At 39.3% G+C, this 57671-nt stretch carries 45 protein-coding genes, 3 pseudogenes and 1 other annotated feature (2 of these 49 cut by a window edge); of the genes and pseudogenes, 12 read left to right on the top strand and 36 right to left on the bottom strand.

Annotated features, from left to right (window positions below):
• The 13 genes and pseudogenes from QM928_RS02980 to QM928_RS02920 form a co-directional block, all read right to left on the bottom strand.
• A pseudogene (locus QM928_RS02980) lies at positions 1–111 on the bottom strand (B3/4 domain-containing protein); it reaches 525 nt to the left of the window's first position.
• 109 nt (positions 112–220) lie between these two features.
• Positions 221–607, bottom strand: coding sequence for a VOC family protein (locus tag QM928_RS02975; RefSeq protein ID WP_315639356.1), 387 nt, complete (start codon positions 605–607; stop codon positions 221–223).
• A 56-nt stretch (positions 608–663) separates the two neighbouring features.
• Entirely contained in the window at positions 664–1023 is a 360-nt protein-coding gene (gene rplT, locus QM928_RS02970) for a 50S ribosomal protein L20 (RefSeq protein WP_000124830.1), read from the bottom strand.
• A 51-nt stretch (positions 1024–1074) separates the two neighbouring features.
• Positions 1075–1275: a 50S ribosomal protein L35 gene (gene rpmI / locus QM928_RS02965; RefSeq protein ID WP_001125942.1), complete on the bottom strand. Its 201-nt coding sequence runs from the start codon at positions 1273–1275 to the stop codon at positions 1075–1077.
• A 32-nt stretch (positions 1276–1307) separates the two neighbouring features.
• The gene (gene infC, locus QM928_RS02960) at positions 1308–1838 is read right to left on the bottom strand and encodes a translation initiation factor IF-3 (RefSeq protein WP_000848177.1); all 531 of its coding nucleotides are present in this window, start codon (positions 1836–1838) and stop codon (positions 1308–1310) included.
• Between the two features lie 15 nt (positions 1839–1853).
• Positions 1854–1984, bottom strand: a sequence feature (ribosomal protein L20 leader region).
• A gap of 85 nt (positions 1985–2069) precedes the next feature.
• Positions 2070–3461 (bottom strand): peptidoglycan-N-acetylglucosamine deacetylase PgdA, encoded by a 1392-nt coding sequence (gene pgdA, locus QM928_RS02955; protein ID WP_414294369.1) that lies wholly within the window; start codon positions 3459–3461, stop codon positions 2070–2072.
• A gap of 146 nt (positions 3462–3607) precedes the next feature.
• Complete coding sequence (locus QM928_RS02950) at positions 3608–4177, bottom strand: hypothetical protein (protein WP_414294370.1); 570 nt, start codon at positions 4175–4177, stop codon at positions 3608–3610.
• 311 nt (positions 4178–4488) lie between these two features.
• Positions 4489–6216 carry a septation ring formation regulator EzrA gene (ezrA, locus tag QM928_RS02945; protein WP_414294371.1) on the bottom strand — a complete coding sequence of 576 codons (1728 nt, stop codon included), beginning with the start codon at positions 6214–6216 and terminating at the stop codon, positions 4489–4491.
• An 81-nt stretch (positions 6217–6297) separates the two neighbouring features.
• The gene (gyrB, locus tag QM928_RS02940) at positions 6298–8244 is read right to left on the bottom strand and encodes a DNA topoisomerase (ATP-hydrolyzing) subunit B (RefSeq protein WP_414294372.1); all 1947 of its coding nucleotides are present in this window, start codon (positions 8242–8244) and stop codon (positions 6298–6300) included.
• A 21-nt stretch (positions 8245–8265) separates the two neighbouring features.
• Positions 8266–8829 (bottom strand): HAD family hydrolase, encoded by a 564-nt coding sequence (locus tag QM928_RS02935; RefSeq protein ID WP_414294373.1) that lies wholly within the window; start codon positions 8827–8829, stop codon positions 8266–8268.
• Positions 8830–8934: 105 nt separating this feature from the next.
• Positions 8935–9486 carry a DJ-1 family glyoxalase III gene (locus QM928_RS02930; RefSeq protein ID WP_414294374.1) on the bottom strand — a complete coding sequence of 184 codons (552 nt, stop codon included), beginning with the start codon at positions 9484–9486 and terminating at the stop codon, positions 8935–8937.
• Positions 9487–9496: 10 nt separating this feature from the next.
• Entirely contained in the window at positions 9497–10720 is a 1224-nt protein-coding gene (locus QM928_RS02925) for an FtsW/RodA/SpoVE family cell cycle protein (protein WP_414294375.1), read from the bottom strand.
• Between the two features lie 32 nt (positions 10721–10752).
• Positions 10753–13206, bottom strand: coding sequence for a bifunctional DnaQ family exonuclease/ATP-dependent helicase (locus QM928_RS02920; RefSeq protein ID WP_414294376.1), 2454 nt, complete (start codon positions 13204–13206; stop codon positions 10753–10755).
• Positions 13207–13323: 117 nt separating this feature from the next.
• Between QM928_RS02920 and QM928_RS02915 the strand changes: the two genes are divergently transcribed.
• Positions 13324–13509: a hypothetical protein gene (locus QM928_RS02915; RefSeq protein ID WP_075230421.1), complete on the top strand. Its 186-nt coding sequence runs from the start codon at positions 13324–13326 to the stop codon at positions 13507–13509.
• A 107-nt stretch (positions 13510–13616) separates the two neighbouring features.
• Here the strand turns inward: QM928_RS02915 and QM928_RS02910 are convergent.
• The 9 genes and pseudogenes from QM928_RS02910 to QM928_RS02870 form a co-directional block, all read right to left on the bottom strand.
• Positions 13617–15058: pseudogene (locus QM928_RS02910) on the bottom strand (IS1182 family transposase).
• A 69-nt stretch (positions 15059–15127) separates the two neighbouring features.
• The gene (locus QM928_RS02905) at positions 15128–15976 is read right to left on the bottom strand and encodes an NAD(P)H-hydrate dehydratase (RefSeq protein ID WP_153225410.1); all 849 of its coding nucleotides are present in this window, start codon (positions 15974–15976) and stop codon (positions 15128–15130) included.
• Between the two features lie 3 nt (positions 15977–15979).
• Positions 15980–16804: a phosphate ABC transporter ATPase gene (locus tag QM928_RS02900; RefSeq protein ID WP_414294377.1), complete on the bottom strand. Its 825-nt coding sequence runs from the start codon at positions 16802–16804 to the stop codon at positions 15980–15982.
• A 278-nt stretch (positions 16805–17082) separates the two neighbouring features.
• Positions 17083–25146: an SIALI-17 repeat-containing surface protein gene (locus tag QM928_RS02895; RefSeq protein ID WP_414294378.1), complete on the bottom strand. Its 8064-nt coding sequence runs from the start codon at positions 25144–25146 to the stop codon at positions 17083–17085.
• A gap of 264 nt (positions 25147–25410) precedes the next feature.
• Entirely contained in the window at positions 25411–26574 is a 1164-nt protein-coding gene (locus QM928_RS02890; RefSeq protein WP_261676275.1) for an HNH endonuclease signature motif containing protein, read from the bottom strand.
• A 38-nt stretch (positions 26575–26612) separates the two neighbouring features.
• A complete protein-coding gene (locus QM928_RS02885) occupies positions 26613–28736 on the bottom strand; it encodes an AAA family ATPase (RefSeq protein ID WP_075231572.1) in 2124 nt (707 codons plus the stop codon).
• Positions 28737–29093: 357 nt separating this feature from the next.
• On the bottom strand, positions 29094–29951 hold the full coding sequence (locus QM928_RS02880; RefSeq protein ID WP_414294379.1) for a bifunctional methylenetetrahydrofolate dehydrogenase/methenyltetrahydrofolate cyclohydrolase: 858 nt from the start codon (positions 29949–29951) through the stop codon (positions 29094–29096).
• A 132-nt stretch (positions 29952–30083) separates the two neighbouring features.
• Positions 30084–30818 (bottom strand): amino acid ABC transporter ATP-binding protein, encoded by a 735-nt coding sequence (locus QM928_RS02875; RefSeq protein ID WP_414294380.1) that lies wholly within the window; start codon positions 30816–30818, stop codon positions 30084–30086.
• Positions 30818–31501: an amino acid ABC transporter permease gene (locus QM928_RS02870; RefSeq protein ID WP_414294381.1), complete on the bottom strand. Its 684-nt coding sequence runs from the start codon at positions 31499–31501 to the stop codon at positions 30818–30820. Before QM928_RS02870 ends, QM928_RS02875 begins: the two co-directional genes overlap by 1 nt.
• A 196-nt stretch (positions 31502–31697) precedes the next feature.
• On the opposite strand from QM928_RS02870, the gene QM928_RS02865 reads away from it, so the two are divergent.
• The 5 genes from QM928_RS02865 to QM928_RS02845 all read left to right on the top strand — a co-directional run bounded on the left by QM928_RS02865 (position 31698) and on the right by QM928_RS02845 (position 36336).
• On the top strand, positions 31698–31928 hold the full coding sequence (locus tag QM928_RS02865) for a DUF1797 family protein (protein WP_000443576.1): 231 nt from the start codon (positions 31698–31700) through the stop codon (positions 31926–31928).
• A gap of 396 nt (positions 31929–32324) precedes the next feature.
• Positions 32325–34577: an AAA family ATPase gene (locus QM928_RS02860; RefSeq protein ID WP_414294382.1), complete on the top strand. Its 2253-nt coding sequence runs from the start codon at positions 32325–32327 to the stop codon at positions 34575–34577.
• 88 nt (positions 34578–34665) lie between these two features.
• The gene (locus tag QM928_RS02855; RefSeq protein WP_414294383.1) at positions 34666–35115 is read left to right on the top strand and encodes an NUDIX hydrolase; all 450 of its coding nucleotides are present in this window, start codon (positions 34666–34668) and stop codon (positions 35113–35115) included.
• Between the two features lie 63 nt (positions 35116–35178).
• Complete coding sequence (locus QM928_RS02850; RefSeq protein ID WP_414294384.1) at positions 35179–35478, top strand: DUF1827 family protein; 300 nt, start codon at positions 35179–35181, stop codon at positions 35476–35478.
• Between the two features lie 225 nt (positions 35479–35703).
• Positions 35704–36336: a GNAT family N-acetyltransferase gene (locus QM928_RS02845; RefSeq protein WP_414294385.1), complete on the top strand. Its 633-nt coding sequence runs from the start codon at positions 35704–35706 to the stop codon at positions 36334–36336.
• A gap of 35 nt (positions 36337–36371) precedes the next feature.
• On the opposite strand, the gene metK is transcribed toward QM928_RS02845, so the two are convergent.
• Positions 36372–37562 carry a methionine adenosyltransferase gene (gene metK / locus QM928_RS02840; protein ID WP_414294386.1) on the bottom strand — a complete coding sequence of 397 codons (1191 nt, stop codon included), beginning with the start codon at positions 37560–37562 and terminating at the stop codon, positions 36372–36374.
• A gap of 238 nt (positions 37563–37800) precedes the next feature.
• Positions 37801–38499: a GntR family transcriptional regulator gene (locus QM928_RS02835; RefSeq protein ID WP_045762883.1), complete on the bottom strand. Its 699-nt coding sequence runs from the start codon at positions 38497–38499 to the stop codon at positions 37801–37803.
• 140 nt (positions 38500–38639) lie between these two features.
• On the opposite strand from QM928_RS02835, the gene guaA reads away from it, so the two are divergent.
• Positions 38640–40202, top strand: coding sequence for a glutamine-hydrolyzing GMP synthase (guaA, locus tag QM928_RS02830; protein ID WP_075231226.1), 1563 nt, complete (start codon positions 38640–38642; stop codon positions 40200–40202).
• A gap of 283 nt (positions 40203–40485) precedes the next feature.
• Here guaA and QM928_RS02825 read toward each other — a convergent pair whose 3' ends face one another.
• The 6 genes from QM928_RS02825 to rpsO form a co-directional block, all read right to left on the bottom strand.
• Entirely contained in the window at positions 40486–41829 is a 1344-nt protein-coding gene (locus tag QM928_RS02825) for a DEAD/DEAH box helicase (RefSeq protein WP_414294387.1), read from the bottom strand.
• Positions 41830–41985: 156 nt separating this feature from the next.
• A complete protein-coding gene (locus QM928_RS02820; RefSeq protein WP_414294388.1) occupies positions 41986–42681 on the bottom strand; it encodes an alpha/beta hydrolase-fold protein in 696 nt (231 codons plus the stop codon).
• The gene (locus QM928_RS02815; RefSeq protein ID WP_414294389.1) at positions 42662–43672 is read right to left on the bottom strand and encodes an ABC transporter substrate-binding protein; all 1011 of its coding nucleotides are present in this window, start codon (positions 43670–43672) and stop codon (positions 42662–42664) included. Before QM928_RS02815 ends, QM928_RS02820 begins: the two co-directional genes overlap by 20 nt.
• A gap of 23 nt (positions 43673–43695) precedes the next feature.
• Positions 43696–44451: an ABC transporter ATP-binding protein gene (locus tag QM928_RS02810; RefSeq protein ID WP_414294390.1), complete on the bottom strand. Its 756-nt coding sequence runs from the start codon at positions 44449–44451 to the stop codon at positions 43696–43698.
• Between the two features lies 1 nt (position 44452).
• Positions 44453–45499 carry a FecCD family ABC transporter permease gene (locus QM928_RS02805; protein WP_414294391.1) on the bottom strand — a complete coding sequence of 349 codons (1047 nt, stop codon included), beginning with the start codon at positions 45497–45499 and terminating at the stop codon, positions 44453–44455.
• Between the two features lie 540 nt (positions 45500–46039).
• Positions 46040–46309: a 30S ribosomal protein S15 gene (rpsO, locus tag QM928_RS02800; protein ID WP_001018251.1), complete on the bottom strand. Its 270-nt coding sequence runs from the start codon at positions 46307–46309 to the stop codon at positions 46040–46042.
• A gap of 205 nt (positions 46310–46514) precedes the next feature.
• Here rpsO and QM928_RS02795 point away from each other — a divergent pair, with 205 nt between their 5' ends.
• The 3 genes and pseudogenes from QM928_RS02795 (at position 46515) to thrS (ending at position 49155) form a co-directional block, all read left to right on the top strand.
• The gene (locus QM928_RS02795) at positions 46515–46889 is read left to right on the top strand and encodes a hypothetical protein (protein WP_414294392.1); all 375 of its coding nucleotides are present in this window, start codon (positions 46515–46517) and stop codon (positions 46887–46889) included.
• Positions 46890–47010: 121 nt separating this feature from the next.
• Positions 47011–47138, top strand: a pseudogene (locus QM928_RS02790) (AAA family ATPase); the annotation flags it as partial.
• A gap of 73 nt (positions 47139–47211) precedes the next feature.
• The gene (thrS, locus tag QM928_RS02785) at positions 47212–49155 is read left to right on the top strand and encodes a threonine--tRNA ligase (RefSeq protein ID WP_414294393.1); all 1944 of its coding nucleotides are present in this window, start codon (positions 47212–47214) and stop codon (positions 49153–49155) included.
• Positions 49156–49360: 205 nt separating this feature from the next.
• Here thrS and QM928_RS02780 read toward each other — a convergent pair whose 3' ends face one another.
• From QM928_RS02780 to QM928_RS02755, 6 genes are all read right to left on the bottom strand, one after another.
• A complete protein-coding gene (locus QM928_RS02780; RefSeq protein ID WP_414294394.1) occupies positions 49361–50410 on the bottom strand; it encodes a DUF389 domain-containing protein in 1050 nt (349 codons plus the stop codon).
• A complete protein-coding gene (locus QM928_RS02775) occupies positions 50407–50730 on the bottom strand; it encodes a potassium channel family protein (RefSeq protein WP_000825751.1) in 324 nt (107 codons plus the stop codon). Before QM928_RS02775 ends, QM928_RS02780 begins: the two co-directional genes overlap by 4 nt.
• A gap of 631 nt (positions 50731–51361) precedes the next feature.
• On the bottom strand, positions 51362–53353 hold the full coding sequence (locus QM928_RS02770; RefSeq protein ID WP_414294395.1) for an ABC transporter permease: 1992 nt from the start codon (positions 53351–53353) through the stop codon (positions 51362–51364).
• 1 nt (position 53354) lies between these two features.
• Positions 53355–54113, bottom strand: a complete 759-nt coding sequence (locus QM928_RS02765; RefSeq protein WP_006152604.1) for an ABC transporter ATP-binding protein — start codon at positions 54111–54113, stop codon at positions 53355–53357.
• A 328-nt stretch (positions 54114–54441) separates the two neighbouring features.
• Positions 54442–55416 carry a sensor histidine kinase gene (locus QM928_RS02760; protein ID WP_414294396.1) on the bottom strand — a complete coding sequence of 325 codons (975 nt, stop codon included), beginning with the start codon at positions 55414–55416 and terminating at the stop codon, positions 54442–54444.
• Entirely contained in the window at positions 55409–56086 is a 678-nt protein-coding gene (locus QM928_RS02755; RefSeq protein ID WP_414294397.1) for a response regulator transcription factor, read from the bottom strand. Before QM928_RS02755 ends, QM928_RS02760 begins: the two co-directional genes overlap by 8 nt.
• A gap of 95 nt (positions 56087–56181) precedes the next feature.
• On the opposite strand from QM928_RS02755, the gene QM928_RS02750 reads away from it, so the two are divergent.
• Entirely contained in the window at positions 56182–57258 is a 1077-nt protein-coding gene (locus tag QM928_RS02750; protein ID WP_414294398.1) for a DUF2974 domain-containing protein, read from the top strand.
• Between the two features lie 105 nt (positions 57259–57363).
• Positions 57364–57671 carry the beginning of an MBL fold metallo-hydrolase gene (locus QM928_RS02745; protein WP_060955487.1) on the top strand. The gene runs 322 nt beyond the window's last position, so 308 of the gene's 630 nt are visible here — the first part of the coding sequence; its start codon is at positions 57364–57366; its stop codon lies off the right edge, out of view.

Below are 57671 nucleotides of genomic sequence, written 5' to 3'. Positions count from 1 at the left end.
TTTTTTTGTTCCTTCATCTAATAAAGCTTTAAAATATGGATCTTCACTCTCATCAATAGTATTGTTGAGAACTTTTTCCACCAATACACTGATTTGAGCATCTGGAAACAGGTGCCAAAAATCATCTTTTACATAAACTTCCCTGACCTTGCTCTATTCTTTTTCTTTGATTCTACTACAAATAAAAAAAACGAGTAGCATACAAGCTACTCGATAGGAACTATAATGAATTTTCACGAATCACTTCTACCTTGTATCCATCTGGATCTTTGATAAAGTAATAGTTTGGTTGAGTCCCTGGAAGTCCATTAGGTGCTGTCACTTCATAGCCTTTGTCGCTATGTTCTTTGTGAAGAGCCTCAAGATCAGGTGTGCTTAGGGCGATGTGAGCAAAACCGTCACCGACAACATAAGGTCCGTGATCATAGTTGTAGGTCAACTCCAATTCATAATCATCACCGTCAAGACCTAGATAAACAATCGTAAAAGCATAGTCTGGAAAATCCTTGCGACGCAATTCCTTAAATCCAAAAGCATCTTGATAAAAAGCAATTGATTTTTCAAGATTTTCTACTCGCAAGCATGTGTGTAGCATTTTTGAAGCCATTTTTTCTCCTTTGTTTAAAAAAGACTGGGACAAACTTGCACCAGTCTTATGAATAATTATTTACCAAGTTTTGCTTTAGCTGCATCTGCAAGAGCTGTGAAAGCTGCTGCATCGTTAACAGCCAAGTCAGCAAGCATTTTACGGTTAACTTCGATCTCAGCCAATTTCAAACCATGCATCAATTGTGAGTATGAAAGTCCGTTCAAACGAGCTGCCGCATTGATACGTGTGATCCACAATTTACGGAAGTCACGTTTCTTTTGACGACGGTCACGGTATGCATAGTAGTAAGAGTTCATTACTTGTTCTTTTGCAGTACGGAACAAGATGTGTTTAGCTCCATAGTAACCTTTTGCTAATTTAAGAATACGTTTACGACGTTTGCGTGATACAACGCCACCTTTAACACGTGCCATGTTTTATTTCCTCCAAATATTTCCTAGAATTGTTTACTTACAAATACGCGATTATTTCAAGCGAGTAAGCATTGCTTTGATACGTTTGAAATCTCCTGAATGCACCATAGATGCTTTACGAAGATGACGACGTTGTTTTTTAGTTTTTCCGTGGAAACGGTGAGATGTGTAAGCACGGAAACGTTTAAGTCCACCAGAACCTGTACGTTTGAAACGTTTAGCTGATGCGCGGTGTGTTTTTTGTTTTGGCATGATTTTTTCTCCTTTATTTAACTTTCTGACAATTATTTTTTGTCAGTTGCTGGCGCCAATTGCATGAACATTTGGCGTCCATCCATTTTAGCACGTTGTTCAATGATAGCAATATCTTGAGTTGCTTCAGCGAACTCGGCTAAAACTTTTGCACCAATCTCTTTATGGGTGATCATACGCCCCTTAAAGCGAATGGATACCTTCACTTTGTTTCCTTTTTCAAGGAACTTGCGAGCATTGCGAAGTTTAGTTTCGAAATCACCCTTGTCGATAACTGGGCTCAAACGAACTTCTTTCACGGTCACAACGCTTTGTTTTTTGCGTTGCTCTTTTTGTTTCTTCTGGTACTCAAATTTGAACTTACCGTAGTCCATAATTTTCGCAACAGGAGGTTTAGCTTGAGGTTGAATGAGAACCAAGTCCACATTAGCTTCGTCCGCAAGTGCCTGCGCTTCGCTTAGTGGTTTGATACCCAATTGCTCACCTTCAAGACCGATTAAGCGAACTTCGCGTACACGAATTTCATCATTGATGAATAAGTCTTGCTTTGCTATGGTTTTCACCTCTTTTTTTAATTTAGAGAAAAACAAGAGCGGACTTGCTAACGCAAACCCGCACTACATGATTGTATTTCATTTCTGAAATTTGATCCGTAGGGGCCAGACAACGTTAGTCGCAAGGCGAGAAGTTCTCACTTCTGCTTTTCTCAACTTTTATATGATATCAAGTTTTCCCCTACTTGTCAAGATTAAAACTATCTTTTTTTAATTTTTTCTATTTTTCCGACTTGCAATCTATTGATTACGAGAATAGTAAATCTCATGTGGCTTCAAACGAGTGTTGAGTAGATCTGATACAGTCACAAAACTATATCCTTGTTCCTGTAGATACTCAATTACTTTTGGTAATGAATTAACAGATGTTTGATGGATATCATGCATCAAAATGATAGATCCATTGCTTGCCTGACGCTGAATTTCTGTCAAAATCGCTGCTTCATTTTTACTCTTCCAATCAAAACTATCCACATCCCACATGATAAAGCTTAAATCAAGGCTATTGCGAATATCATCTGAGATTGCTCCGTATGGTGGACGCATCAATTTAGAGCTTTTGCCAAGAACTTTTGTAATAGCGTCTTCTGTATCTGTAAGCTGTTTCTTAGCGTCTTCCAATGACAGTTTTGTTAAAATTGGATGATTCCAGCTATGGTTTCCAACTTCATGACCTTCAGACTGCATACGTTTAAGGATCGACTCATTGCCTGCAATATTCTTTCCTTGTACAAAGAAGGTTGCTTTGATCTTATACTTGGCTAGAATATCTAAAGCTTGTGGAGTTGTATTTCCATCTGGTCCATCATCAAAGGTAAGAGCTACTACTTTTTTATTTTTCTCAGCCTGAGCCTTCTTATAAAGTTCTGCATCCTTTTCAGTTAGATAGGACGATTGGATAACATCAAAGAAGTCTGAAATAGGCAAAGCTATTTCTTCTACATTATTGGTTGCTTTGATTGGATAAAGAACCAATTGACTATCTTTGTAAGCAAACTTCCAAGATGATAAATCGCTAGCTGAAAAATCGGCTATCACTTGATCTACAAGTGTTTGTTCAAGCTTTTTATCTTGGAGCGTTGACTTGATATCCTCAAGAAACTTTTCCTTAGCTTTGCTAGCATCTGTAAAGAGCTGATCTAATGTAAACAGAGTCCCATCTTCCTTAAGATAAAGCTGATCTAACGACGTATTTTCTAGTTCAACAACAGTAGAATCACTCAAGTCATAGGCTTGTTTTTTTACAAGATGGCTCTCCACACCTTTGATGGAAGAAGAATCTTTTTCAGAGTAGTAAAAAATCAAATGTTCTTTATCTTCTACTTTATCCGTAATATCTTTTACAATGATATCCTGAACAGAGGTAATGACCTTGTCCCCCGTCATAGGATAGTAGGTGATGATTTCTGCCTGCCCCTTACGAAAATTCTCTTTCTGACTTCCTTGTGAATAGGAATCATCTTTTTCTTTTTTCAGTGCTTCAATTTTTTGCTCAAAAGCTTGCTTGGTCAAGACTTTATAAGCAATACCTGCACCTAATGTTAGGATTGTGAAGAATAGAAGCCCCACAATAATCCATAAATTTCTTTTCTTCTTATCATTTGTTTTACAATTTGTTCTTTTTTTAGTCATAGTCTTATCATATCAAATCAGGCCTATAATTTCAATGATAAATAGGAAAATGTCCATTTTTAAAGAAAAGAAAGGTAAAAGAAAAGTCCTAGATTTCCATAGGACTTTCTTTTGATTCACAAAAACATGTATATCTGTGTTTACGATTACCAACCAAGATAACCATCTCCCCTATCAAGGCCTTCACCACCAAAACCATTTGCTTCATCCCATTCTGCAACTGCTTTATTGTGTTTTTTCATATCATCTCTTGTGATTTCAGTATAACTATTTGATGATGACGCAGGCGTATAGGTTGATGCTGCTGGTTCTTCATATGCAGGTTCAGAATAAGTTGAAGTTGGCTCTTCATACGTTGATGTATTAGCATCAGATGTATATGATGACGTAGATGGTTCGTAGACAGGTTCACTAGTTTGCTTGTCTTCTGTAGTAGAAGTTGATGATGAAGCTGATGTACTAGTAGAAGAAGCCTTCTCAGTTTCAAAAGATTGGCTAGTTTTTTCTTGAGAGCTAGTAGATGTATCCTTGCTTACATCCTTTGTTTTTTGTGATGATGCATCCTTAGTTTTCGATTCATTCACAATGGTAGCTTCTTTATTGTCAGATGCTCCTAAAAAGGAAAACACTACAAGTATCAGAAGTATAAGAGCACCAATAAGACCATAGGTCATTTTCTTGTGCTTGTTGATTATTTTTTGTAGTTTTGTATTCATAATTAACCTCATATATTTAGTCATTAGTTTTAATATATCAAAGAATCTTGAATTCGTCAACCATGCCAAATATTTTTGAAAGGTGCGTGAATTTTATATCTTATTGTATATCGAATATAGAATAGTACACTGTCGCTTCTAAAATATTACTAAAAATTATTTTGACCTCCCTAGACAATTTGTTCAGATTTTATTTCATTACACTGCACTTTAATATCCAAGTCCTCTGCTCACATAAAAACACCCCAGAAGTTAGATTTTTGGCTCTAACTTTTAGGGTGCAATTCGGATTTCTATATAACTTATTTTGTTTAAAATCGAATAATTTCTCTTGTTTTTTCATATGAGGAAACAAAGCGATTTGTTACCCCTGGTTCAGCAACTTCCAAAGCTTGGGAAATCTTTTCGAAAGATGCTTGATAATCAAAGGCATTTTCAAAGATTTCTAAAGATTCATGGAAGGCTTGTTGAATCCCTTCATCAAATGATCTGTAGCGGTTAGAATATTGAAGCAATTGCTCTGTCAAGGTTGCATATTGCACAATACTGTAAGTTTCTGTTTCCAAAACTTCCATATCGTGAGTTGCAATTTCTAGGATACGATTAACAGACTCAATGTTGACTTGTGACTGTTCCAACTCTGCCATCAAATCCTCAGTACTATGGCTAGCAGCAAAGAATAATTTCAAGAAGTTCTGTGGGATTCCTGGAAGATTTCTCTTTTCCATGTAGCGCTTGATTGTGTGGAGACGATTTACATAAACATTTGCCTTTTGACGAGCATTAACATCATCTTTTTCAATCTGTACTAAACGTTCGCTCACCGAAACTTGATCATCTTCAATTTCTTTTAATGTAGCTTGAACATTTTCTAAACGTTCTTCCAATACAGAGTAAGCTTCTGAATATTCCTCTTGTTCTGAAGTCAAATCACTAACTGTAACTTCTAGGGAATCCAAATCCACTTGAAGACGACGGACATGATTTACATCACTCTCAGCCATCAAGTAAGTTTTGCTCAAGCGTTCAATATCTTTCACCAAGACTTGATTATTGTCTTTTAAGTGGTCAAGATAGGTTGGAAGTGTTGACAACAAGTTTTCAACAACTTTTTGAGAAGCAATCTCTCGTGTGAAAATATTATAGAGAGCATTGATTTCTTCTTGAATCTGAGTGTTTTCATATTCAGCATTATCCAATTCCAATTTTTTAATATTTTCTTGGTTGTTCTTCAATGCTTCATACAATAACTGCAAACGTGATTCAATGTCAGTTTCTACAAAGTGATAGTTGGCATCAAGCAACTTACGATAGCCAGCCTCTAGATCTTCAAGTTGATCAGGGAGTTCAGTCGTTAGTTTAGTAACAATTGCTGGAATTCTCTCTACGATATGTGTCAAAGCGAGGATATGGTTTTCAGCATTATCCAGAATTCCTGCTGCTTCAACTGGATCTCCTGAAGAGTTTAGCGTCACAAATTGAGAAAATTCTGATTGGATGTTCTCCAATTGTTTTTCAATTTCAGGAAGTGCTTGACCATATTTCTCAGAATCTTCTGCGACCGCCTTCTGTAAGCTTTCAAATAAATCTAAAGCATGCAAGACACGACCACTATTTTTGGATTCTTGTTTTTCTAGATCTGCCAAAGCATTTCGAATGGAAGCAATATCTTCTTCGATAAGGGTAATTTGGCTTTCAATTTGATCAATTTTGTGTTGAGCTTTCAAGAAGCGAAATGAATTATTGTACCCTTCTGCTTCAAACAGATTGTTCTCAATATCTGCAAATGAGTTGAGGGATAGGTCTACCCATTTTTGGTTCCACTCTCTAAATGCAATCTGACTTTGACCAATCAGATGCATATTCTTAACAGCTTCTACTTCATCGTTAACTGGAAGGTTATACAACTCTTCCTTTCTTCCTTCTAGTACTGCGAGCCTCTTTTCATTTCGTTTGCGTAACAAAATCGCTACAACATAAGCAATGATCAGAAGAGTCGCGATTACAATCATAATAATAATCAACAGATTATCAGACATATCAAACTCCTTTTTATACTTGAAACAATTGTAATGATTATATCATATTTTTCAAACCATGGGAACTATTTCCAAATTTTTTTAAACGTCAAGCGTGCTGTAAACAGCATTTTCTTCAATAAATTCTCGACGTGGTTCTACGCGGTCGCCCATGAGCATATCAAAGATTTCATCTGCTTCTGCAGCATCATCAACTGATACACGCGCCATGAGACGATGTTCAGGATTCATAGTTGTTTCCCAAAGTTGATGGTCATCCATTTCTCCAAGACCTTTATAACGCTGAATAGTTGGTTTTGAACGTCCTTCACTATAGCGAGCTAAGGCTTCCTGGAGACGGATTTCTTGATCTGCTCCAGGTTGGATGTATTCTTTAATTTCACTGCCGACCTTAACACCGTAAATTGGTGGTTGAGCGATATAAACATAACCTGCTTCTAAAACGGGTTTCATATAACGATAAATCAAGGTTAACAAGAGGGTACGGATGTGAGCTCCATCGACATCGGCATCCGTCATGATAACGAGTTTTTGGTAACGGGCCTTGCTGACATCAAATTCAGCACCAAAGCCTGTTCCCATAGCTGTGAAAAGGCTACGGATTTCTTCATTGGCAAGGATTTTATCCATGCTGGCCTTTTCAACGTTGAGGATTTTACCGCGAATCGGTAAAATCGCTTGGAATTCACGGTCACGACCAGACTTTGCAGAACCTCCCGCTGAATCTCCTTCGACGATGAAAAGTTCAGTTTCAGCTGGATTGTTTGAAGAACAGTCTGCCAATTTCCCTGGAAGGTTTGAAATCTCTAAACCAGATTTCTTCCGAGTAACCTCACGCGCACGCTTGGCTGCCACACGCGCCTTAGCTGCCAAAATCCCTTTTTCAACAATCCGCTTAGCAATCTGTGGATTTTCCATTAGAAAGTCTGAAAATGCTTCACTAAAGAGGCGATTAGTAATCTTGACAACTTCACTATTTCCAAGTTTAGTTTTCGTTTGTCCTTCAAACTGAGGATTTGGATGTTTCACAGAGATTACCGCTGTCAAGCCTTCACGGACATCTTCACCTGTTAGATTATCTTCATTGTCTTTGAGGAGTTTGTTTTTACGAGCGTAGTCGTTAATGACACGGGTTAGGGCTGTACGGAAACCTTGTTCATGTGTTCCACCTTCATGTGTATGAATGTTATTGGCAAAACTCATGACATTTTCATGGTAACCAGTTGTATATTGCATGGCTACTTCAACTGTGATGTCATCCATTTCTCCATCAGTGTAGATTGGCGTATCAAAGATAACATCCTTGTTTTCATTGATATACTCAACGTAACTCGCAATCCCACCTTCGTAGTGGTAGTGTCTTGTTTGTTCAAGTCCCTCACGTTTGTCAGTGATGGAAATTTGAAGGCCACGATTCAGAAAGGCGAGTTCTTGGATCCGCTTGTTTAATTTATCAAAATCAAAAGTTGTTGTTTCTGTAAAAATCTCTGGGTCTGGCGTGAAGTGTACTGTTGTACCTGTTTTATCTGTATCTCCAATCACCTCAAGGTCAGCAACAACATGTCCACGATGGTATTCTTGGTAATGAATCTTTCCGTTTTTATGAACACGAACATCCAACTGAGTTGAGAGGGCATTTACAACCGATGAACCTACACCGTGGAGTCCACCTGAAACCTTGTAACCGCCACCGCCAAATTTACCTCCAGCGTGAAGAACGGTAAAGACAGTTTCAACGGCAGGACGGCCTGTCTTTTCTTGAATATCAACAGGGATACCACGTCCATCATCAACAACCGTGATAGAGTCATCTGGCTCAATAAAGACCTGAATATGACTAGCAAATCCCGCCAAGGCCTCATCGATAGAGTTATCAACGATTTCCCAGACTAGGTGGTGAAGGCCTTCTTTTGAAGTCGATCCGATATACATTCCAGGACGCATACGAACGGCTTCCAGACCTTCCAAAACTTGAATCTGACTGGCATCATAATCCTGTGCCTGTTGGTTTTTGATTTCTTCTGTCATTTTTTCCCTTTTTCTTTTTTCTTACATTTCTAATACTTGTCTCAATGTCACGATATTTTTAAAGAGATGCGTCGCTAAGCCTGCTGCTTGTCCAGCTTCAATATCGATAGGACGGTCACCAATAACGATACCAGAACTAATCTTATACTTATCTCGCAAATAGATCATAGACTCTGGATTTGGTTTTCTCTTAAAGCCAGAGCTAGCTGTTACTACTTCTGTAAAATAGCCAGTAATACCTGTCTTTTCAAGAATATCCAAAACTTGGTCATTGCGATGCGAAACTAAAAAGTTCCGTCCTCCCTGGTCTGAGATTTCCTCCAATAAAGCAGGCACTCCCTCAAACAAGGCAGGATGTTCAAGCTCTCGCGCTTCATTTTCCTTATATTTTTCTAAAAAATGCTCTATTGTTGGGGCAAATTGGTCAATCGCAAAAGCGGTTGACACTTTTAAGGCATTGTAAACTTTATCATGTTCTTCTTCAATTCCAAATTGAGCTAATGTTTCCACAAAAGCCGCGGTCGAAGTCTCATAATTATCAAGTAAAGTTCCACCTAAATCCCAGATGTAATCGTGATATTTCATACCCTTCATTATAGCATTTTTTTATCAAAAAAGCGACGATTTCCTTCTATTTTAACAGTAAAAAACGAGAAGAATCCCCTAATTGATAGATTCCTCTCGTTTTAGTTAATCTATTCCAAACACATCACGATAGAGCATGGCTGCTCTCAAAGCATTTGCATCGCCACCAAGTTGTTCCACTAGGTTATAAGCAAAAGCAAGTGCAGTTGCTGGACCTCGACTGGTAGTCAACTGACCATCGACAACTACTGTTTCCTTGCGATAGTGACCATCAGCAATTTGCTCTTGGACACCATCATAGCAGGTGAATACTTTATCCTTGAGGAGACCGGCTCGATTCAGTACAATTGGTGCTGCACAAATGGCTGCTACTTTTTTACCAACTTGCTCACATTTTTGAAGTTCAGCAATCAAAAGTTCATGATCTCGTAAATTTGCTGATCCTGGCATGCCACCTGGTAAGACAATCATGTCGTAGTCAGATAAATCACCATCAAACACACGATCTGCTTGTACTTGGATGGCATGTGATCCCGTCACTCGGGCTTCAAAACCAACCATATGACAAGTAATATTGGCACGACGTAATACGTCCACAACTGTTAGGGCTTCGATTTCTTCAAAGCCATCTGCTAAGATAACTGCAACTTTAGCCATGATTTACTCCTTATTTAACTTTTTTCAATACAACTTTCTTACGTTTAAATCTTGTCTTACCGCTCTTTTCATCAGCTAGATGCGTTTGATAACTCATCGATAGAAGCAGACCAACACCAATTAGATTACTGATAATGGCTGAGCCCCCTTGGGAAATGAATGGCAGAGGAATCCCTGTCAGAGGTAGCAGACCTGTCACCGCCCCAATATTTTCAAAAATATGGAACAAGAGCATCATAATAAATCCAGTTGAAATGTAGGTATAAAATTGGTTATTGGACTTCAGAGTGATTTTTAACATTCGATAGATAAGTAGGAGATAAAGTGTAATTACAAGGACAGAGCCTATAAAACCAAAATCTTCTGCAATGACTGTAAAAATCATATCACTCTCACGAACGGGAATAAGGAGATTAGATACATTAAATCCTTGACCAAACAGACCTCCACTACCAATGGCGATTTGCCCTTGCGCCTGTTGATAGGTGGTCGTTTGTGCATAATCAAATGGATTGAGCCAGGCAAGGATACGGTTAATCTGATAGGTTGGCATCCCGATTTGATGTATGAAAGCACGCCCATCTTTTGTGATGAAAATTGCCAAAAATCCTGCAATTCCCGATACAGCTGTTACAAAAATTGGAATGATGATTTTCCATGATACTCCAGAAAGCAAGACCAGTCCCGAAAAGATTGCGACAAAGACCAAGGCCGTTCCTAAGTCACTCTGCAGGGCCAGTAAACCTAAGACTGGCAGCGTGAAGATAATCATCCACAGTATCAAGAGGAAATCTAAAGGAATCGTTCGTTCACTTTCCTTGTGTTTCTGTGTGAATTGAACAACAACCCGAGCCAAGATCAAAATATAGGAAATTTTCATGAATTCGGAAGGTTGGAAAAGTGTCACTCCTCCAATTGACACCCAGTTTTTAGCCCCTGTTGCTGCGACCAAATTAGGGTTATAGAAAACCAAGGGTAAGACCATGAGGACTAGACCTAGGGCATAAAGATAGGGAGTCGCCTGCCATAAAAATTTTGTATTAAAGAACATGACTACAAAGCTGATAACAATTCCCAATACGATCCAAGCTAGTTGCTGACCGAGAATAGGCCAAATATTATGTGGATAGTCATGACTGACAGCAATGTAAATAGCTACCACTCCAGTCACCAGCAAACAGAATACTGGTAAAATCAAACTATAATCGACTCGAGAGTCGAGAGAACGTTTCATAAAGGTCTCCTTCATTCTTTCAGATGTTTATTTTATTTTTTGTGTAAAAATTCTTGAACTTTTGAGAATACTTGCTCTTTGCCAACTTCTCTCACTCGACTAGTCTGTGACAAGGCCTTGCTAATCTGCTTTCCATATCGCTTGCTTGTCATTCGGCTATCCAAGATAAGGACAGATGATCGTTGTCCAAGACGACGCATGGTTCTACCAATCGCTTGTTTGAGGCGAATAATAGCCATAGGAAGTTGATAGTCATAGAAAGGATTTTTCCCTTCAATGCGAAGTTCCTGATTCATTTTTTTCGTAAAGGGATCTTCTGGATTTTGGAAGGGCAAGCGTGTCACCACTTCAATCACTCGAGGGTGAGTCGCAAAATCAACTCCCTCCCAAAAACTTCCTGTTCCTAGTAAGAGTTGAGAGTCTCCTCTTTCAAATCGTTTCTTGAGCTGAGCAGGATCTCCGTTTTTATATTGGGCTAGATGAGTCAGAGATAGAGAGTCTGACACCTGCAACAAAAGGTCTTTTGAAGTGAATAAAACGAGCATGGGTTCTTCAAGATAAGACAAATCTTCCAGCACTTCCACGATAGCCTGTGCATAGTATTCTTGAGAGGTTTCTGTCACCAATGGAAAATCCTTAACGACCAAAATTTCTTGATTTTCTTGAAAATTCTCATCCAGTCTGCCAAAAGCTGCATTCGAAAATCCCATTAGTTCTGGTAAAGATACTCTGCTACTAATTTCCAAGGTTGCAGAGACAGCTAAAAGCTGACAAGTCTCAGGAAAAATCTGTGAAAAGAGCAGACGTTGATTGCGACTGGAAGAAATGACAATCTTCTTGCTAGACAAGTCTGAGGCTGATAGCCAAAATTCTCCATCAGTGCAGAAAAATCGCTGATAATCTTGGAAACTTTGAACTTCTAACTCTGAGAAATCCTGTTGGAGCTGTGCCATTGTTGTCGCAGGGCATATTCTTCGTTTGCCAGATAGGAACTGGTCCATCAAGTGACAAAGCTCAAAGCGAATACTCTCCATCAAGCGTCTCTGAAGCGTCCCTTTTTCTCGAACTAAGGCTTGATCTAGCTGGTCTACTATGTCGTTTAAAACGAAACTCTTCTGCGAAAGATTTTCCAAAGTTAATAAGATCTTCTGGGCTTCATCTAAGATCAAGAGACGGCCCTCTAGTAGACTGGGATCGTCCTCAAGTCGGGTAACGAGATAAGCATGATTGGTCACAAGGAGCTGGCAAGAGCGAGCTTTTTTCTGCCCCCGTCTCCAAAAATCCTCCAACCAAAAGAGAGAAGCTTTGGGAAGATTACCATCATGCACCAAGTTTGGCAAAAATTGCTGGTAACGGTAAAGCTGGCCAATCTCATCTAAATCTCCAGTTTCTGTTTCGGTCAACCAAACTAGAAGTTGCATCTTGAAACGTGTGTACAAGCGATTGGACTCTTCTTCCTCTAGTGCATGATGAAAGGCATCTAGTTTTAAGTAATTCTGGGGTCCTTTAAGATTATGAATCGAAAGGTGAAAGACCTCTTCCAATCTACGAGCCTCTTCTTGCATCACTTGATTTTGTAAAACTTTAGTAGGAACACTAAGGAGGATTCCTTTTTCGTTTTCTAGTGATAAGGCTGGCAGGAGATAGCCGTAGGTTTTCCCAATTCCGGTCTGAGCTTGCACAAAGGCAATTTGCTCATTTTGTAGAAAACCTTGAACCTTTTGAGCAAAGCTAGCTTGCGAGGCTCTATCTTCCAAATCCAACAAGGCAATATTGGTTTGGAAATCTTTTGAGAGTTTACGTGGAGAAAGGGCTAGCTTTTCTTTTCTTAAAAATAAACCTTGCACCTCTACCAAGTCATGTTCAACTAGGATCGACTGCTTCTGATAAACTTCCTCGATGACCAGATAAGACTCATATAATAAACCATCTGACAAACTTAACAAGCGCTCCAATAAGCCTTTTGGCAGTCCAAACATTTTTTGTCGCATACAAAGAAAGAGCTCTGCTGTTGCTTGGGCATCTGATAAGGCAGTATGGGCTTTTTCTAGTGAAATTCCCAACTCTTGACAGAGAATCCCCAGATTATACTTTTCAAGTTGAGGATAAAACACCTGAGCCAACTCGACTGTATCGATACGAGGAGTGCGCAATTCATAGCCCTCAAAAAAGAGAAATTCTGCCAACAAATTGGCATCGAACTGGACATTGTGCGCAACAAAAACACCGTCCTTGACCAAGTCAAAAATTTTTCCAGCCACCTGAGAAAACTCTGGTGCCTCTGCTAGTCGCTGGTCGGTCAAACCCGTTAATTCTTTGATATGAGAATCCAAGGGTTCGTGAGGATTGACATCCGTGGCATATTGGTCAACAATCTCGCCATTTTCAATGACCACGATTCCCACTTGGATAATTTTTGCCCTGCTTCCGGTACTGGTCGCCTCTAAATCCACGACAACGTACCGATCATTTCTAAAATTCATCATTAAAAATTATATCAAAATTTGCACCATTTGACACCCCTGAACTTGATTTGAAGAGTCAAGTTTCTTGCAAGTTTTAAACAAACATGATTGAATAGAAGTGTAAAAAAGAGGGGCATCATGAACCCATTAGATTTGTTTAATCAAGTAAAAGAGCTAATCGAGAAAAAAGATTTGGCTGCCGCAAAAACCTTTGTCGAAGAAAATAAGGACCAGCTCGGTGAATACCTTAGTCAGGCTCAAAGTTTGATTTCAGGATCAGAAGGAATCGGTAATCTTGTTGATAAGGTCAAAGGCCTCTTCTAATAGTCAAAAGGCACCTGAAAACCTCGAGCCCACTGAAAAAGTAACTCTCTTACTTTTAATAAAATGAAAACCGAGGAGTCTCTCACCGATTTGAGCGAAATCCTCGGTTATTTTTTATTTATTAAGGTCATAATTCGTTTCATATTGACCACGAAGATGCTTGTGGCTGCCTGTAACTCCATGTTGAAAAGACCCGATGCCCTTGCAACATCAAAGCCATGTCTCTGTTTTAGTTCGGCATTCTTCGCTTCGATTTTATAGCGATGTCTGGCCATTTCTTTAAAATAAGGTGTTTCCTGAAATTTCTTCTGGAAAAGATGGTCGTTACTCTTAATGGTTATTGAATAAGTTTTAGACTTTGCCCCCTCCGTATAACACCCTTCCTTGGAAAGGCAACTCTTGCACTTCTCAATGTCAAAGTAATGAGTGACAACTTGATTTTTATTTTGATATTTTTTTCCTGTCCTTGCTTTGCGAACAGCCATGTGTCCTTCTGGACAGACAAATAGCCCTGCATCTTTATTAAATTCAAACGCATCCTCTTCTTTACGGTAACCTTTTGAAACTGAAGGGTTCAGTTTTGACACCAAATGAATCTTTTCTTTGCGAGCTAGTTGAATGTTGTCCTTTCCTGAATAAGCCGCATCACCAATAATAGTCTCGATGTCCAGACTATTTTCCTTTGTTTTGGCATATAACTCAGGTAAATATTTCCCATCGCTTTGTTCACCAGAAGTGACCACACAAGCAGTAATAATCCGTTCATCTGTCATAGCGATATGACTTTTATATCAGCTGTCTTATGTCCAAGTCTAGCCTGCTCCTTAACAGAAGCTTCCAAGTGTTCTAAGTCATCATCGACAGCCTCTTTTAGGTAATTGAACTTTTGAGAAACAGCCGGTAGGGCTAAGAGTTCCTCGTGTTTTTCAACCACAGCCATTAATTCCTCTGTATAGGTCAACTCTGCTTCGAGGTTATCTTCTTGAGGTTTCTTTGGAAATTCTATTTTGATATCTTCTGAATGTTTATAAATCGTTTTACGTAAAGCTTTTGAACGCTCCCTAAGAATTTCTTGGGGCTTCTTATGATTATAATGAGATTTGGTGTGAGTGGCATCCACAATGAGGATTTTACTCTTAATCAAGTTATGTTCGAGTGCAATTTGAACAGACTTTTGAATCAATACATCAAGCAGTTTGTTATCTTTAATTCTTAGCTTTCTAAATTTTGTCAGAGAGGATGGTTCGATAACAGAATCCTCCGGAGCTAGACCAAGAAAAAATTTAAAGGCCATATCTGACAAGGAACGTTCCACCACATCGACATCTGATAACTTATAAATATCTTTCAACAAGAGATATTTGAACATCATAATCGGTGAATAAGCTTTACGCCCAAAATCGGGACGATAATTCTTTTCTAGTTCATCATAAATAAAGCTGAAATCACAGAGTTCAGTTAGCTGACGTAAAAAGTGGGTTTTCGGAACAACGATATTATACAAACTAGAATAAGGACTGACATCCATAGTTAACTGATTATCAAGCATTATTTCACCTCATCTCTAGTATAACAAAAAAGCCATCAATTTGATGACTTTTTCAGTGGACTCAAAACCTCAGGTGTCTTTTTGTATCCTCTTCATGAAGGCTAGGATATGTTGACTAATCGTGGTTGGCAGAACTACAAAATTGTCCTCAGCTAGTTCTTGAGCAATTGCTGAATGTAGATAGGTCGCTACAGTCACTCTTTCATAGAGACTAACTTGTGGAAATTGGCCTGCAAAGCCAGCAATCATACCAGCCAGAGTATCCCCCATGCCTCCAGTTGCCTGATAGGGGCCACCGACACTCAGCTGATAACAATCAACTTGTCCAGCTTGCCAGATTCGAGTCGCAGGACCTTTTTGAACTAAAATCGTTCCTGAAGGAAATCTCTTCAAAGTCTCTCCTGTTTCCTCAGTTCCTTGGGAAGTCAAATCTAATCCTGACAAGACTTGCCATTCCCTTTGATGAGGAGTTAAAACAAGCTGATCCTTAGGAAATTTCATTCCCGTCTTAGCAAAAATGGATAGGGCACCACCATCCAGTATGAGGGTCTGGTCTTGATTTGAATAATGAAAGACTGTTTGGAGAAGCTCTTCTCCACGCTCATCATCCACTAGTCCAGGTCCGACCAAAACAACACTTGCTTTCTGTAACTGTTGCTCCAGTAATTGCTTATCATCAATGTCAAAAGCCATGGCCTCCGGCAGATGGCTATGCAGAGCTGGAATATTCTCTTTATCCGTCGCTACTGTCACCAAGCCTGCGCCACTTTTAACAGCCCCTAAGGCAGCCATAATAATCGCTCCCCCATAGGGATAAGTCCCACCGATCAAGAGAAGACGCCCGTAGTCTCCCTTATGACTAGAACGAGGACGCTCGATGATCACTTTTTTCAGTAGAGCTTGATCAATCTCTTTCATACACTACTCCTTCAACTTATCCTTACAATGTAGTACTTGATTAACCTTGGTATTCCAAGCCTGTAACCCTTCTCCCTCATAGTCTAGGTAAATCACTCTATCTTGTAATTGACAAGGAATCAAACCTTCAAAACAAGCCTTATCTTTTGACGGGATGATACACAAATGAAGAAAGGTATTCAAATCTAAACTATCTCTTACCTTCGCAACATGATAGCCATCAAAGATATAACCTGGCGCTTGAATTAATTCTTCATACAGAAAATGAAAACTAACGCCAGGAATGAACTTTTCTTGCAATTCCTCTTCAGAAGGTGCCCTTCCTAACAAACGCTCCATAGCGAGTCGGTAACCCGAAGTCGTATTAGACCATCCGAACATGATATAGTCAAAATAGTCTGCTGGATCAGAAGCTGCATTACGACTATCTGTAACTATCTCAGCCCCACTTTTACCAAATACTTTTACCGCCGACATGAGTTTTCCAGTCTGAAAAATAGCCTGAGCCACCTCAACTGTACAAGTATGACTACAATAATTTGAAGTAACCAACTTCCTCTGGATATCATAGGTAGAAGCTACAAGGCGATGACTTGGTCTGTAGGGAGGAAAAAAGCTATGCTCTTGCAAGTAATCATGAATTTGTATTTTTAATTCAAGATTCTCACATTCCACAATGGTCTGACGATGATGGTCCTGTTCATAAGCAATAAACTTTGCTAGCTTCTCCAATTCCCATTCTTGAATCTGAGGATAGTTTTCAAGAGCAAATTGATACATCCCATCCCACTGGAGACTATAATCTGCATTACAAACTTTTACAATCATGGTCCTTCTCCTCACATTCTCTTACTTCAATTATACACCTCACTACCCAATTAATAAAGACTGTGGGACAGAAATCGGTAATTCGTTAGAATTCGATTTCACCGTCCCACCTCCGCACAGTTGAGCAGGGCTGTAAAAGCTGATGAAATCAGCGTAGTAGAACCCACTCAACCACTGCGTCTTGCTCGACAATCCAAAGACAATCGAGAGGCTAGGACTTTTGTCCCAGCCTCTTCTTTTATAATGGTTAGCTTTTTAAGAGCTGGAAGTTATCAGCCTTATTTTTCTTTACGTTTAACAGTTAGTAGAGCCACTGATAAAACAAGACTGAGGCTTGCTAGGAAGGCAGCTGTATCAGATTGAGTTTCACCTGTTTCTGGAAGTCTTGCTGCACTTGCTTTTCCTGAAGCATTTTCAAGGGCCTCTCCATTAACTGTAGTTACACGATCTGATTCTACTGGTTCTTGGTTTTGTTCTTTATAGACAATCGCATAAAGTCCTAGATCTTTGGTGACAAATTCAACTGTGTCACCTACTAGCGTCACCCTTTGGACCTGCAAGCCTTGATCTAAGCTCATGTGATAAACCTCTTGAATCTGATCTTTAACTGGTAATCTTACTAGAACCGCACCTTTTGGAGCAACCATCTGGTTGTCTTTATCCAGTAATTTCACTTGATAAGCATCATATTGCTTACCAGCTAATTCTTGGCGTAGAACTTTTTGAACTTGAAGCTTGAGATTAGCATCCAAGTCTTGAGATAGCCCTGCTACCAGAACTCCAGTTTCCTTATCAGATAAGATTTGAACCTCTGCAGCTGGTTTTTCCACACTTGGAGCTGGCTCATTTCCCACTGTAGCCAATGTTCCTGTGTATTCTGGCAGCTCGTTCTTGGCTGCTTCCACAGCATTAACGCTACCTGTAAATTCTAGGACTTCGTTCTTAGCAGCCTCTACCGCATTGACTCCGCCCTTGAATTCTGGGACTTCTACTACCGGAGCTGGCTCATCACCTGCTGTGCCGATTGCATCTGTGTATTCTGGCAACTCATGCTTAGCAGCCTCTACTGCATTGACGCCACCATCATATTCTGGAACTTCTACTACCGGAGCTGGATCGTCGCCTACTGTGCCGATTGCATCTGTGTACTCTGGCAACTCATGCTTAGCAGCCTCTACTGCATTGACGCCACCCTCAAATTCTGGGACTTCTACGACTGGCGCTGGCTCATCGCCTACTGTACCGATTACATCTGTGTATTCTGGCAACTCATGCTTAGCAGCCTCTACTGCATTAACACCGCCCTCAAATTCTGGGACTTCTACTACTGGAGCTGGCTCGTCACCTACTGTGCCGATTGATTCTGTGTATTCTGGCAACTCATGCTTAGCGGCTTCTACTGCATTGACGCCACCCTCAAATTCTGAAATTTCTACCACTGGAGCTTGTTCGTCACCAGCTGTCCCGATTGCTTCTGTGTATTCTAGCAACTCATGCTTGGCAGCTTCTACTGCATTGACACCGCCCTCAAATTCGGGGACTTCTGCTACTGGAGCTGACTCGTCACCTACTGTGCCAATCGGATCTGTGTATTCTGGCAACTCATGCTCGGCAGCTTCAGCAGCATTGACGCCACCCTCAAATTCTGGAACTTCTACGACTGGAGCTGGCTCGTCACCTTTGCTAGTAGTAATGACAGGTTTGACCTTAACTTCAACAATTCGATCTTGCGCCTCAGTCGTATCTGTATGAACAGTTGTACGGTTAGATCCTAAGACCTCAACATAATCAACTCTTTCACCCTTCTTACCTTCTGAGATTACACGACGTTCATCTTGAGCTAAGTCATTGTTTTCACGAATAATTTCCTTAAATGGAATTTCGGTCTTGACAACTTCTAGACTTGGTCGTTCGAGAACAGGACTTTGGTCGCCTTCTTCAGGAACTATACGGTGACTAGGTTTGAAATGAATACGATATTCCTTGACAAGACTACCATCCTTAGCAAGAAGACGAACAAGGCTAGGAAGGTTATCCTGAATAGACTCAACAACCGTTATCACACCGTTACCACTTGCTTGAGCAGTCACCTGTGGTTTAGTGCCATTTAAGCTCACTGTATAATCTGAAACCGCTGGATCAAAGTTTTCCAATGCTTTTCCATCAACTGAAATGGTCACTGAAGGAGTTTCCACATCTTTTGCTTTAGCAGGAGAGTAGGCACTAAACTCGACCATTGCTAGACCATTAGTTGTAGATTTACGAGTCATGCGTGCTCGAATGGCTGTTGTCTGAATCGGATCAAAGGTAAATTCAATCGGCTTACCAGCCACGATTTCTCCAGATGCCTTATAAGGAATTTCTTGCCAGTTTTCTGCCTTGTTAAATGGATGATCTGCATTCTCTTCATAACGAGAAATAGTACTTGGTTCTGTATAGGCAGGCCCAACATATCTTTCTAGTACCATTGTCGCTGGTGCATCTGTTCCACTGTCTTTAAAGAATTGGATGGCTACTTTTCCAACAGATTGAGGTGTAATCTGACCATTCTTCTTAAAGAGAATTCCCACAGATGTTTCTTGGTCCTTCGGAGTACGAGACCAGTTAGTCCAACGTCCATCCTCGTTAAAGTGCCCATCGTTGATATAGAAAATCTTATCCCGAGAAGCTGCTTGTGTGTCATTTGTAGTAGACGCAAAGGCTTTAGCATCAGTCTCATTATTACTTGCGTTTTCTGAAATGACTTGATTACCTTTTGTAACAACTGTTACTTGCATCTTGGTTGTTAAGTCTGTTCCTAGAACATGACCAAGCACTTCAAAGTTACCTTCTTGGGCAGTCGCATGTTCTGGGACTGCATCCCATTGGACAGCAAGATTAGCTTTAACCCAGCCAGCTTGTGATGGATAGTAGACTGTTACTTCGGCAGGCAATTGAAGTTGATCGCCAACATTCAAGGTCTGGGCACTATTTTCCGCAGCTACTGGTTGTGTTGACTCTTTTTCGTCATCACGGAAGATACGATATTCTTTCAGAACAGTTCCATCCTCAGCTTTCAAGATAAGACGTGTCGCACCTTTTTCACTTGTTGCAGGAACAACCGTTACCAAACCGTTGTTGCTAGCTGTGGCAGTGATTTCCTTGCTTGCTTGAGGAATATAATATTCTGTCTTAGATGGATTGAAATGCTCGAGTTTCTTGCCATCTACTTGGATAGAAATTTCTGAGCTGGTAGCACTCGGAACCTTACTTCCTAAGATAGTAATTTCTGTTAAACCAACACCAGCCTTTCCATCTGCCTTCTTCATACGCATACGAACAGCATAAGTTTCAACCTTATCAAATGTAAAGTGGTTAGTTTGGCTTGCGGATAATTGTCCTGGAGCTTTGAGATGTTCAACTTCCTTCCAGTTGGCAGCATTGTTGAATGGATGCTTGGTATCTCCTTGAGCATGATTGACATCGTTTGGAAGATCTGGAACTTCTTGACCAACATAATATTCAATGACATATTCTTTTGGAAGTCCGATTGCACCATCTGTATAGAAATCAACGGAAAGATTATCGACAAATCGTTTGGTCAAATCACCTGAATTACCAAACAAGATAGACGCCCAATCATTATCTGTACCTGTTTGCCATGTAGTCCATCGATTCTTAACATCTGTATTGGCTCTTGAAACTGTCAAGTCGTTCAAAGTATTAGCCGAATCATCACCACCCGTATTGGATACAATAGCAGCTGGCAATTGAGAACCAGTCCACTGTTTAGAGATATTATTTCCAGCAACAACTTGACTAGAAATACGGACATGGGCCTTAGTAGTCAGATGGCTACCAACCAATTGACCCTTGATTTCATAGATACCTTCAGTCTGACTAAAGTTCTCAGGAACCTTGTCCCAAAGGACATCTTTATAGACAGTTGTTCCATTAGAATGATAAGCACGTACGTTAGCTGGCAATTGAACAGTTTCACCCTTAGGTAGTGTTAAACTGATTTCTTCTGCAACCTGCAAACCTTCAACAGTCACATTCGCAGTAGCCTCAATATCTGTACCTTCGACATGACCTTTAAGGGTAAAGCTATGATAGTAACCAAGTTCTTTGGCATCTACCTTGTCCCAAGTTACAGCTACCTTACGAGGCAAGCCCTTATCAAATTCTGCTCCGATTTGATCAGGCAAATTCGGTTGCTGATTGATATCTGTAGAGATAGAAACAGGATGTAGCTTGACAATTTTCTTGTCTACTGTATTTTCTTTTATCACAAGTTCAATTGCTACAGACTGAGTCTTATCAGTTTGATTGTCAATACGAGGAGTGAGGGTTACACTACCTTTCTTGTAAAGAAGCAAGTTCTGACCATTTACCTCCAGATGAGCACCATCAGCTGACTTAGCTTCCAAATGGATATCTGACGCTGAAAATTCAGTATGCGAACCATCCTCATAATGTCCAATGACATGATAAGGGAGGACTTGGTCTTCTGTTGCAGTCTCTTTTCCTTCAACGCTTACTTCCAAGCGTGTCAAGGCAGGCGCTTCTTTCACAAACTGAATCAAATAAGTTTGAACCAAATCGCCCTTCCGGTCACTCAAAAATACAGAAGCCTGATAATCATTAGCTACTGAAGCTTGTTGAACAGTTACTTGGTAGCCAGTAGTTTGTGCTCCAACACTTGGGATTTTAGCAGTATAAGGAAGGGATACTCGGTAGTAGGTCTTTCCAGGCTCAAAGTTTTCAAGAGACTTGTCACCAACCGTGAGACCTGTAACAGTACTTTCTGTTTCCTTATCACTCGCGATAAAGGTTGCCGTAACCTCGTAGTCATTGCCTTCCAATTTACCAGTTGCTTCAGTACGTCCACCTTCTCTTGTCAAGGCAGAAGGATCTTTCAAGGTCCAAGAAACGACATCCGCATCAACCAAGTTACCATCTGATAAAACAGCCGTAACAGTCTTGTCCAAATTTTCAACAGCTGTACCAACTGGGACAGTTGCTACTTTTGGCAACCACTTATCAAGCGCAACTACTTTGACAAGGGCTTCAGCCTTGGATTCGAGTCCTTCCACACTACCAAGGACTTTTTTCTCACCAGCACTTGAAAGGAAATCTTCTGGGATGTCCCAAGTCACAGCTTTTTCTTCGACACTACCATCGCTATAAATAGCTGTCACAGTCTCTGGCAATTTAGGATTTTCGCTGACATCAGTTCTTGCCTTCACAGGGGCAAAAGCGACAAAATGGCGATTTTCTTTCTTGCCTGAAACGGTTGTGACTGTTGCCTGATCTGAAGCCAAGCCTGCAGAATCCGCATAAAGGGTAAATTTACCTTCTTTTTCAGTCGATTTAACGATGACAACACCTTTACCATTGAAGGCTTTTCTTTGCCATGTACCATCTTTCTGAGCCTTATAACGTTCACGGCTAGCTTGTTCCCCATTGTCCACACCAACGATTTGCCCTTGCCCATGAAGATTGAAATGAACAAGATTATTAGCAGTTGGCACAACATTACCGTCTTCATCAACGATTTCATAATGGATATAAGACAAATCTTTGCCATCTGCAGTGATAACATGTTCTTCCTTGGTGAGACGAACTCTAGCTGGCTCCCCTGCTGTTGTCACACTATCACGCGCAATCTCTTTACCATTTTCATCGCGAGCAATTGCTGTTAAGGTACCTGGTTTATAGTCCACCAACCACTCAAGATACAATTCACTTGGTTTTGCTCCCTCGTGATAAGGGCGACCATCTTCAGTTGTTTTCTTAACAAATTCCTTCTTTCCGAGGGACTCATTGTTCAAGAACAATTCTACGCTGGCGGCATTTGAGAAGGTCCGTACAGGCACCTTGCCATTGACCAGCATATTACGTTCCTTGAGCGTTTCTTCAGTCCAATTCCAGTGAGGCATGATACGAACAGTTGGTTTTTCTTCGGCACTATACCATTCACTACGATAGAGATAGAAATCATTCTTAGGCAAGCCTGCCGTATCAATGATACCAAAATAAGAGCTTTTTACTGGTGTATTATCTTGGTTATGCCATGGTGTAGGTTCACCGATATAGTCAAAACCAGTCCAGATGAACTGACCTGCATAGCCAGCACGATCACGGTCAAAAGTCCAAGATTCAGTAGCTGTTCTACCCCAGGCTACACGGTCATTACCATAGTCTGATTGTTCATAGTGACGATTTGGGCGATTGTCGTGCCAGAGTAAATGAGCAGGATCAAAATAAGAATCTCGAGTTCGAGTCGCTGAAGAGGTTTCAGAACCATAAATCAACCAATCTGGATGTTCCTTACGAACCGCATCATAATTCCGTTCCCCATAGTTCATACCAACAGCATCCATGATTGCTGCCAATTCTAAGAACAAGCCGCTTGATCTACGACTGAATTTGTTTTCCCCCATGGTCACATAGCGTTCTGTATCGATTGCTTTGATGATGGCTTTCAAACGCTTGGCTGTTTCTAGCGAACGCTCACCACCATCTGCTTCATCAACTTCGTTACCGAGTGACCACATAACGATAGATGGATTATTTTTATCACGTTCGACCATGGTTCTGAGGTCAAAATCAGACCACTTCTCACCCTTCTTGGCTTCTGGGTGAGTTGCATCTTGGTCAAAGAAACGTCCATAGTCATACGTTTTCTTGCCACGATACCAAGTATCAAAGGCTTCTTCTTGGACCAAAAGTCCTAGACTTGCCGCAGCATCAAGCAACTGTGGACTTGCTGGATTGTGGGTTGTGCGGATAGAGTTAACTCCCATATCTTTCAGGAGTTTTAATTTACGATAGGTTGCCTTATAATTTTCTTCTGCTCCCAAGGCACCGTTATCATGGTGGATACTAACTCCATGGAATTTCATTCTCTCACCGTTCAAAGAGAATCCTTCTTTGGCTGTCCAGTTAAAATAACGATAACCAAAGGTATCTTCTGTCACATCAACTAGCTGACCTTCTTTATAAACCTTGGTTTTCAGGACATAGAGCTGAGGATGATAGCTTTTGGTTGTCCAGAGGGTTGGCTTATTAACCAAAATCGTTTGCTTAAAGTCAGCTGTCTCATTTCCTGCTAGGCTCTTAGTTACAGAACGAACCAAATCTGAAACAGCCTTACCTTCCTTAGTAAAAATCTGTTGCTCTACAAATACCTTGGCTAATGTCTTGGCAGTATTTTTGATCTTGCTTTGGATTTGTGTTTCAACGTTGCCATCTTTTTGTTCAGCTAGTTTTGGAGTTGTGATATGATTTCCATTTTCAGCCACTTGCACCTTGTCACGATAGCTAAGTGTCACATCGCGATAGATCCCACTTCCTGAGTACCATCGACTACTTGGCTGTTTATTGGTAACTTGGACCGCAATGGTATTTTCACTACCATCCTTATTTAAAAATTCAGTGATATCATATGAAAAATGATTGTAACCACTTGGATAATGACCTACAAATTTACCATTGACATAGACCTTGGAGTCCATGTAAACTCCATCAAAATTAATACGAACGTCCTTGTCCTTGGCAGCTTCGTCTACAGTAAAGGTCTTACGATACCAGGCAGTACCACCATTTAATTGACCACCTTCATTTCGAGCAGGAGACTTGTGATCAAAATCAAAATAGATACTCCAGTCATGAGGAAGGTTCAACTTAGACCAGTCATGAACATCAACATCTTTCTTAGAAAAATCACCCTGAGCGTTTAATTTAAAATACCAGTCTTTGTTGAAATTTTGTTTTCTTTCCTGTAAAAGTTTGTCTTCTTTTTCCTTCTCTTTTGTAGCTTGAGGCAATTCACTTGCCGAAGCTTTTTCTTCCTTGCTTTTATCGTTCATTACAGGTTTATTCTGATTAGGTGTATCAGAATGTTCTTCCAAAACTGCTGGCTTTTCAGTATTCACTTCTGCCACTGTAGGTTCTTTCTCATTCACTTCAGTAGCAGGTTTTTCAGTTTTTTCAACTTTGTCTTTTTTAGGGCTAACTACTTCTGCTTCCTTTTTTTCCTTAGGACTTGTTACCTCAGGCTCTTTTTCTTCAGTTACTGGTTTTGCTGCTACATCCGTATCTTTTTCTTCTTTTTCAATAGCGGAATCTTGTGGGCTATTTTGCTCCGCTTTTGCAATGGCTGCAGCAAGATCATCTGGAAGCTTATCTAAAGGTTGAACTTGATGAATCGTTTCTTCAGTGGTACTTGACGTTTCAGTTTCAGCTGCTTGTGCTACCTGAAGACCAAATATACTAGCTCCAATCATAACCGAAGCCGCACCAATGGCGAATTTACGAATACTAAAATGACAGCGTTTTTCAAAAAATCTCTTATCCATTAAATCCTGTTTTCCTTTCTTATATATTTAGTAAGCGATTACATTATTTGCTAAAAAATAAACCTCCTCCCAGAACGCCCACTAAATTTTTAGATATAAATATTGTTAACCTTAATATATCAAAATAGTAGAAGATTTTCAATAATTTGTAGAAGTTTTACTGTAATTTTATTAAAATAAGTGCAAGAAAAAACAAGTTCGTTTTTAGCAGAACTTGTTTTTTAAAGATTTAAGAAAATTAGAGTTTTAATCTGATAATACTCATTATCCAATTACAAAAGAACAATCTTCTCCGAAATGATCGAAACTTTTTCCACTTTCTAAATAGTACTTAACAATTTCCTCTATTAAGCGTTTTTTTCTTAATCTATCTTCTAAGCATTTTTTTCTTAACCTATCTTCATCTACTTTAAATAATTTAGGAAAATCAATAGAAAATCCTTGTTTTTTAATCTGTTGGTAATAGACAATGAGGTCTTCTTTATTATTTTTAATAAATATCTCTAAATCCCTTATTGTTTGTACTTTGTTCATATCATTCTGAAATTCTGGATTTGAGAAAGCAATATATTGAGAAGGTTTACGAAGTTTGTTTATCTCTTCATTTAATTTATAAACAGTAGAAGTATCATTTTCTATTCTTATTTTTAAATGCTCACAGATTAAAAATCCAAAATAATTTTGATCAAACCAATACTTATCGTCAATCTTTTCAAATTCACTATTTTTACTATATATATCTGATAGATGTTCTATGTAAGGCTTTAAAATAGATTTTGTTAAAGTTATTGGATTATTTGCTAATATAGTCAAAATTTTTTGAAATTCTAACTTTATTCTATGATTATATGTTTTTTCAATATTATAGTTATTAATGAAATTTCGAATACGTTTATCCATAGTATTGTCTTTATAGTGAAATACAATACTTGGTTGAAAAACCTCATTCGTATCATTAAAATTTACCTCAAAATACTTCTCAATTGCAAACTCTTCAAAGTAAGGGTTAATTTCACTTTCTTCCTCTATGAAAGACCTTTTACTATGTTTAGAAGTATTGCACTCCCCACAACATTTGACTAGATTAATTGGCAAAATTGCTAGTCTGGGTTCACCAAGTTTTTGACCATTTTTCTCTTTCCCACTCTTAGGAATAATATGCTCGAGTGTTACTTTAGTTGAAAATACACCTTCACAAATAGGACAAATTGCTTGATTATAGGTATTTTTTACAACTGGGAATTTTTGAAATAACCCTTTCGATTCTTTTCGGATATGACTATCATACCATGAAGGTATAATCTCATACTGTGACTGAATTAGATTAACATTTAATTCATACAACGAACCTATAGCTTTACTTTTATATTCTCTATCTAATTCTGTTAAAAAAATACAAAGTTTTTCCTCATCAGCTACTTCTTTCAATACTTCAATAACTTCTTCTATAGACGGATATTTTTGTGCTACTCTTTTGATAAGACATCACCCGCTTTCTCTATCTCATCTTTCACTACAAGATACTTCAGAAAAGCTTCATCTCCTAGATATTGCCTGTCTTCATCTGATAACAAATTAACATCTTCTAAATCCTCTTGCCCTTCTTCAATAATTTTTTTCTTTCGATCATTAAAGAAGCTATTATAACCTGTTTGTTGTAATTCAATTCCATATATATTTTTATATAAGGTGTCTAAATTTTGACCATAAGTTTTGTAACAAATATTTGTTAATTCGTGATTAGAATCTAATTTATAGACATTACAATGAGGAATTTCTTGAATGATTACTGGTGAATGTGTAGCCATCAAACAGAAAGCTTTATTATTATCCACTAACTCTGAAACAGCTCTAATAAATGCTTTAACCATAGGTGGATGCATAAACGTTTCTGGCTCATCAAAAATTACCAAGCTTCCTTGATTAATACTTGAAACAAGCTTCGTAATATATAAAAGAATAGTTGCTTGTCCTGAACTTAATGTATCAATTTTTTCAATATCATTCTTAGAAATATTTCTATCTTGAAAAGCATTGATGATATCATCTACCCAAGATTCAAATGTAAAGAAATTCAAACAATCTCCCCACATTTTCAATTTATCTTCAGAAGCAATCAAATCAATCAACAAATTTTGTATATAGTAGGAAAAGCTTTCTTTGATGCTTATCTCACCTTCAAATCCTTCTTTTAGTGTGTTCTCAGCAACTAGATACTTACTAGATTTCTGATCTAAATACTTCTTCACATCAGACAGTGCTAATGCTTCGGTTTTCTTTAGTACTTCTAGAATTGGAGGATACTTCACTGAAACAAATCCTACTTTTTCATAGATAATTTCACCGTCTGAGTCTTTCCCTTTATCATTAATTTCCTTACGGATACCATCTTTATCAAAATTAATAATATTATCAAATGGACTTAATGAAAAATGAAGTATCTGTGAAAATTTATTGTCTCCTTCCATATGTTCACTTATTATCTGGTTGATTTTATAGGATTTCCCACTACCATTTCCACCAACCACTGCATAGACATTCATTGGTAAATCCGACATTCTATTTTTTATGAAATGTAATTTTCCTTTATCTATACCATCTTCTTTAAAACTATAGTTTATAGATTCTACCCTATCATCTACTGCCTCCTTAATATTTTTATTTGAGGAAAATGATGACTCATCCTCTGAAGAATACATCTTAGAGTTATTATAACCAAAAATAGTCAATGGATGAAATATTTCCTTGATTTCTTTTAATGTAGTTGTTCTTAGAAATGAATTATATAAAAAATTATGAACATCACCATTAGGTGGGAGAAACGTCAGAGATTTACCGTGTGAATCTGAAACTTCTGAATATTTTTCTGCAATTTCATCTAATAAACTTATATTAAATGCAAGGTCTCTTGAACGAGTGAACCATTTCTGACGTTCTTCATAAGATAGATATTTTTTAAAAAATTCATAGTACGCAACTTCACCCAAGGAACAAAAATCCTCATCAGGATATTCTCCTTCGCCACTTTTTAAATAATCCATAGAAAGATTATTTTTCGGATTAACTCGTAGCTCAAAAGTTTGTTCCCAAATCGTAAGATTAAAAACCAACTGATATCCATAATCGTCCCACTTATTAGGCTCTAAGCACATCTGTTCTACAAAATCATCAAAACTTAAGGAAATAATTCCCTTCAATGTCTCTAAGTATTCCTCACTATCTTTTTCAACTCTTATAAAATGACATGTGAAAAAGTCTTGCTCAATAGTAAAGTAACTTTGTCCAATACAGTTTTCAAATTCTCTTGCCTTATTATTTTTTGTAAATTCAATATTCCCTGTTTTAGGAGAGTCGGTCAATTCTGTAATAACAAAATAATTTTCTAAATCAAAATTCCAATCGATTGCTGATTTCGCAAATTTATTAATAATTAAAAATTTACTACTTTCATATTTTTTTTCTAAATCTTTAAGATTATACTGAACAAATATTCCTTGATCAGGAATTTTATAAAAGTTGCTTCTACTTTTTAACCAGTCAATCTCCGAATACTCACTTCTAATTCTTTCAATAATTTCACTAATACTCATTTCACTGATTACCTTTCTTACATCATTATCAACATTATAACACAACAACATTTGAAATTGTAGATTTACCTAAAATTTATATACTCTTGAATTTAGTTTACTGCTCTCTTTTAGATATCTATAATCGTAGCTTTAAAATAATAGTCTTATTGATGTCAACACAAACATCATTCAACATATAACTATCTCCATTCAAAATCTGTAATATATTTGTGTTTTCACATTTTATCAAAATCGTACAAAACCATTTTTTAAAATTAAAAGAACCTTGCAAATACTACAAAGCTCTCTTAAACGATAATCTCTAATTTATAATGAAGTTTAGAAAAATATCTATATTGACAGATTTTCTATTTATTAATTACTATCCAAGCTACGCAATGCAGCTTGATAAGTTTGCTCCATCAGCATGGTAATCGTCATAGGTCCTACCCCACCAGGTACAGGGGTGATATGACTAGCAATTGGTTCAACAACATCATAGTCAACATCGCCACAAAGCTTGCCATTTTCATCTCGGTTCATCCCCACATCAATGACAACTGCTCCAGGTTTGACAAAGTCAGCAGTCACAAATTTGGCACGGCCGATTGCTACTACTAGAATATCTGCTTTAGAAGCTACTTGGGCTAGATTGTGGGTGCGAGAGTGGGTCAAGGTTACAGTTGCATTTTTTGCCAATAAAAGCTGAGCCATTGGCTTACCGACAATATTAGAACGACCAATGACAACTGCATTTTTACCTTCTAAGTCGATCCCATACTCATGAAACATTTCCATAATCCCGGCAGGTGTTGAAGGGATCATGACTGGGTGACCAGACCAAAGACGTCCCATGTTGAGCGGATGAAAACCATCCACATCCTTCTCAGGGTCAATAGCCAATAAAACAGCTTCCTCATCGATGTGTTTTGGTAAAGGCAATTGAACCAAAATCCCATGCCAAGCTGGATCTTGATTGTATTTGGCAATCAAAGCCAACAATTCCTCTTGGGTAATGGTTTCAGGAACTCGCACAACTTCACTTTGGAAACCTGCAGCTATCGCTGAACGTTCCTTGTTACGAACGTAAACCTGACTGGCTGGATTGTCCCCAACCAAAATCACCACCAAACCAGGCACCAAACCTGTCTCTTCTTTCAATTTCGCAGTCTTTTCAGCCAATTGTCCTTGTAGCTTGGCTGCTAAAGCCTTGCCATCAATAATCTGTGTCATGTGTTTTCTCTTTTCTAACAAATATCTTCTATTATATCAAAAAAATACTTGTCCCTCTAACACTTCTTACCTAAGTGACCTTATAGTCTGAAACTATAAGAAAAAGCCCACTTGGAGCTTTTCATGATATTCTTACAAAACCTTACTCAAGAAATCCTTGGTTCTTTGTTCTTGGGTTTGTTCAAAGACTTGCTCTGGAGTTCCATCTTCGACAACAACACCGTCAGCCATAAAGATAACGCGGTCTGCCACTTCACGCGCAAAGCCCATCTCATGCGTCACGATGACCATAGTCATTCCTGACTTAGCAAGTTCTTGCATAACCGCTAGTACTTCCCCTACCATTTCTGGGTCTAGGGCAGAAGTCGGTTCATCAAAGAGTAGGACATCTGGTTCCATGGCAAGACCACGAGCGATAGCGATACGTTGTTGCTGTCCACCAGACAAACTTTGTGGATAAGCATCTGCCTTATCTGGTAAACCAACCTTTTCCAAGAGCTCATGCGCTCTCTTCTCAGCAACTTCCTTACTTTCCCCTTTGGTCTTGATAGGAGAAAGCGTGATGTTTTCCTTCACTGTCATATTGGGGAAGAGATTGAACTGTTGGAATACCATTCCCATCTTTTCACGCATGGCAAAGAGGTCGTTTTTCTTATCCGTAATGTCTACTCCTTCAAAGATAACCTTTCCTTTAGTAGCTTCTTCGAGGAGATTCATAGAACGAAGTAGGGTTGACTTACCGCTACCAGAAGGTCCGATAATGACCACTACCTCACCCTGTTTGATTTCTAGGTTAATGCCCTTGAGCACTTCATTTTTGCCAAAGTTTTTATGGAGGTCTTCAATTTTAATTAGCGTTTCTGTCATTATTTCTTATCTCCTTGTCCCATACGATTTTCAAAAGCCTTTAAAGCCATAGTCAAGATAGAGGTCATAATCAAGTAGTAAAAGGCCGCAAATAAGAGTGGAGTTAAAGGTAGGTAAGTGGTTGTTGACACCGTAGTAGCTCCATTCCACAATTCCATGACACCGATTGCTGACAAGAGTGAACTATCCTTGATAATGGTAATAAACTCATTCCCCAAGGCTGGCAAGATATTCTTGATGGCCTGTGGCAAGATGACATAGCGCATAGCATTTTTAGGACGAATCCCTAGAGAGTAAGCCGCCTCTAATTGTCCTTTAGGTACTGCATTGATACCAGCACGAACTGTTTCTGATACATAGGCACCACTATTCATAGAGATAATGATAATCCCTGGAAGCAAACGTGAAAAATCAACTCCCAAAACTCCAATCTGAATTGTCGGAGCATTGATATGCATAAGAGCAAAAGCAATCATGATCTGTACCATCATAGGTGTTCCACGGAAAATCCAAATATAAACATTGGCAAGCCAAGATATGGGCTTTATTTTAGAACGTTGAGCAAAAGCCAAGACTACCCCTAAAATTGTCCCAAAAAAGACAACCAAAACAGAGATCAAGACTGTTACAAGAGCACCATAGTTAAAATATGGCAGATATTTAGGTAAAAAAGAAAAATTCATAAATCCACTACTTTCTAATTTCTAACTTAAAACTTGTATGAGTATAACATGTTTTGAATAAAAATTCAATCTTTTTCCTTTCATTTTCAATAAAATTTCAAAGAAAACAGAAATAGCGAGAAATCTTAGTTTTTTCTAGTCAAGTGGATACTCTTTATGGTAAAATAGTAACGATAAGAAATGGAGGAGAATCAAAATGGAATCACATTTGGTTAGAATCATCAACCGCCTAGAAGCAATGACAAAAGATGGTGGTAACTTAAAACGTAACTTTGAGCGCGAGGGAGTTGTTGTAGCTGAAGTTGCTTTTAACCATGATGAAGAAAATGGCCCAATTTTTACACTTCGTGATGTTGAAGCGCGTGAAACATATACTTTTGACAGCATCGACTTGATTGCGATGGAAATTTACGAACTTCTATACTAATAATAGATATACAGAGGTTGGGACAAAAGATCCCGACCTCACTTTTTATTAGCAATCAAACTTTGACGCGGTAGCTGATTGGACTTTTCGTTCGTCTTTTAGACTCCCAAAACTCCTAATCATCTTCGCGGGGCTGGGACTACGAAATCGAGACTTTGTCTATCGATTTCTGTCCCACCGCCTTTCACTAACGAGAATCCTTTTTGTATGACAAATAGGATTTTTTTCTTGCTATCAAAATATTCTCCAGATTAGCGCTCTACTTTTTATAGTGCTAGTATCCAATCTTTTTACTTGAATTGCCCAATAATCATGATATAATTAAATTATATACTTGTTTGACTATTTTTGACCTTTTAAATTTAGTCAAGACTAAGAAAGAAATGAGGTGGCGGTATGCTCTGTCAAAACTGTAAAATCAATGACTCAACGATTCATCTTTATACCAATCTCAATGGACAACAAAAGCAAATCGACCTTTGTCAAAATTGCTACAAAATTATCAAAACAGATCCTAACAATAGCTTATTCAAGGGCATTACAGATTTAAACAACCGTGATTTTGATCCCTTTGGAGACTTCTTTAACGATCTCAACAACTTTAGACCTTCTTCTAATAACAACAATATCCCCCCAACTCAGTCAGGGGGTGGATACGGTGGAAATGGTGGCTATGGTGCCCAAAATCGTGGTCCTGCCCAAACCCCACCACCAATCCAGGAAAAAGGACTCTTGGATGAATATGGTATCAATGTCACTGAGATTGCCCGTCGTGGAAATATTGACCCTGTAATTGGTCGTGACGAAGAGATTATCCGTGTCATTGAAATCCTCAACCGCAGAACTAAAAACAATCCTGTTCTTATCGGTGAACCTGGTGTTGGTAAGACAGCCGTTGTCGAGGGCTTAGCTCAAAAAATTGTTGACGGTGATGTTCCCCATAAGCTTCAAGGCAAAGAAGTTATTCGCCTAGATGTTGTTAGTTTAGTCCAAGGTACAGGTATCCGTGGTCAGTTTGAAGAACGCATGCAAAAACTCATGGAAGAAATTCGTGAGCGCGAGGATGTTATTCTCTTCATTGACGAAATTCACGAAATCGTCGGTGCTGGTTCAGCAGGAGAAGGGAATATGGATGCAGGAAATATCCTAAAACCAGCTCTTGCTCGTGGTGAACTCCAACTGGTTGGCGCTACTACCCTCAATGAATATCGCATCATCGAAAAAGATGCTGCCCTTGAACGTCGTATGCAACCTGTCAAGGTTGATGAACCAACTGTTGAAGAAACCATTATTATCCTGAAAGGTATTCAAAAGAAATACGAAGATTACCATCATGTTCACTATACTGATGGGGCTATCGAAGCGGCCGCTACCCTTTCTAACCGCTACATCCAAGACCGTTTCTTGCCAGACAAGGCCATTGACCTTCTAGATGAAGCTGGTTCAAAAATGAACTTAACCTTGAATTTTGTAGATCCTAAGGTCATCGACCAACGCTTAATAGAAGCAGAAAATCTCAAGGCACAAGCAACCCGCGATGAAGATTTTGAAAAAGCAGCCTACTTCCGTGACCAGATTGCCAAATATAAGGAAATGCAAAAGACCAAGGTAACGGATCAGGATACCCCAATCATCAGCGAAAAAACAATCGAACACATCATCGAACAAAAGACCAACATTCCAGTTGGTGACCTTAAGGAAAAAGAGCAGTCTCAACTTATCAACCTAGCAGATGACCTCAAGGCTCATGTTATTGGACAAGATGATGCTGTTGATAAGATTGCTAAGGCTATCCGTCGTAACCGTGTTGGTTTAGGTACTCCAAACCGTCCAATCGGTAGCTTCCTCTTTGTTGGTCCTACTGGTGTCGGTAAAACAGAACTTTCAAAACAGCTAGCCATCGAACTCTTTGGTTCTGCTGATAGCATGATTCGCTTTGATATGAGTGAATACATGGAAAAACACAGTGTGGCTAAACTCGTCGGTGCCCCTCCAGGATACGTAGGCTATGATGAAGCAGGTCAATTGACTGAAAAAGTTCGTCGTAACCCCTACTCACTGATCCTCTTGGATGAAGTTGAAAAAGCCCATCCAGATGTTATGCATATGTTCCTTCAAGTCTTGGATGATGGTCGTTTAACGGATGGGCAAGGTCGTACCGTTAGCTTTAAAGACGCTATCATTATCATGACCTCAAATGCAGGTACAGGTAAGGCAGAAGCTAGTGTTGGATTTGGTGCTGCTAGAGAAGGCCGTACTAACTCTGTTCTTGGAGAATTAGGCAACTTCTTTAGCCCAGAATTCATGAACCGTTTTGATGGTATTATCGAATTCAAGGCTCTCATCAAGGAAAACCTCCTTCAAATCGTTGACCTCATGTTAGATGATGTCAATAAACGACTCTCAAGTAATAACATCCATTTAGATGTAACAGATAAGGTTAAGGAGAAACTTGTAGACCTTGGTTATGATCCAAAAATGGGAGCTCGTCCACTCCGTCGTACAATCCAAGATTATATCGAAGATGCGATTACAGACTACTACCTTGAAAATCCAAGCGAGAAAAACCTCAAGGCTGTCATGACTAGCAATGGTAAAATCATGATTAAATCAAAAAATAAATTGGAAACAGTTGACTCAAATGACTAATTCCACATACTAAAAGAATGTTCTTACTTGACAGTAAGAGCATTCTTTAATATGATAGAAAGAAAGCGCACACATAAAGGAGAAATTTATGACAAATCCAACCTTTGGAGAAAAAAAAGAGGGTGTAACCTACAAAACTAGATATGGTGTTTATGCAGTCATCCCTGACTCAGCACATGAAAAGATTATCCTCGTTCAAGCTCCAAATGGTGCATGGTTCTTGCCTGGTGGCGAGATTGAAGCAGGCGAAGATCATTTTGAAGCTTTAAAACGAGAACTGATTGAAGAATTAGGTTTTACAGCTGAGATTGGTACTTATTATGGACAAGCAGATGAGTATTTCTATTCCAGCCATCGCGATACCTACTACTACAATCCAGCCTATCTCTACGAAGCTACTTCTTATCAAGAAATCCAAAAACCTTTGGAGGACTTCAATCACCTAGCTTGGTTCCCAATTGATGAAGCTATTTCAAACTTAAAACGTGGCAGTCATAAATGGGCAATTAAAGCTTGGAAAAAACAGCATCAAGTTTAAATTAACTTTTCCAATTTTTCCAAAAAGTGCTATAATAGACATAGAAACACAGGAGGAAAGCCTATGAAGCTCATCAACACTACTAATTCTCACTCAAACCTTGTTAAAAGCCAACTGGAGAGTACCGACGCTACACTCGTAGAAGTCTACTCTGCAGGCAACACTGATGTTATCTTTACTCAGGCACCGCTTCATTATGAAATCCTCATTTCCAATAAACATCGTGCTATCCGTGAACAAGAAATGGAAAAAATACAAGAATTTTTCTTGAATCGCAAAATCAACAAGCAAAATATCGATGAAGCTAATATCAAGACCCTCTACTCTGAAAAATTGATTGAAATCTCAATCCCTACAAAATAAAACTTGGCAATATTTGGACTACACTCTAAAAATTCTAACTTTTTAGAGTGTTCTTTGTTTGTCTAATCCGATAATCTAGAATCAGATTCAGTGTTACAGAAAGAGTTTTCTAACAATCCTTCAACTGACTAAATTTGGTACTATTTTTGTAAAAACTCGGTACTTGATCATCAAAATAATTAATTCTACTATTATAATTTACTAACATTAAAAAGGAGCTCATCAATGAAGAAAATAGAATACAGAAAGGCAAGGCTAGACGAATACCAAAAAATTGGAAAAGTTGTAGCCGATAGCTTCTTTGATTATCCATTTTTAACTCTAATCATAGATGATCTCAAGAAACCTGAAAACTATCCTGCTTTTTTAGAACTATTAGAAAGTCTCCTTACTCGCCTCTATATCAAAGAAGAGACCTGTTTAGTAGCTGAACAAGACGGAGAAATCCTAGCTGTCGCCTTATTACAACAAAATGATTTTTCTATCCTATCTTACTTGCTAAATGGTGTCATAAAACTGTTTCGCTACATTAGCCCTCGAAATTTTTTGAAGTATCTTGATTTAGTAGACCGTTCCGAAGAACATTTGAAAAAATCAAATAGCTTTGACTGGTATTTGATGCTCCTTGCGGTCAATCCATACGTTAAAGGACAAGGAGTGGGCAGTGCTTTTCTTAGAGACGCAGTTGAACCTTATGTCAAATCCAAGGGCTGCAAGCGCTTAGGGCTCATTACCAGTACAGAAAAAAATGTTCCATTCTATAAAAAGAATGATTATGTATTACTAGATTTTATGGAGTTAGAGTACGGGACTAAGTCTATTGGAAACTGGGCTTTTTTAAAGACTATCAATAAATAAAGTAAAAAAGGAGTTTAAATCAACTCCTTTTTACTTTATTTAACTGCTTCTTTCAAGGCATCAACCTTATCCAAGCGTTCCCATGGAAGGTCAATATCTGTACGTCCCATGTGTCCATAAGCCGCTGTTTGACGGTAGATTGGGCGTTTGAGATCAAGCATTTGGATGATTCCTGCTGGACGAAGGTCAAAGATTTGACGCGCTGCTTTTTCAAGCTTGCTTTCAGCTACTGTTCCAGTACCGAAGGTATCGATACGAACAGATACAGGTTGGGCTACACCAATGGCATAAGCCAATTGAACTTCTGCTTTCTTAGCCAGACCTGAAGCAACGATGTTTTTTGCAATGTAGCGAGCTGCATAAGAAGCTGAACGGTCAACCTTAGTCGCATCCTTACCAGAGAAGGCACCACCACCGTGGCGTGAGTAACCACCATAAGTATCCACGATAATCTTACGACCAGTCAAACCTGAGTCTCCTTGAGGTCCTCCGATAACGAAACGACCGGTTGGATTGATGAAGAATTTAGTTTCGTCGTCAAGATAAGAAGCTGGAATCACTTCTTTGATAACCTTGTTAATCACATCTTCATGAATTTGTTCATTGCTAACTTCTGGATCGTGTTGAGTTGAAATAACAACTGTATCCACGCGTACTGGCTGGTCATTTTCATCATACTCAACAGTAACTTGAGATTTAGCATCTGGTCGAAGATAGCTAATTTCACCAGACTTACGAAGCTCTGCCAAACGACGAACCAACTTGTGGCTGAGTGAGATTGGAAGTGGCATGAGTTCTTCAGTTTCATTAACCGCAAAACCAAACATGAGACCTTGGTCTCCAGCTCCAATCAAATCAAGTGGATCTTGATCTGCGTTTCCACGAACTTCCAAGGCTTCATTAACACCTTGGGCGATATCTGGAGATTGCTCTACCAATGATGGATGAACTCCTACTGTTTCAGCTGAGAATCCATACTCAGTATTGGTATAGCCAATCTCTGCAATCGTATCACGTACCACACGGTTAATATCTACATAGGCATTGGTTGAAATTTCACCAAAAACATGAACTGAACCAGTATAAACAGCTGTTTCAGCAGCAACGTGGGCTTCTGGATCTTGCTCTAAAATAGCATCCAAGATAGCATCTGAAATTTGGTCTGCAATCTTATCTGGATGCCCCTCAGATACAGATTCAGACGTGAATAATTTACGTTCTGACATAAAAATGTCCCCCCTTAAAAAATATTCGTTATAGAGTTACAAAGTACTGGTAGAGAATCGTTAAACGACCTTCACTACCACCTTATCGGGACCATATAACCTAACTATTATAACACGAATCTTTGAAAAATACTCGTATGATTACTATTTTTCTTAATTGGAAACTGTTTTCTAATCTTAACCAAATAAAAACTCTTAAAGTGGATAGGATTTCCAACTTCAAGAGATTTCTTAAAAACTAATTATTTTCTAGATAAAACTCAAAACGTTCTCCGACGTATTGGCTCTTTACATACTCAAAAGCCGTACCATCATCAAAGTAAGAAACCTGAGTCAGTCCTAAAATAGCATGCCCCTTTTCTACTTCCAGATAATGAGCAATTTTTTCCTTGGCTAAGCGAGCATAAATAGTCTGGTGAGATTTACCAATCCGATAACCATGTTTCTGTAAGGTTTGAAAGAAGTGCTTGGTTACTTCTTCCTTCTTAAAATTTTTGATAAATTTCTCAGGTATAGAAGCCACCTCATAGACTACAGGAACTTGATCTGCATAACGAACACGTTCCATCCGAATAATATTTTCAGTGGCCTTGATCCCTAATTTTTCAACTTCTTGCTCATTCGGAATAGTCCGACGATAGGAAATCAGATGACTCGATGGTGTTTTCCCCTGAGCCTTCACAATTTCCGTAAAACTGGTCGTTCCACGCATTTTTTCCTGAACACGAGTACTAGAAACAAAGGTCCCGCTACCCACACGACGCTCCAAAACTCCTTCCTCGACCAAAAGGGAGATGGCTTGACGCAGGGTCATACGGCTAACCTCAAATTCCTCAGCTAAGTCTCTCTCGCTTGGGAGTCTCTCCCCAATTTTCCAATTTCCCTCATCAATACCTTTTTTGATTTGGTCGTGAATTTTCATATAAGCTGGTAACATGCTTGCTCACTTCTTTTCTTTATTTTTTCCATTGTACCCTATCTCATGGGGAAAAGTCAAACTGCACTTGTTTGGTTGGTAATTCTGGGGCATTTATGATAGAATATTCAAGAAGATATTTCTTTTAAGAAAGGGAAAAGATGACCAACATTTCAACTGATTTGCAAGATGTCGAAAAGATCATCGTACTGGACTATGGTAGCCAGTATAACCAACTTATCTCACGTCGTATCCGTGAGATTGGTGTCTTTTCAGAACTAAAAAGTCACAAGATTTCGGCTGACGAAGTCCGCGCGATCAATCCTATCGGGATTGTACTTTCAGGTGGTCCAAACTCTGTTTACGAAGAAGGATCATTTGATATTGATCCAGAGATTTTTGAACTTGGAATTCCAATTTTAGGAATCTGCTACGGTATGCAGCTATTGACTCACAAGCTTGGTGGTAAGGTTGTTCCTGCAGGTGATGCTGGTAACCGTGAGTATGGACAATCCACTCTTACTCACACTGAGTCTGCTCTTTTTGCTGGTACTCCAGATGAGCAACTTGTCTTGATGAGCCACGGAGATGCTGTAACAGAAATTCCTGCGGATTTCGTTCGTACTGGTACATCAGCTGACTGTCCATACGCATCTATTGAAAATCCAGATAAGAAAATCTACGGTATCCAATTCCACCCAGAAGTTCGCCACTCAGTTCATGGATATGATATCCTTCGTAACTTTGCTTTGAATATCTGTGGTGCCAAAGGCGATTGGACTATGGATAACTTCATCGAGATGCAAATCAAACAAATCCGTGAAAAAGTTGGAGACAAACGTGTTCTCCTCGGACTTTCTGGTGGTGTTGACTCTTCTGTTGTTGGGGTTCTTCTCCAAAAAGCAATCGGAGATCAATTGATCTGTATCTTTGTAGACCACGGTCTTCTTCGTAAAGGAGAAGCTGACCAAGTTATGGATATGCTTGGTGGTAAGTTTGGTTTGAACATTGTCAAAGCAGATGCTGCTAAACGTTTCTTGGATAAACTTGCTGGTGTATCTGATCCTGAACAAAAACGTAAGATTATCGGTAACGAGTTTGTATATGTCTTTGATGATGAAGCAAGCAAGCTAAAAGATGTGAAATTCCTTGCGCAAGGAACTCTTTACACAGACGTTATCGAGTCAGGTACTGATACTGCTCAAACTATTAAATCTCACCACAACGTTGGTGGACTTCCAGAAGACATGCAGTTTGAACTCATCGAACCACTCAACACTCTTTACAAGGATGAGGTTCGTGCCCTTGGTACTGAACTTGGTATGCCAGACCACATCGTGTGGCGCCAACCATTCCCAGGTCCAGGTCTTGCTATCCGTGTCATGGGTGAAATCACTGAAGAAAAACTTGAAACAGTCCGCGAATCAGACGCTATCCTTCGTGAAGAAATCGCTAAAGCTGGTCTTGACCGCGATATCTGGCAATACTTCACTGTTAACACTGGCGTTCGTTCCGTAGGTGTTATGGGAGATGGTCGTACTTATGACTACACTATCGCTATCCGCGCTATCACTTCTATCGATGGAATGACAGCTGACTTCGCTAAGATTCCATGGGAAGTTCTCCAAAAAATCTCAGTTCGTATCGTAAACGAAGTTGACCACGTTAACCGTATCGTCTACGATATTACAAGTAAACCACCTGCAACTGTTGAGTGGGAGTAAAGTTAACAAACTTAAAAAAGCCTAGAAATCAATATTTCTAAGGCTTTTTATTTTACTTTGACAACATTTTAACAACTAAAAATCTTAATCTTCTTCTGCCCTTAAGAACTTTTAACAATTTAGGTACTTTCTTAATTGTTCTTTATACCATTCTTCTCACTACTCTGCTATTATCGAACAAGCCTGAACTACAAGTAGGAAGCATTATCGGACACAATCTCACAAAACTAATCTTAATTGCTCAAAAAAACAGTAAAACCGACTTGGTCCTACTGTTTCATTTTTAAAATGTCTGGCGTTTGGCTTTTCGCTCTGCACGTCCGCGAGCACGACCTTCTGCTCGCTTGGTTTTACGGCGTTTTTCATCGACGGCCCACTGGATTTTTTTCTTATAACCTGGTTTGACTTTTTTCTTTTTCTTTTTAACCAAGCCAATCATTTCGATGTCCAGTTTTTCCTGTTTCTTCTCACGATTAGCACGGCGGTCACGGTCATAAGTATCTTGGAACTCTCCGTCTTTAACCATCTTAGGAGTAAACTTGATTCCTAGTTTTTCCAACTCACGAATATCTGAGTCATCACTAGGCTGGTAAAGTGTAATGGCTGTTCCTGGTAAACCATTACGTCCAGTTCGTCCGACACGGTGAACAAAGAAAGACAAGTCTTGTGGAATGGCATCATTGATAACGTGGCTGACACCCTCAATATCAATCCCACGCGCAGCTAGGTCAGTTGCTACAATATACTCAAAATCAAGATTTTTGACTTGATTCATGATGCGTTTGCGTTCACGAGGAGCAATATCCCCATGAATCTTAGCCACCTTCAAGCCTTGGGCTGTTAGGTAGGTATGCAATTCATCCGCACGAGTTTTTGTATTGACAAAAATCATGGCTAGATAAGGCTGCATGACTTGAGTCAATTCATAAATCTGGGCATTCTTATCACGACCCTTGGTCGAAATCAACCAGTTGTCAATCGTGTCAGAAATAACTGTTTTGGTCTTGATTTTTTCCATAACTGGATTAGACAAGTATTTTTTCAAGAATGGTTGCAGTTTTTGTGGGATAGTCGCTGAAAAGACCATAAACTGTAAGTCTTTCGGAAGACTTCCTGCAATCTTATCAACCGTCTCTAGGAATCCCATATCCAAGGTCATATCAGCTTCATCGACTACAAAGGTCTTAGCCTTGTGGATAGCCAAATCGCCTGATTTTACCAAATCATAGATACGACCTGGTGTTCCGATGACGATATGGGGCTGATTGCTGGCAAGTTTTTCAATCTGACGCGCCTTGTCTGTACCCCCAACATAGTTAACGACACGTACTTCTACATCCGAGTGGCCTGCAATTTGACGAGCAGCTTGATAAATCTGTGTTGCTAACTCACGACTCGGAGCTGTGATAACTGCCTGCACGCTATCGCTCTCTTCATCCAACTGTTGGAAAATTGGAAGCAAGAAGGTATGAGTTTTCCCTGAACCTGTTTTTGATTCACCAACCAAGTCACGACCTGCCAGGACAATAGGAATTAACTTATCTTGCACCTCTGTTGGAGTGGTAAACTTCAACTCCTCCAAGGCTTCTTCTATATATTTTTTAAACTTAAATTTCGTAAATGACATAATATCCTCGATTCTATCTATCTACTCATTATACCACATTTTGATGCATTTCAGTTAAACTTTCGGTTTAGATAAACCCACGGAAATTTCAAAACATACCCGATTAAAGATAAGGAAAATACTCTCTGTCCATCATGAACAAAGAGTACTAGATTTTTACGTAAGCTTCCACTCTTTCGTTAGCCAATCACAAAAATGTTGATAGCGTTGGTCGAGAGCTTCATGATGCCCGTAAGTATCAAAAGTGGAATAAGTTGAGGGAACTGCTTCTGAAATTAAATTATGTAGATCCCTTGCAAAAATAGGAGCCTTAGACAGACGGTTGGAATGATTGGCACCTTCTGTCTGACCATTTTGCAGATAAATCAGGCTTTGGCTCTGCATCAAAGTATCTTCCCTACAAAAGTCTATAAATTCTGGATACCAGAAAGAACCACAGATAGAAAAGATACAGGTCGCAGGAAGATGATTACTATAGAGACTATAAACAGCAGCAAGACCGCCCAGTGAATAGCCACCATAAGCAATCCTACTTTCATCTATCAAGTAGTCTTTTTTTAGAGCTGTTAGAATTCCTTGAAAGAGCTTCTGATGATAGTCGTCTCCCTTCCCACCAAAATCTAGGGCCCCTTCTTTCAACGCACTTGCTTTCCAAGGCGTAAAGTCATCCAGACGATTTTCTGGAATCAAACCTACTAAGATCACAAATTGGGACAGGTCTGACAAATAATCTAGTTCCCCATCATTCAAGAACACAACTGGGTAGGTTTGTTTAGAGTCATAGTTTGAAGGAAGGCTGACCCTAACTCGAATCCCTTCCCAGTTAAACTCCTTATTTCTTGATAAAGTCATTGATTTTTTCAAGTGAATCAATCACTGCTGGACCGTAGTCCATCAACTCATCGTAAGAGATGGTCATGATTTTTTGATTCTTGATTGCTGGTACATTTTCCAAAACAGCATTTGCCTTCATCAAATCCACTGCTTTTTCATCTAATTTTTGATTGCGGTCACTAGTTACATAGATAATCAACTCAGGATCCATTGATACTAGATTTTCCAAGGTCAAGCCAGAAGTTCCTGTTGCGACATTGGTATAACCAAGTTGGTTAAGCAAGCTTTCCTGAAGGGCTGACTTGTAGGCACCAAAAGTTTCATCATTGTAGGCCACCATAATCAAAGCCTTTTTCTTTTCACCCTGTGTTTCTGGGTTAGCTTTTTTAACCGCATCGATTTTCGCTTGTAATTGTTCTGCGTATTGATTCGCCTTGTCTTGGACATTGAAAATGGTACCAAGATTCTTCACATCTTCTACGATATTTCCTAAATCTTGTTGGATAGTTGAAAGTGAAGCTTTTTGCGTATAAACAGGGATTTTGTTTTCATTCCAAGCACTAATGGTTCCCATTGACTTTTCAGAAAACATCATGTTGCGTCCCATCAAGGCATCTGGTTCATAAGAAAGAACTGTTTCTTGTGAGACAGATTTTTTATCACCAATGTGAGGGATGGCTTCAATAGCATCCTTGTATTTACCAGTTACAGCATTATCAGGATTGAGCATGCCAGCAATTTTATCTTGCAAACCGAGTTCAAGTAGGATTTCAGTTGTTGAGAGGTTGTTGGTGATGACCTTTTCAGGTGCCTTTTCAAATACTTGTTCGACTTCGTTTCCTTTAGCATCATAAGTTTTGATAGTTACAGGATAGCTGGTTTCTGTATTAGCTTTTTGACTGACTTCTGTTGTAGCCGGTGCCGTTGCTGTTTCTTTAGATGCGTTACCACAAGCTGCCAAAGATAAGGTAGCTACTGTTACAAGTAAAAGACTAAGTGTTTTTTTCATGTTTTTATTTTCCTTTTCATTTTTTATAAATAGTGAATCATGGCTTGCTGATCTTCTGTCCAAGTAACCCTACTTTGGACACCATAGACAGCCTGCAAAGACTCTGGTGTGATGGTCTCTTTTGGAGTCCCTTGGTAAACAATCTCTCCTTCTTTCATTAGATAGAGATAGTCTGAATAGCGACAAGCTAGCTGAATATCGTGTAATACTGCTAGTACATTGATATTGAGATGTTTGACAATGGTTAACAAGTCTAGCTGGTACTTGATATCCAAATGATTGGTCGGTTCGTCTAAGAGCAGGAGAGTCGGTTCTTGGGCCAAGGCGCGTGCCAACAAAACCCGCTGCTTCTCTCCTCCTGACAGAGAAGAGTAGAGTCGTTTTCTCTTTTCGAACATATCTACCTTGACCAGAGCATCCTCAACCAAGGCAAAGTCTTTTTCTTTTTCCTTTTGTAAGAAAGAGAGATGGGGTGTTCTGCCCAGCATGACAATTTCCTCAACCCTACAATCAAATTGTAACTGATTAAACTGCGTGACGACTGCCATCTGCTTTGCCGTTTCCTTGACGCTCATTTGTTCCAAGGGTTTTCCATCTAGAGAAATCAAGCCTTGATCAGGCTTTTCCTGTCGATAGAGGAGTTTCAGCAAGCTAGTCTTCCCACTTCCATTGGGTCCCAAAATGGTATGAAATTGCTTGCCCTCCAGTTTGAGCGACACTCCTTTGAGAATTTTTTTCTCTCCGATTCCAAAGTGAATATCCTGGCACATTAAGTCCATATCAGACCTTCACCTCCCCTCGTCTACTTCCAACCATGTAGATAAAGAAAGGGGCACCTACTAGAGCTGTAAAAATCCCAATCGGCAGCTCAGCATTTTGAATCAAGACACGAGCAAGGACATCTGCCCAAACAACAAAAAGTGCGCCGAGCAAAATAGCTATCGGAAAAAGTCTTCTGTAATTTGTCCCCACCAAGCTTCGTGCCAAATGAGGTGTGATGAGACCAACAAAACCAATAATCCCACAGGTCGATACCAAGATTGCTGTCATTATAGCCACAATCGTCACATAGAGATACCAGTAAAAACGTAGGGGAATCCCTAAGGTCAAAGCCGCCTCATCACCCATCATCATGGCATTAAAAACACGATATTGGGTAGAGAAAAATAAAAAAGCAATTCCCACGATTATAGTTGGCAAGGTTAAGTGAGCCCAGGAAGTCCCCGCTAAAGAACCCATGGTCCAAAACTTGATGGTCATGACACTATCAGCATTAGCGCCAATTGAAATAATAAAGTTTGAAAAAGCCAAAAATAGTGCATTCACGACCGTTCCTGATAAAATCAGGCTGGAAGTTGTCATCCTGCCTTGAATGGAAGCAATCAGAAGGACTGCAACTGTTGCCACAAGCGCTCCAAGGAAAGAACCTAGACCAATCAAAACTTTAAATCCAAGAATAATACTCAAAGTTGCTCCAAAGGTTGCCCCAGCTGAAATTCCTAACACATAGGGCTCTGCGATTGGATTATTGACTGTGGACTGCATCACACTGCCACACATGGAAAGACCTGCACCCACAATCAATCCAAGAAAAACCCGTGGTAATCTCATATTCCAAACAATAGCAAGTGTAGACTTCGAAAGTTCTCCTATATCCAGAGGGGCCCCCATCTTACTCAAAATAATCCGATAAGTATCACTCAAGCTAATTTGAACTGAACCCATAGAAACAGCCAAAAATAGAGAAACTCCCAAAGTTCCGAGCAACAGCGATAGGAGAAAAATATATCGCAGGTTTTGATGGCTTCCAGAAGATTTGGAAAGCATGAAACCCTCCTTTAACAAAAATTAAAAATTTAGACAATTTTCATGAATAGTATACCACATTTCCAAGGCAGGAACAAGGCTAGAAAGATACAGCTAAAAAGACTGTTAAAACTAGACAGCTGATTGAGCTCAAGCTAAAATCCTAGTGAAAAAGATGAAACTCCTTGTGTTCATCGAACACTGTGTCCTTTCCCTATTTTCATACGGATTTTTAACTCCCTTAGCATCATGATTCTTACTGGATAAAACGTTTATAGACTAGACGGCAAGCCGAAGATTGTACAAAAATGTTAGTGAAACAAAAAATCTCCCCGAAGGGAGATCATTCTGGTTTATTTTACCTTACAGTGCTAGGAACCGTAACCGAAGAACATACTTGAGTATATCGAGGTAAGGTGACAAAAATAAAAAGCCCTCTGAAGTCAGAGAGCTTGATTCTTGCTGGATAAAACGTTTGTAGACTAGGCGGCAAGCCGAAGATTGTACTGATGGTACATCGAGGCGAAGCCAACGAAGTATAGAAACGTTTTAGACGCAAGATTAGCGACGAAGTCCTAGAGAGTTGATCAACTCACGGTAACGGTTAACGTCGTTTTTACGCAAGTATGCAAGCAAGTTACGACGGCGACCGATTTTCTTCATCAATCCACGGTAAGTAGCGTGGTCTTTTTTGTGTTGTTTGATGTGTTCGTTAAGGTGGTTGATTTCCCATGTAAGGACAGCAACTTGAACCTCTACTGAACCTGTATCACCTTCGTGACGTGCATATTGTGCAATGATTTCATTTTTTTTCTCTTTTGAGATTGCCATGATGTTTCTCCTTTTTATTTGGCTTCATCCGAGTGACAGGTTGGCATGCCTGTAACCAAGAAGAAGTTATTTGTCTTTACGACATTTCTTATTCTACCAAGAACTAAGTTCTTTGTCAACTGATTTACTATTCTTACCGCAAATGTGCTATAATAGTTATAGGAAAGATATCTAAGTAGACATTTTGAAAAGAGAGGTGATTACCATGCGCAAATTCTCGCAATATCTCCCCTACTATCTGGTCATATTTTTCTTTTATTGGCCACTTTATGAGCTGTTATTACGGACTATTACTGAAAACTATATCTTGAAGGAACTCACCATCGGCAACGTTATTATCTTCTCTCCACTGGTGACTTTCATAGTATCACTATTCTACTCTTATCGTTTCAAGTTCTCAGTTTGGTGGTTAATTGGAGTTGGCTTGCTCTTTTGCTTTACCATCATTACTTTCGGAGAATTTATCCTTCTCTACTTCCTAGCCTATGAAATCTTTGCCCTCGCAGGTATGGCTATCGGTGCCGCTATTAAGAATCTAGTGCAAAAACTGAAAAGGAAAAAACTTTCACAAAAACCTTGAAAAATCTCACAATCATGCTATAATAATGCATAGAGACAAGTCACTTAGAAACTTTCTACCAGAGAGTGCGTGGTTGCTGAGAACGCATAGGAAGCCTAAACTGATACTACTCTACTGACTTTTATGCAAACATAAAACGGTGGCCACGTTAGAGCCGATCAGAGGTGTCAACATTTTTTGTTGTACATAAATGAAGGTGGAACCACGTTGCGACGTCCTTTCGAGGATGTCGCTTTTTGTTTTTCTTGATTTAAGTCTGTAAAAATAGGGAAACACTTCTGCTATAAAAATAATTGATAACTAATAATATAAGGAGAAAACCATGATTAAAATTACTTTCCCTGATGGCGCTGTTCGTGAATTCGAATCTGGCGTAACAACTTTTGAAATTGCCCAATCCATCAGCAATTCCCTAGCTAAAAAGGCTCTTGCTGGTAAATTTAACGGCAAACTCATTGACACAACTCGTGCTATCACTGAAGACGGAAGCATCGAAATCGTGACACCTGATCACGAAGATGCGCTTCCAATCTTGCGTCACTCAGCAGCTCACTTGTTCGCTCAAGCAGCTCGTCGCCTCTTCCCAGATATTCACTTGGGTGTTGGTCCAGCTATCGAAGATGGTTTCTACTACGATACAGACAACCAAGCGGGTCAAATCTCTAACGAAGATCTTCCTCGCATCGAAGAAGAAATGCAAAAAATCGTTAAAGAAAACTTCCCATCAATCCGTGAGGAAGTGACCAAGGATGAAGCGCGTGAAATCTTCAAAAACGATCCTTACAAATTGGAATTGATCGAAGAACACTCAGAAGATGAGGGCGGTTTGACTATCTACCGTCAAGGTGAATATGTAGACCTTTGCCGTGGCCCACACGTCCCATCAACAGGTCGCATCCAAATCTTCCACCTTCTTAATGTAGCTGGTGCTTACTGGCGTGGTAATAGCGACAATGCTATGATGCAACGTATCTACGGTACAGCTTGGTTTGACAAGAAAGACTTGAAGAACTACCTTCAAATGCGTGAAGAAGCTAAGGAACGTGACCACCGTAAACTTGGTAAAGAATTGGATCTCTTCATGATTTCTCAAGAAGTTGGTCAAGGTCTTCCATTCTGGTTGCCAAATGGTGCCACTATCCGTCGTGAATTGGAACGTTACATTGTCGACAAAGAGTTGGCTTCTGGCTACCAACACGTTTACACTCCACCGCTTGCTTCTGTTGAACTTTACAAAACTTCTGGTCACTGGGATCATTACCAAGAAGATATGTTCCCAACTATGGATATGGGAGATGGTGAAGAATTCGTCCTTCGTCCAATGAACTGCCCACACCACATCCAAGTTTTTAAACACCATGTTCACTCATACCGTGAATTACCAATCCGTATCGCTGAAATTGGGATGCAGCACCGCTATGAGAAATCTGGTGCTTTGACTGGTCTCCAACGTGTACGTGAAATGTCTCTTAACGACGGTCACCTCTTTGTGACTCCAGAACAAATCCAAGAAGAATTCCAACGTGCCCTTCAGTTGATTATTGATGTATATGGGGACTTCAACCTAAACGAATACCGCTTCCGCCTCTCTCTTCGTGACCCTCATGATACTCACAAGTACTTTGATAACGATGAGATGTGGGAAAATGCTCAAACTATGCTTCGTGCAGCCCTTGACGAGATGGGCGTGGACTACTTTGAAGCAGAAGGTGAAGCTGCCTTCTACGGACCAAAATTGGATATCCAAGTTAAGACTGCCCTTGGTAAAGAAGAAACTCTTTCTACCATCCAGCTTGACTTCTTGCTTCCAGAACGCTTCGACCTTAAATACATCGGAGCTGATGGTGAAGAACACCGTCCAGTTATGATTCACCGTGGTGTTATCTCAACTATGGAACGCTTCACAGCTATCTTGATTGAAAACTACAAGGGTGCCTTCCCAACATGGCTTGCCCCTCACCAAGTAACTCTTATCCCAGTTTCTAACGAAAAACACGTGGACTACGCTTGGGAAGTAGCTAAGAAACTCCGTGACCGTGGTGTTCGTGCCGATGTGGATGAGCGCAATGAAAAAATGCAGTTCAAGATCCGTGCATCACAAACTCAAAAAATTCCTTACCAATTAATCGTTGGTGATAAGGAAATGGAAGAGCAAGCCGTAAACGTTCGCCGCTATGGTCAAAAAGAAACAGAAACCATGCCAGTAGATGCATTTGTAGAATTGATTCTTGCTGATATCGCCAACAAATCACGAGTTGAAAAATAAACGATAAAACCTGGGATAAAAATTCCAGCTACATAAAAAAGCAACAACTGAAAACGTTGTTGCTTTTTTATGTAGCCTGAGCTATTAGTGATTGGTCAAACTTCCACAAATGTATCCTCATCAACGATCCTTTCTATCCACTAACTTTTGGATATAGGATATCCTCCCAAGATTTGCTTCCTCGAGTTAGATAAGTTGACTATCCTCAGTCCTTGTCTGCCTCAATTTCTTTTACGATGTCATCTTGTGAATCTTTTTCAGAGAGTTTTTGATCGATATACTTGTCAATGTTTTCGTAAAATTCCTTTATCGTCTCACTATCTAATTTTGTCGAATTGTTGAATTGCTTGACTTTCAATTGAACAGATTGAATACCGTAAGAGGCTTGTTTTTGGCGAATGGTTTCTAATTCTTCTTCTGAAATCGGATCTCCAACAACTGTCAAGACTAATTCATTGCTACTTGACTTGTAGACTTGATTAATGACCGTATGATTGGCGAACTCTTTTCCTACAAACTGTTTGATCCCTTCTTTGCGCGCTTGTTCTATTGTCAGAGTAACTGCCGAATAGCTAGCTGGAAGAATCAACAATACAATCAAAGAAATCAAGCCAATTCTCATTTTAATGCTCAGCTCTTTAAATGAAGTTAAAGGAGATTTTCTCATCAAAATTCTTGTTCCAACAATGTTGGCTAGCATGATAAAGACACAGTTGATCAAGAAAAGATAGAGAGCCCCCAATAAAAATCGTACATTCCCATTAGCTAAACCATAGCCAGCAGTACAGATAGGCGGCATCAGAGCTGTAGCAATGGCTACTCCTGGCACGATATTGTTTGCTTCTTTTTTCCTTGAACCAATTACACCTGCTATCCCACCAGCAATAGCAATGAGGACATCCCAAATGGTTGGAGAGGTTCGTGCAATCAACTCGCTACTTGCATAAGACAAGGGAGAAATCCAGAAATACAGAGTCGAGACAAGCAAACTGACCAACACTTGAGTCAATAAAACCTCTAGAGATTGCTTGATTAAACGCGTATCAAAAATAGCTAAACCGAATCCCAGTCCAACAATCGGTGTCATGAGAGGTGAAATCAACATGGCTCCTATAATGACAGCTGTTGAATTCATATTTAGTCCGATAGAGGCAATAAAAATTGCACACATCAAAATCGCTGTATCTCTCAATCGAACATGAAGGTCATCGTATAATTTCTCACGGTATTCCCGTGTTGAATAATTGGCAGTCATTTGTCCTCTCCTCTTTCCTTATTTAAATTGGTATAATAATTAAAAATAACAGCTGATAAACAGCCAAAAAATATGAGCCCATAAATCGTCAAGAAGACACTGGTAATCCTTCCAATCAAGGTCACAGCTAGGAGATCCCCGTAGCCGACAGTCGTCGAAGTCACAAAAGCATACCAAAGACCGTCTCCGTAATTTGTGATAGCAGGTTCAACTAGGAAAAGCACGCCTCCTGACCCAAAAACAAAGGTCACAAAACTCAGAGCAAACCGAGTAAAACCCGTAACCTGCATAATATGCCATAACATTTTTAAACGTTTCATTTGTTCTCCTTATTCATACTAGCTCCTGACCGAGCCGTTTTTTTCCAATAATCAAAGTGAAGATAGGACATGATCTCCATCAGAGAAAGATAGACAAACTGATAGATCTGATTTAAGCTGATTATCAACTGATATTGTTTGAAAAATGACTGGAAGAAAGACCAGATATGACTGTCTTGAATCAGTCCCTTCTTAACATTATATCAAAAATTTTACAGTCTTTCTCTGAAGAAATCAATTAATTTAAAAGATAGAGAAAGGAAGAAATTTTTGTATCCTTATCCGAAGAAAAAAAACGATATCTCCTCTGAAAGTAGATACCGTTTTAATGTTTAAAAGATGATGAGTTTGTAGCAGCAATCCTAGCTGATATCGCCAACAAATCACGTGTTGAGAAATAAGAGATAAAACCTGTACAAAATCCCAGCTCTAGAAAAGAGGCTGGGACAAAAGTCCTAGCCTCTCAATTGTCTTTGGATTGTCGAGCAAGACGCAGTGGTTGAGTGGGCTCTACTACGCTGATTTCATCAGCTTTTACAGCCCTACTCAACTGTGCGGAGGTGGGACGACGAAATCGAATTCTACCGAATTAACGATTTCTGTCCCACTCTCTTTTTTGATGTTTCTGTTTTTACATTTGAACAATTCTACGATAGCTTCTTGAAGTAATCATAAAGATAAGTACGTAGATGAGGGCAAAGATACCACAAATAGAAAGTGTTACACTTAACATCATAGCTGTATCTACTACCCCAATGACCTTAAGAATCAAACTTAACATATGATAGGCAAAAGCCAAGTGTAGGAAAGCAAAGATTACAGGGAGGAAGAAAACAGTCAAGACCTGCTTGTTAATGGTTTGTTTGATTTGTTTTTGATCCAAGCCCACTTTTTGTAGGATGACAAAGCGTTCACGATCCTCATAACCTTCTGAGATTTGTTTATAGTAGATAACGAGTACAGTTCCAATCATAAAGATGATAGAGAGGAAAATACCAATAAAGAGAACTCCTCCAAAGAGAGCATTCATTTGGGCAATTGCGTCACTTGCAGTGCCTCCACCATAAACCATGCCGTCTTCATTTTTGAGATTATGACTAAAATTATTTACAAACTCCTCAAAATCATCAGATAGCTTTAACTGTTCCTCTAGACTAGCTGTTACATCCATACCACCGTAGAGCTGTGTGTATACAGCTGAATCCTGGTACTGTTCCAAAAAACTTTGAATATCAGCTACTACAAGATAGTTATAATCCGATACCAATAGTACATAGGGATTAGAAACATGATTGGCAATAAAATCCTGCTGGATTGCTTCCTTGATCGTATAGTCCTGATTGTTCAGACTTAATGCTTTCTGTCCTTTAAGTTGGTCGTTTCGAGCCCAAAGTCCTACTTCGTTACCAGTAAGGTTTAGCTTTTGTCCAGTCATTTTTTCATAATCTTTTTGATCAAAAACCAGGAAGACTGTCTTAGGCATGACATTGTTTTGCCCTTTTTCAAAGATGGTTAATTTGGTCCCCTCTTGACTCGAAAGACCGAAACTTGCATAATTGAGGACGTCCTTATTGCTGACGGTTAGGTTCTTTTCGCTAGCGTATTGAGTCAAAAGCTTGTCTAAATCCTCAACTTCTACATGTTGTCCCTTAACATCAAAATCGTGAGGATACATGAGTTTTTTCATATTCTCAGATCCGTTGTAGATACTAGTAGCTGCAGACATAGTAACCAAAACCATGGTTGAAAGGATGGCAATGGTTGCTAATCCGACAGCATTTTTCTTCATACGGAAGATAAGGTTAGAAACAGAGATGAGGTTGTTGGGTTGGTAGTAATATCTCTTGTTTTTCTTGAGCAACTGTAAGAAAACTGTAATACCAGCATTGAATAAGAGATAGGTCCCTACAATAACTAACATAACCGCAATAAAGAAAGTAGCGACAGCTTTGAAAGCATCTGTTACGCTTAGTGCTAAGTAGTACCCACCACCTAGTGCAATTAGCCCTAGTAAAGTTTGAAGGACTAGGAAACGCCCCTTCTTCTCACCCTTCGCTTTTTCTCTAGAAAGCTGGAGAGCATCCATACGGATAATGCGTACAGCGTTCAGGAAAACGATGACTAAAAAGATAAAACCGAATACCAGAAGGATTGAAAGCACTACGGACCATTGGAAAGTTGCAACTAACTCTACCTTCATCTTTGCAAGTTTAAGCAGTAAAGCGAAAATCAGATTATCAAAGAGGGCACCAATTCCAATCCCGGCAGTGACTGTTACTAGCCCAAATATCAAGAGTTCTTTAAAGGTCATACCAATTAAATGTCGCTTTTCTAGTCCCAACATGCCATATACACCCAGTTCTTTTGAGCGATTTTTCATGACAAAACTGTTGGCATAAAGAACGATAATGGCAGATGCAAGTGTCACAACGACAAGCCCTAGTTGTAGGGTAAATTGTATAGCAGATGCACCACGTAAATCCACAATTTTAGGATTAAAGGCTAGGGAGTAAAAGAGATAGCTAATTGTGACTGCCAAAATGACAGACAAAGCAAACGGATAATAGAGTTTGCGGTTTTTAATTAAGTTGGATATGGCCAACTTATTGGTTAATCGAAACATACTAGTTCACCTCACTTGCCATAACAGTCAAGGTATCAGAGATTTCTTGGAACATCTGACGATCCGTCTTTTCACCACGGTAGATTTGATTATAGAGAATACCGTCCTTGATGAAAAGAACACGTTTTGCACGGCTGGCCGCAGCTGTTGAGTGGGTCACCATGAGAATAGTTTGCCCTTGCTCGTTGATCTGATCAAAGATATCAAGGAGGGCTGCAGATGATTTAGAGTCTAGGGCACCTGTTGGCTCGTCCGCAAGAAGAATTTCTGGTTCTGTGATGATAGCCCGTGCAACTGCAACCCGTTGTTTTTGCCCTCCAGAGATTTCATAAGGGTACTTCTCCTGCAATTGATTGATGCCAAGATTTTCGGCCGTCACGACCAATTTTTTCATCATTTCTGTAATAGGCTTTCTAGACAATACCAAAGGGAGTAAGATATTGTCTTTAACAGAAAGCGTATCTAACAAATTGAAGTCTTGGAAGACAAAGCCTAACTTTTCACGACGGAAGCTTGATGCTTCAGAATTTTTAATGGTAGCTGTGTCAGTTCCATTTAGGAAGACCTGGCCACGCGTTGGCTTGTCAAGCATAGCAAGAATATTGAGTAGGGTCGATTTACCAGATCCAGACTCACCCATGATAGCGACGTAGTCGCCTTTTTCAACGGTAAAGTGAATATCTTTCAGGGCTTCTACTTGGTTGCCTTGAAAGCGAGTTTTATAAATCTTTTGAACGTGTTTTACATCTAGTAGTGTCATTTTAACTTCTCCTTTTTAATATCCCATTAATTGAAACTGAGCTTGCATCATTTCGATGCCGATTTGAACTCGCTCGATCTCTTTTGGACTTGGTTTACTTGTATGTTTCTTTTGTAAAATATTTTTCATGGTTTTGCTCCTTTATCTTTATGCTATAAGTTTACTCCAAATAAAGAGGACTTGCCATAACATAACCTTACAAAAGAGGTCTGTAATCTTACATTTTTGTAAGATTACAATTTTTTATCTGATTGAAGTCTGCTTTCTTACCATAACAAGGTCTAAAGAAGAGCCTGAAAGGATTCTTCCAAGCTCTTCACAATTCTTTTCATTCGATCAGTAGGTTTACTTCTGAAAACTTAATGCGCACAGTCGTCCCTTGACCAAGTTCAGATTCGATACGGATTTGATGTCCTAATTCTTGGCTGATTTTCTGGGTTAGATAGAGCCCAAGTCCAGATGATTGTTGGGTCATACGACCATTGTATCCTGAAAATCCGCGTTCAAATACTCGTAATCGATCACTGTTTTTGATTCCAATCCCAGTGTCTTTGATACAAAGTTCCTGACCGTCCATGTAGATTTCAACCCCACCTGTATTTGTGTACTTGAGGCTATTTGATAGGATTTGTTCAATGACCACTAACAACCATTTCTTATCCGTAACAATACTTCTATCCAAGTCATGCAGATTGACGCTAAGACCTTTCTGAATAAAGAAAAGGGCATATTTGCGAACGACTTCCTTGACCAAATCTTCTACATTTTCTTTCTTCAAAACCAAATCATCATGGAAGCTTTCTAAGCGTAGATATTGGAGAACGAGGTTGGTATAGGAATCAATCTTAAAAATTTCCTGCTCCATCTGTTGCTTCAGTTGGCGATCTTCCACCTCACTCACTAGGAGTTTACTGGCTGCAATCGGTGTCTTTATCTGATGGACCCAGAGAGTATAGTAGTCCACCAAATCATTGTAGCGGTTTTCAGCATCTGATTTCTTTTGATAGAGTTCCTCTTCACGTTTTTCTAATTTTTCGGTTAGAAGGACTTCCATTGGTGACCTGGCTTTTCTTTCGCCATAGAGCAATTCCTTACGATAACGTTGAAATTCTACCCAAAAATCCCATATCAAGAAAATAAAAGTAAAAACGGATGATAGAAGGAAAAAATAGTTAAAGTAAGGACCTTGATTAGCAAATAAGACCTCAAAAAGAAAAAGGAGACCCGTCAATAACAGAATAAAAGCGAAAAAACGGCTACGGGAACGGATATAAGCTAGAAAAAAACTTTTGAAATCAAGCATGTTTCAACCCGTACCCTATCCCTTTCTTGGTTTCGATAAAACCAATCAAATCTTCTTCCTCCAGTTTCTTGCGCAAACGAGCGACATTAACGGACAAGGTATTATCATCGATAAAGAAGTCACTGTTCCAGAGTTCTCGCATCAAATCATCACGCGCCACGATATTGCCTGCATGCTCAAATAAGACACGTAAAATCTGAAATTCATTCTTTGTTAAACTGATAGCTTTTCCATTGACATGCACATCCATAGACTTGGTATTGAGGATAACTCCTGCATATTCTAGGAGACTTTCATCCCGTCCAAACTCATAAGAGCGGCGCAATAAGCCCTGTACCTTCGCTAAAAGGACCTGCTGGTCAAAAGGCTTGGTCACAAAATCATCCGCTCCCATATTAATAGCCATCACGATGTCCATAGCCTGGTCTCGTGAGGATAAAAACATAATGGGAACTTTAGAAATCTTGCGAATTTCCTGACACCAATGATAACCATTAAAAAGAGGCAATCCAATATCCATCAGGACCAGATGAGGCTCAGATTGAACAAATAGTGTCAGAACTTCCATAAAGTCTTCTACCATAACTACTTCAAAACCCCATTCGGAGAGCATTTTCCCAACTTGCTGACGGATTACTGGATCATCTTCTACTAGTAAAATCTTATGCATCTGCTCCTCCTTTTTTTATATTATAGCAAAATTCTTCTGACTACTAGCGAAATTGATGTAAATCTGATATGATAAAAGTTAAGAAAGGAATTCCCATGGCCAATATTTTTGACTATCTAACTGATGTTCAATACGATTCTTTTTATGATCTTCCCTTAAATGAACTGGATATACTTGCTCTGACAGAGCTGACCTATCTTTCTTTTGATAACCTATTGAACCAGCCTGTCAATCGTTTAAGCGATGTCGCAACACGTGTTCCTCGTGAGACTAACATGTTGACCAATAAAGAACGTCTCCAGCTCCTGGATCAGTTATCCCAGCACAAACGTTTTAAAAATAGTAAACTCTCTAACTTTGTAAACGAGATTGATATGGAGCAACAGAAACAATTCGCTGCCATGACCTATCGTCTGAACCTAGATACTTATCTCATTGTCTTTCGTGGCACAGACGACAGTATTATTGGCTGGAAGGAAGATTTCCATATGACCTACATGAAGGAAATACCTGCCCAAAAACATGCTCTTGAATACTTGGAAGAATTCTTTACCCAACATCCAAAACAAAAAGTGATTGTAGCTGGACATTCTAAAGGTGGGAATCTGGCTGTCTATGCTGCCAGTCAAATCCAGCCTGAATTGCAAGAAAAAGTCTCCGCAGTTTATACCTATGACGCACCTGGTTTGCAGGCTCATCTGACTGAGACCACTGGTTATCAAGATGTTATTCCAAAAATTCACCGTTTCGTCCCACAAGGTTCTGTCATTGGCATGATGCTGGAAGTTCCTGATACTCCTATCGTCGTCAAATCTACGGCTCTCGGGGGTATTGCTCAACATAGCACCTTTAGCTGGCAAACTGAAGGACACCACTTTGTCCAACTTGAGGCAATTAGTAGTGAGAGTCTCCAAATTAAAGACACTCTCAAAGAATGGGTGGATAGTGTTCCCGATGAGGAACTGGAGCTCTACTTCGATCTCTTTTTTGGAACCATCCTAGAATCTGGAATTAGCTCCATTAATGAACTGTCTTCTAAAAATGCTATTGACCATGTTCGACAACTTGTTTCTCAAGCCCAGACACTGGAGCCCGAGCAAGTTGAAATCTTAAAAAATCTGACACAACTCCTGCTGGATGCTCGCTTCCAAGCTTGGAAGAATCATTTTTAATAACTTGAAAGTCCCTTCCTTTATGGAGGGACTTTCTTGTTGATTCCTTATTTTATTCTTCTGTGTTATACTAGTAGGAGTAAATGCTTTGAAAGAGGAAATCCTATGAAAATCCACAAAACTGTGAACCCTGTTGCCTATGAAAATACTTATTATCTTGAAGGAGACCAACACCTGATTGTTGTTGATCCGGGTAACCATTGGGAGGCTATTCGCAAGACTATCGAGACCATCAATAAACCAGTCTGCGCTATCCTCTTGACCCATACCCACTACGACCATATTATGAGTCTAGACTTGGTCAGAGATACTTTCGGAAATCCTCCCGTATATGTGGCAGAAAGCGAAGCTGCTTGGCTCTTTACTCCTGTCGACAATCTTTCTGGCCTTCCTCGACACGACGATATGGCGGA

The sequence above is a fragment of the Streptococcus infantis genome (genome assembly GCF_047460405.1).
Taxonomy (GTDB): domain Bacteria; phylum Bacillota; class Bacilli; order Lactobacillales; family Streptococcaceae; genus Streptococcus; species Streptococcus infantis_Q.
The sequence above is the reverse complement of the archived record's forward strand: the minus strand, read 5'-3'. Positions and strand labels throughout refer to the sequence as shown.

Coding starts and splice junctions, on each gene's coding strand:
- QM928_RS02975 (WP_315639356.1), bottom strand. CDS start 607: ATGGCTTCAAAAATGCTACACACATGCTTGCGAGTAGAAAATCTTGAA.
- rplT (WP_000124830.1), bottom strand. CDS start 1,023: ATGGCACGTGTTAAAGGTGGCGTTGTATCACGCAAACGTCGTAAACGT.
- rpmI (WP_001125942.1), bottom strand. CDS start 1,275: ATGCCAAAACAAAAAACACACCGCGCATCAGCTAAACGTTTCAAACGT.
- pgdA (WP_414294369.1), bottom strand. CDS start 3,461: ATGACTAAAAAAAGAACAAATTGTAAAACAAATGATAAGAAGAAAAGA.
- QM928_RS02950 (WP_414294370.1), bottom strand. CDS start 4,177: ATGAATACAAAACTACAAAAAATAATCAACAAGCACAAGAAAATGACC.
- ezrA (WP_414294371.1), bottom strand. CDS start 6,216: ATGTCTGATAATCTGTTGATTATTATTATGATTGTAATCGCGACTCTT.
- gyrB (WP_414294372.1), bottom strand. CDS start 8,244: ATGACAGAAGAAATCAAAAACCAACAGGCACAGGATTATGATGCCAGT.
- QM928_RS02935 (WP_414294373.1), bottom strand. CDS start 8,829: ATGAAATATCACGATTACATCTGGGATTTAGGTGGAACTTTACTTGAT.
- QM928_RS02930 (WP_414294374.1), bottom strand. CDS start 9,486: ATGGCTAAAGTTGCAGTTATCTTAGCAGATGGCTTTGAAGAAATCGAA.
- QM928_RS02925 (WP_414294375.1), bottom strand. CDS start 10,720: ATGAAACGTTCTCTCGACTCTCGAGTCGATTATAGTTTGATTTTACCA.
- QM928_RS02920 (WP_414294376.1), bottom strand. CDS start 13,206: ATGATGAATTTTAGAAATGATCGGTACGTTGTCGTGGATTTAGAGGCG.
- QM928_RS02915 (WP_075230421.1), top strand. CDS start 13,324: ATGAACCCATTAGATTTGTTTAATCAAGTAAAAGAGCTAATCGAGAAA.
- QM928_RS02905 (WP_153225410.1), bottom strand. CDS start 15,976: ATGAAAGAGATTGATCAAGCTCTACTGAAAAAAGTGATCATCGAGCGT.
- QM928_RS02900 (WP_414294377.1), bottom strand. CDS start 16,804: ATGATTGTAAAAGTTTGTAATGCAGATTATAGTCTCCAGTGGGATGGG.
- QM928_RS02895 (WP_414294378.1), bottom strand. CDS start 25,146: ATGGATAAGAGATTTTTTGAAAAACGCTGTCATTTTAGTATTCGTAAA.
- QM928_RS02885 (WP_075231572.1), bottom strand. CDS start 28,736: ATGAGTATTAGTGAAATTATTGAAAGAATTAGAAGTGAGTATTCGGAG.
- QM928_RS02880 (WP_414294379.1), bottom strand. CDS start 29,951: ATGACACAGATTATTGATGGCAAGGCTTTAGCAGCCAAGCTACAAGGA.
- QM928_RS02875 (WP_414294380.1), bottom strand. CDS start 30,818: ATGACAGAAACGCTAATTAAAATTGAAGACCTCCATAAAAACTTTGGC.
- QM928_RS02870 (WP_414294381.1), bottom strand. CDS start 31,501: ATGAATTTTTCTTTTTTACCTAAATATCTGCCATATTTTAACTATGGT.
- QM928_RS02865 (WP_000443576.1), top strand. CDS start 31,698: ATGGAATCACATTTGGTTAGAATCATCAACCGCCTAGAAGCAATGACA.
- QM928_RS02860 (WP_414294382.1), top strand. CDS start 32,325: ATGCTCTGTCAAAACTGTAAAATCAATGACTCAACGATTCATCTTTAT.
- QM928_RS02855 (WP_414294383.1), top strand. CDS start 34,666: ATGACAAATCCAACCTTTGGAGAAAAAAAAGAGGGTGTAACCTACAAA.
- QM928_RS02850 (WP_414294384.1), top strand. CDS start 35,179: ATGAAGCTCATCAACACTACTAATTCTCACTCAAACCTTGTTAAAAGC.
- QM928_RS02845 (WP_414294385.1), top strand. CDS start 35,704: ATGAAGAAAATAGAATACAGAAAGGCAAGGCTAGACGAATACCAAAAA.
- metK (WP_414294386.1), bottom strand. CDS start 37,562: ATGTCAGAACGTAAATTATTCACGTCTGAATCTGTATCTGAGGGGCAT.
- QM928_RS02835 (WP_045762883.1), bottom strand. CDS start 38,499: ATGTTACCAGCTTATATGAAAATTCACGACCAAATCAAAAAAGGTATT.
- guaA (WP_075231226.1), top strand. CDS start 38,640: ATGACCAACATTTCAACTGATTTGCAAGATGTCGAAAAGATCATCGTA.
- QM928_RS02825 (WP_414294387.1), bottom strand. CDS start 41,829: ATGTCATTTACGAAATTTAAGTTTAAAAAATATATAGAAGAAGCCTTG.
- QM928_RS02820 (WP_414294388.1), bottom strand. CDS start 42,681: ATGACTTTATCAAGAAATAAGGAGTTTAACTGGGAAGGGATTCGAGTT.
- QM928_RS02815 (WP_414294389.1), bottom strand. CDS start 43,672: ATGAAAAAAACACTTAGTCTTTTACTTGTAACAGTAGCTACCTTATCT.
- QM928_RS02810 (WP_414294390.1), bottom strand. CDS start 44,451: ATGGACTTAATGTGCCAGGATATTCACTTTGGAATCGGAGAGAAAAAA.
- QM928_RS02805 (WP_414294391.1), bottom strand. CDS start 45,499: ATGCTTTCCAAATCTTCTGGAAGCCATCAAAACCTGCGATATATTTTT.
- rpsO (WP_001018251.1), bottom strand. CDS start 46,309: ATGGCAATCTCAAAAGAGAAAAAAAATGAAATCATTGCACAATATGCA.
- QM928_RS02795 (WP_414294392.1), top strand. CDS start 46,515: ATGCGCAAATTCTCGCAATATCTCCCCTACTATCTGGTCATATTTTTC.
- thrS (WP_414294393.1), top strand. CDS start 47,212: ATGATTAAAATTACTTTCCCTGATGGCGCTGTTCGTGAATTCGAATCT.
- QM928_RS02780 (WP_414294394.1), bottom strand. CDS start 50,410: ATGACTGCCAATTATTCAACACGGGAATACCGTGAGAAATTATACGAT.
- QM928_RS02775 (WP_000825751.1), bottom strand. CDS start 50,730: ATGAAACGTTTAAAAATGTTATGGCATATTATGCAGGTTACGGGTTTT.
- QM928_RS02770 (WP_414294395.1), bottom strand. CDS start 53,353: ATGTTTCGATTAACCAATAAGTTGGCCATATCCAACTTAATTAAAAAC.
- QM928_RS02765 (WP_006152604.1), bottom strand. CDS start 54,113: ATGACACTACTAGATGTAAAACACGTTCAAAAGATTTATAAAACTCGC.
- QM928_RS02760 (WP_414294396.1), bottom strand. CDS start 55,416: ATGCTTGATTTCAAAAGTTTTTTTCTAGCTTATATCCGTTCCCGTAGC.
- QM928_RS02755 (WP_414294397.1), bottom strand. CDS start 56,086: ATGCATAAGATTTTACTAGTAGAAGATGATCCAGTAATCCGTCAGCAA.
- QM928_RS02750 (WP_414294398.1), top strand. CDS start 56,182: ATGGCCAATATTTTTGACTATCTAACTGATGTTCAATACGATTCTTTT.